Below are 55,519 nucleotides of genomic sequence, written 5' to 3' on the forward strand. Positions count from 1 at the left end.
TGTCCGTCCCCCCCGCCCCACCACCCGGCGCGCCCGCGGGGCGGGGGGCCCGCGCGGGGGGGGTGGGGGGTGTCTCGGCCCCCGGGGGCCCCCCCCCCCCCCCGACTGTGCGACCAGCCGACGAGAGAAAGCAACTGCATGGCTCGGAAGTTGAGGACGAGCGGCCGCACGCCGCGCCGGACCCTCTGGTTCAGAACACTGATCGCGATCGCGGCGTGCGGCGCCGCAGTGGGCGGCCTGGCCGCCTACCGGACCCTCTCCCACGACACCACCGAGCGGCCGGTGACCATGGAGGAGGCGTCCAGGCTGGCGCTGTCGCGGCTGAATCTGTACCAGGCCAGTCCCGTGGCGGTGACTCTCACGGCCACCGAGGGCGGCGGCGTGGTGGTACGGGTCAAGGGGGTCGTGGACTACCGAACCCATCGGGCCGTGGGGAGTTACCACATCACCGGGGCCTCCGGATCCTCCAGCTCCTCCGGAGCCGTCGGGCCCGCCGCCGGGCAGCTCGACCACGGACTGGTCGTTTGGGACACCGGGGGCCTCGGCCTGGCCCCCGCGCCGGAGGGAGACAACAACCCGCCCTGGCAGCAGGCCGAGCACATCCCGCGCTCGGGCTGGTCCCCGCGCTCCTACACGACCGACCCTCTGGACGCCGGGCTCCAGTTGCTGATCGAGCTAGGCGCGGACCGCCCCGACAACCCGCTGTTGCTCGCACAGTCCGGGGCTCGCTGGCTGGGGCGTGATCGCATCGACGGCCGCAGCTACGACCGGTTCGCCGGGCCGCGTGCCCAGGGCGCCACGCCCAGTGCGGGGTCCGACGGCGAGCGGTCGCCGCTGACGTACTGGATCGACGGCGACGGCGGCCTGCGGCGGGTGACGATGCGGATGCCGGGCCTGGGGACCCCGGCCACGGTGGAGTTCTCCGGGCGCGAGACCGGCGCGAAGCTCCCCGAGGCGCCGTGGGTCACCGGCTGACCGCTCCGTGCCGGTGCGCCCCCGGCTTCCGCGGTTGCCGGCGGCCCTCCTCGACTCACCCTCCAGGGAGCATGGTGAACGGGGGCCGAGCCCGCCGGAGCACCGTGCTCAGCGCGAGTGCGGCACAGCGTCCGCGTCTTTCGGGAGCGGGTACGCGGCCGCGTCGACGGCCCCCGGCAGGCCGGTCGCCGGACGGCCCGGGGCCGTCGGGTCCGGCATGGACGGCTGGGCGGGCGGGGCCGGCACCTGGCTGAACGGGATGCCGGGCGGCGCCTGCACCGGCGCCGTCCGGCCGCTGGGCAGCGCCCCCCGACCGCGGGTGCCGCAGCCCGCGCGGCCCTCCAGACCGTCCGGGCTCTGGGCGGCGGGCCGATTGCCCGCGAAGCAGTTGCTGGGATCGGCTGAGGCCAGCACGAGGTCGGTGCCGTTGCCGGTGGCGCGGTTGCCCTCGACGCGATTGCCACTCGCCGGATGCCCCGGCGGGTCGGTGACGACCACCCCGGCCGCCCGGTTGCCCCGGACCAGATTGCGCTGGACGCGGTTCTCGGTGCCACCGCCGATGCCGATGCCGATGCCGAAGCCCCCGTCCGCCTGCTCGGGCGTGTCGGCGGCGTTGTTGTCGGCGACCACGTTGCCCGCGATCACCGCGCCGTGCTGCGGGGCGAGGGCCTCCAGGTCATTGGAGTTGACCGTGACGCCGACCCGGTTGCGGGCGACGCGGTTGCCCAGCACCGACAGGCCGTCCGAGGCATTGGTCAGTTCGATGCCGACCGCGTTGCGCTCCACGGTATTGCCGCGGACGACGGTGGCGCAGGGCTTGCACTGGCCGACGTAGATGCCCGAGTCTGCGTGCCCGGAGGCGTAGGAGTCCTCGATCACACCGTCGCGCGCGTCAAAGGCGTAGATGCCGTACAGGCCGTTGTTGTACGCCGTCACCCGGGTCGCGCGGAAGCCCCGGACGGGAGGGAAACGGGCGGTGTCCAGCGGGTCGTAGGCGGAGCCGCCGGCGCCGCGCTGCTGCAACCGCGCGTCGGTGACGCCGGTGAACAGCACGCCGTTGGCGAGATAGCCGTGCACGGTGAGGTTCTCGACCACCGAGCCGGCGCCGGTCACGGTGATGCCGTTGGCCAGACGCACACCTCCGTCGAAGACCACCGCGTTGCGGTCCGCTCCGCGCAGCACCACGCGGGGCTTGGTGACGCGCACGCTCTCCCGGTACACGCCCGGTCCGATCAGTACCGTCTCGCCCTCACGGGCGGCGTCCACCGCCCGCTGCACCGAGGAGAAGTCCTGCGGAACGCGCAGCACGCCCCCCGCCGGATGCCGCGCATCGGCGGACGTCGACCCCGTACCGGAACACCCGGTGGCCGCCATCGCGAGCGAGACGACCAGCACCGACAGACGCAACGCCGCCCGGAACACCGCCGCCGGGACCGGCCGACGCGCCAACAGTCCTTCTCCAAACAGGATTTGCATGGCAGTTGTTTTATCGTCTCCAATAGGCGTATGCCCACCGAACAGGGAAATGCGCAGGATTCATCCCGCCCCGCGGCAACCCGTTTCGGGCGGCGCCGGGCACTGCTCGCCGGCGGAGCCGTGCTTGCCGCCGGGGTCGGCGCGGCGGCCGACGAATTGGCGAGGGACGGCCGGACAGCCGGCCGTGCCACCAGCGGTGCCCCGCCGGCCGAGGCCGCGATTCCCTTCCACGGCGCCCGACAGGCGGGTGTCACGGCGCCCCAGCAACCGGCGACACACCTGCTCTCCTTCGACCTTCCGCAGACTTCCGCCGCCACCGACCGGAAGACTCTGCGCAGCGTCCTCGGCGCGCTGACCCGCACGCTCGCCACCGCGGCCTCCGACGCCCCTCCGGACCCGCGACTCCAGGACGGGAGCGCGACCCGGCTCACCTCCCTGGTCGGCATCGGTCCCGCCCTCGCCGCCCGCCTCGGCCTCAACGTCCCCGCTTCGCTTGGCGAGTTGCCGCTCTTCCCCGGCGACCGCCTCGACCCGCACCGCAGCAACGGCGATCTTCTGGTCCAACTGTGCGCAGCCGACCGCTGGACCCTCACCGTCGTCGCCGAACTCGTCGGCACGGCCGCGCACGCCGCCGGCGCCGTACCGCGCTGGACCCAGTCCGGCTTCCTGCCCCACACGGCCCCGGGGACCACCCCGCGCAACTTGTTCGGCTCCAAGGACGGCACCGCCAACCCCGATCACGCGGCGGCCCAGCAGTGGGTCTGGGGCCCACCCGGAGCCCACCGGGACGGCACCGTTCTGGTCTACCGAAGGATCCACATGGACGTCACCGGCTTCGCGGCCCTCCCCGAGGGCCGGCGCGACCGGGTGATGGGCCGCCGCGCCCGCGACGGCGTCGCGCTCAGCGGCACCGCCGAGCACGACGAGCCGGACATCTACGCGAAGAACCCCGACGGTTCCTACGTCATCCCGGCCACCGCCCACGTGCGTCTCGCCAGCCCCCGCTTCGACGGCGGCGCCCGCATGCTCCGCCGCAGTTACAGCTACGACGACGGCCCGACCGACCGCGGTCTTCTCTTCTGCGCCTTCATGCGCGACCCCGCCCAGTTCACCCGCGTCCAGAACCGCCTGGCCGCCCGCGACGCCCTCACCCCGTTCCTCCAACACCGGGCCTCGGCCGTGGCCTATGTCCTGCCCGGCACCGCACCCGCCGGGACTCTCGGCGGACAGCTCTGGGCCTGAAGTTGTCCACCCGGGGGAACCGACCTGTGCTGATGCGCCAGGACGTGAGACGTCACCGAGTCCGGTACCGAGCCCTTCGCGAGCCGAAGCGCAGGAATCCCCCACGCCTTGACCGGGGCATGCGCGGCGCACGGGCGCCGGTGACCCACGGGTGCAGGAGTGCGGTCGCCGCGCACGGCCGGACGCAGGCGTACGGGAGCAGACATCGTCCCCGCCAAGGTGTCCGGGCGGGCCCATGCGCTCGCGCGTGAGAGGAACCCTGCCAGCCGAACCGAGCACGCCCGCCTGCCCTGAGCGGGCCGCAGCGCAGCGTGCTGACGGACAGCCATGCGAGCTTCCTTCACGGTGAGGCGCTGCGGAAATCGGTGGCCGTCCACGGGGAGACGGTCTCGGTCGTTGTCGCGACGGAAGCGCGGGAGCGACTGGCGACCACCGGGTGACGAGGTGACGAGGTGACGCGGCGGTGCCGGCCGGTGAACGCACACCCCCAGCATGCAGGAGACAGGCAGGCCGACGTTCTGATCGCCACGGTGCAGGCCACGTTGGACAAGCAGTGTGCACAGTCGCACGGGGAGGCTCAGCGGAACGTCTGCGCGCATTCGCGGGGAGCATGGAGCCGGTGCGATCAGGGCCTGGACCGGTGGCGCGCGGCCGACACCTGCTACGTCTGAAGCTCGTCGGCCACCCGCCAGGCGTGGTCGGCGAAGCGCGCGGCCTGCGGGTGGGCACCGTGCGAGAGGTGGGCGAGATATGCGGGCACCCTGGGTGCGCCGGTCAGCGGGACGAGGCGGACGAAGGGATGGGTGTAGCGGCGGGCGACGGAGACCGGCGCGGTACCCACGCCGAGGCCGACAGCCACCTGCTCCAGCCATTCGTCGCAGTTTCGACATTCGGCACCGACCGTCGGCCGGCTGTCGGCGGGCCACATCTCGGGGAAGGTCGTGCCGCTGACGGTGTTGATGACCAACGGCAGGTCGGCGAGCTCCGCCCAGTCCAGTTCCGTGCGATCGGCCAGCCGCCAGCTCGCGGGGACGGCCGCGATGCGGGACTCCTCGTAGAGGAGAACGCCGCGCAGTCCCTTCGGGAGAGGCGCGCCGCGCAGCAGGCCCAGATGCACCTGGCCGGTGTCAAGTCCGGCCTGGGGGGTGTCGCAGCGGGTGAATTCGACTCCGACCCCGGTGGCCTCCCCGAACCGCGCAGCGACCCGCGACAGCCCCTCGGGCAGTCCCCAGCTGAACCCGATGCGCAGTTTCTCCCCTTCCTGCACATTCTTGAGTGCCGATTCGAGTTGGCGCAGCAGTGGGGCGACAGTCCCCAAGAGCGTCGTTCCCTTGTCGGTGAGCTCGGTTCTGCGGGTGGTGCGTTCGAAGAGCCGTACGCCCAGGTACTTCTCCAGGGTTCTGATGTTGCGGGTCAGGGTCGGCTGGGCCAGATGCAGGCGGCGTCCTGCAGCCGTGAAGCCGCCCTCCTCGGCTACGGCCAGAAAGCATCGCAAGTGGCGTAGGTCGATATTCATTCTGCGAGCGTATAGGCCGTCCAGCAATGTCATTTCTCTCACCTCGACAATATGTCTAGTCTTCTTCGTGTCGCCGAACGGGCAGGTGCCCAAGAAGCGTCACGGGCCTGGCATCGGGCGCCACTGATGTGCAGTCATGCTTTCAACGGGGGTACGTCGTGCAGGAATATTGGTGCGCGCCACCAACTGGAATGGCGCAAAATCAACCAACGGAAAAGCGAAGGATTAGTGACCGGCGGGGCCGCTCGGCGGCCACCCGCGCCCGAAGTCACCACTTCGCGGCCCCTGCGGATGCCTCGTAGGCCCGTTGACGCCCGCACCGCCCGACGGCATGGGTGCGGCACAGGCGATTCGACGTAACGCGGCACACCGCTCCTGCGTCGCTGCGCTGTCGCCGACTTTCGCCCTGTTGAAGGTTACTTTCTCAACTATTTCCGCACTCTTCCCACTCCCGCTGTCCGGCTTTACGCCGCCAGCTGCGACAGATCGGTGTGGGCTACATCTTACCGAGTTTTCCGGAATGTCCATTCTGCTGTCGTAAATCACCGAGAAGGATATCGATGTGCCGGTAATTGATACGTGCAACGGTCCCCTTGAACACGTCGTCATCGACGGTGCCCCGGACCTGGCACCCCTGGTCTTCCTGCACGGCGGACTCGGCTGCATCGCCGCCTGGGGCCGCTTTCCCGCCCGCCTTGCCGCCGCCACCGGACGCCGCGCCCTGGTCTACTCCCGCCACGGCCACGGCGGCAGCGGCCCCGACCCGCTGCCCCGCACTCCCCGCTACATGCACGAGCACGCCCAGGGCCTGCTGCCCGCGCTGCTCGACGCGCTCGGCATGCACCGTCCCGTCCTGGTCGGCCACAGCGACGGCGCCTCCATGGCGCTGCTGCACGCCTCGGTGCGTCCCGTCGCAGCCGTCGTCGGGATGGGCCCGCACATGTACTTCGAGGAGGAGAACCGCGTCGGCATCGAGGCCGCCCGCGCTTCCTACGAGGCCGGCCCGCTCGCCAAGAAGCTGGCCCTGGTGCACGACGACCCCCGGGGTGTCTTCGAGCGGTGGAGCGGGGTCTGGCTCTCACCCGGCTTCCGCAGCTGGTCCATCGAGGACGATCTCGACGTCACCGCGCCGGTGCTGATGGTCCAGGGCGACGTGGACGAGTACGGCTCCCTCGGCCAGGTCGACGCCGTCGAACGCACGGTCCGCGGCCCCTTCCAGCGCCTGGTGCCCGAGGGCTGCGACCACTACCCCCATCTGGCCTGCCCCGACCTCGTCATCGACACCACCCGGGACTTCCTCGACACACACCTCGCGAACACCCCCACCGTGGAGGCCGCCCGATGACCACGGAGCACCCCGCACGTCTCGACGCCCTCCTGGCCCGCTCCGCACGGACCCACCCCGACCGCACCGCACTGGAGGGCGCCGGTGAAAGCTGGACGTACGCCCGACTCGACCGCGCCGTCGACGTGTTGGCCGCCCGCCTGACCGCCACCGGTGTTGCACCGGGCGACCGGGTCGGCGTCTACGCCCCCAAGACCCCGGCCACCGTCATCGCCCTGTACGCGGCGCTTCGGGCCGGTGCGGTGGCGGCGCCCCTCGACACCGCCGACCCCCCGGAACGCACCGCCCGCATGATCCGCAACGCGGGCCTGTCCCTGCTGCTGGCCGGCGACCGCGCCCTGGCCGGGGCCCACCGTGCCGCCGCCCGCGTCCGCGACGGCGCATCGACCGACGAGGGCGCCCTCGACCACGGCCTGCACTGGCTGCGCGTGCTCGCCCCCGAGGAGCGGCCGGCGCCCACCGACCACGGCGGCTACATCCTCTTCACCTCCGGCAGCACCGGCTGGCCCAAGGGCGTCCTGCTCTCGCACGAGAACGTTGCCCACTACGCCCAATGGGCCGCCCACGAGTTCGGCCTCACCCCGGACGACCGGATCGGCTCCCAGGCCGCCCTCACCTTCGACCTGACCACCTTCGACCTGTTCAGCGCCGCTGCCGCCGGCGCCTGCACTGTCCTGATGCCGGACCTGCTGCGGGCCTTCCCGCGCGATGTCGTCGGCTGGCTGACCGAGCAGCGCATCACCCACTTCATCGCCGTACCCTCCCTCTATCACGGCATGCTCCAGCAGGGCGGCATCGCCGACGCCCGGCCGCCCGCCCTGCGCCTCGCGGCCTTCGGCGGGGAGGCCTTCGCCCCGGAACTCCTCGAGCGGTACCTGCGGCTCCTTGACGGGGTGGCCTTCTACAACCTGTACGGGCCCACCGAGACCAACGCCTGCACCTACTACCGGGTGCCGGCCGACTGGACCGCCGACCAGGAACTGACCATCGGCCGCGGCATCGGCGACGTACACATCGAGGTGCTCGACGAGGACGGCCGGCCCACCGACGGCGAAGGCGAGATCCACATCGCCGGACCCACCGTCTTCCAGGGCTATCTGCGCGGCGGCGAACCGAGCGATCCCACCCGCACCATCACCTTCCGCGACGGAGTGGCCCGCCGCGCCTACGCCAGCGGCGACCTCGGCCGGATCACCCCCGACGGCCGGGTCTTCCTGCGCGGCCGGCGCGACTCCCAGGTCAAACGGCGCGGCCACCGCATCGACCTGCTCGACGTGGAGAGCGCCGTCCTCGGCCTGCCGCAGGTCGCCACCGCCGCCGTCGTCGCCAAGAACGGTCCGCACACCGGCCAGATCTGGGCCTACGTACGCACGGACGCCACCGAACGGGACGTGCTGGCCGCACTGCGCGACGTGCTGCCCCAACGGATGCTGCCCGACCGGATCGTCCCGGTCGCCACGCTGCCCACCACCACCAGCGGAAAGATCGACCGCCGCGCCCTGAGCGACGCCGCCGGCCCCGCACACCTGGAGGAGATCCCCGCATGAACAGCGTCGAAGAACTCTGCACCCTCATCGGCAGTTGCATCACCTGGGGCCGCGGCGAGGACCCGCAGTCCCTGAACGCCGACACTCCGCTGCTTGAGATGGGCCTGGTCGACTCGCTGGCGATCATGGAAATCGTCACGGCGCTCGACAAGGGAGCCGGCATCACCCTGCCCGACACCGAAATCGTCGCCGCCAACTTCCGCACCCCCAAGGCCCTGTGGGCCGCCATCGGGAACCTGACCGGCGAGGTCGGCGAGTGAGCGCCGTGACCCTCGCGGCGCTGCGCACCGGCACCCCGGAGACCGAGCGGCTCGTCGACACCTACCGGGACCTGGCCGCACCGGCCCTGGAACAGGTCGCCGCCAAGGACTTCACTGCGCAATGGCGGGCCATGGCCGACCTCGGCGTCCTGCGGCTTGCCGCACCGGGCACGGAGGGGCCCGGCCCCGTCACCCGCTCGCTCGCCATGATCGAGGGCATCGGTCTGGCCGGCGTCGACCCGGGCCTGTGCTACGCGCTGGCCTCACAAATCTTCGGGATGCAGTTCCCCCTGCGGGCCTCCCTCGACGCCGAGGCCTGGCGCGCGGTCGCCGACGTCCAGGACGGCCGGGTGCTGCTGTGCCACGCGCTGACGGAACGCGGCGGCGGCAGCGACCCGTTCTCCATGGAGACCCGCGCCCGGCGCGACGGTGACGGCTTCGTCCTCGACGGCGCCAAGACATTCATCACCGCCGCCCCTGTCGCCGACCGGGCGATCGTCTTCGCCCGCACCGCCGAGGGACGCTCCCCGTTCGCGCTGTCCGCGTTCCTCCTCCCGCTCGACCTGCCGGGGGTCCGCCGCGGCGAGACCTTCACCAAGACCGCGCTGCCCACCGTGCCGATGGGGGAACTCCTCTTCGACGGCGCCCGGTTGCCGACGGGCGCGCTGCTCGGAGAGGAGGGCTCCGGCCTTGCGGTGATGGCCTCCACCACCGCCTGGGAGCGGTCCGTCATCCTCAGCTACGCCCTCGGCCCGATGCACCGCTCCCTGGCCCGTACCGTCGCATGGGCCAGGGAGCGCGACCACTTCGGCCGCCGCATGGGCGCGAGCCACCAAGTCGCCGCCCGCATCAGCGACATGGCACTGGCACTGCACCGCTCCCGCGTCCAGCTCTACGCGATGGCCGCCCGACTCGACGGCGGTACGCCCGCCCGGCAGCTGGCCACCGAGGCCGCCCTCACCAAGATCTCCGTCTCCGAGGACTACGTACGCCTGACCGAGCAGGCCGCCGCGCTGTCCGGCGTCCGGGCCTTCCTCCCCGACTTCGACCTGGCCGCCGACCTGGCAAGCCCCATGGCGGCCCTCACCTACGCCGGCCCCAACGACCTGCTGCGCGTGGGCATCGCACGTCAACTCGGCCTACCGGTCGAGAACTGACTGTTCGAGCGCCGCCTGATCGAGCGCAGACCGGCCGAGAACCGACCCGAAGGACATAGATGACGCTGCCCAACGAACTCGACGACCTCCTCAAACTCGCCGCGGAGACCGGCACCGCGCTCGCCCCACTCGCCGTCGACGTAGACGCCGGGCGCACCGACGGCCACGAGGCCTACCGCATCCTGCGCGACTCCGGCCTGCTCGCACTGCTCGTCCCCCAGAAGGCGGGGGGCGCCGGCCTCGGCTTCGGGGACTACTGGCGGGTGCTGGCCGAACTCGGCGCGCACAACGGCGCCGCCGCCCTGGGCTTCAACATGCACCACGTAGTCATCGGCGCGCTCGCCGACGCCGCCGGCACCCGGCTGCCCCCGGCCGCCGAGACGTTCCGCTCATGGATGCTGGACGAGGTCGTGAACGGGCGCAAGCTGTTCGCCTCTGCCACCTCCGAGGCCGGCCGCGGCGCCAAACTCCGCGGCCTGCAGACACGCTACCGCCTCTCCGACGACGGCACGCACTACGTCCTGAGCGGAAGGAAGTCCTTCGTCTCGCTCGCCGGCGTCGCCGATTACTACGTCATTGCGGCAGCTGCCGCCGACGGCACCGAGGACACCCGTGAGGTCTCGCACTTCGTCGTCGCCGCCGATGACCCCGGCGTCGGCTTCGGCCCCGTCCACCACATGTCTGCGATGTACGGCACCAGCACCGCCGCCATGACCCTGGACGAGGTACCGGTGCCCCGCTCCCGCCTCTACCTCGGCGTCGAGGGCATGTCCCTGTTCAAGGTCGTCCGCGAACCACACTGGATGGTCGCTGGTTACACCGGCGCCTACCTCGGCATCGCCGAAGCCCTCTTCCGGCACACCGTCGACCATGTCACCGCGGCCCCTGGCTCCGCCGACTCGTCCGTCGTGCACCTGGAACTCGGCCGGATGTCCGCCCGGCTGCGGGCCGCCCGCGCCCTGGTCCACGAGGCCGGTGACCTCGTCACCGCCCAACGCGGCAGCCTGGAGGCCAACGCCATGGTCCACGCCGCCAAGTACGTCGTCGGCGAGGTCGGCCCGCAGCTCGCCCAGGACGCTGTGCGGCTGTGCGGCTCCGTCGCCGTCCGCCGCGGCCACCCCCTGGAGCGACTCGTCCGCGAGGCGTCGTTCGCGCACGTGATGCCGGCCAAGCCGCAGGAGTGCCTGGAGTACCTGGGCAAGGCTGCCGTCGGCGTCAATCTGTACGACGCCCGGGCCTTCGCATGGTGACCCCCGTCCAGGCGGATCCCACGGTCACCCGCGACGCCTTCCGGGCCCTGATGAGCTCCCACCCCAGCGGCGTCGCCGTCGTCGCCACCGCCGACGCGCAGGACACTCCGTACGGCTTCACCTGCACCGCCCTGTGCTCGCTCTCCCTCGACCCGCCGCAGCTCCTGGTGTGCGCGGCCGACAGCGGCAGCACCCTGCCGGTCCTCGCCGCCCGCGGCGCCTTCACCGTCAACCTGCTGCACAGCGCCGGGCGCCGCGCCGCCGAGGCGTTCGCCGGTCCTGCCGCCGAACGGTTCAGCGCCGTCCCCTGGCGGCCCGCACCTGTCACCGGCCTTCCGGTACTGCCGCAGGACGCCCACGCCACCGCCGAGTGCCGCGTCACCCGGCTCATCCCCGCCGACGACCACACCATCGTCATCGGCGAGGTGCTGCACACCGAGACGCACACCCCGGCCACCGACACGGCGCCGCTGCTGTACGGCATGCGCCGCTACGCCACCTGGCCGGTCTGACCCGGACCGCGTACCACCGGACGGCCCGACCTGCGGCCGCGCCGGCATCGACCCACCACACGTGAGGCCCCCATGTACCGCACCCTGATGAAGTCGAAGATCCACCGTGCCACCGTCACCCAGGCCGACCTGCACTACGTCGGCTCGCTGACCATCGACTCCGACCTGATGAAGGCCGCCGACCTGCTGCCCGGCGAGAAGGTCGACATCGTGGACATCGAGAACGGCTCCCGGCTTTCCACGTACGTCATCGAGGGCCCGGCCGGATCCGGCGTCATCGGCATCAACGGGGCAGCGGCCCGGCTCATCAGCCCCGGCGACCGCGTCATCATCATCGCCTACGCCGCCATGACGGACGCCGAGATCGCCTCCTTCGTCCCGCACGTCGTCTTCGTGGACGAGCACAACGCGATCACCGACCTCGGTGGCGACCCGGCCGCGGCGCCCGAGGACTCCGGGCTCAAGCGCGGCGACCTCGTCGCCAATTGACCACCACCGCACGCCACTTCGGGGAGCGCCATGACGACATCCGTGGTCAGCGGCGGCACCCGCGGCATCGGACGGGCACTGAGCCTGCGGCTCGCCGCCCTCGGCCACCGGGTGATCGCCCTCTACCGCGGCGACGACCTCGCCGCACAGGAGACCGAGAAGGCCGGTGAGGGTCGGATCGAGACACTGCGCTGCGACCTCACCCGGCCCGACGAGATCCAGGCGGTCTGCGCCCGGATCACCGGCGAGTACGGCGCACCCACCGCGCTGGTCAACAACGCCGGCGTCAACCGCGACCGGCCGTTCCTGTCGATGACCGCCGAGGAGTGGGACACGGTGCTCGCCACCAACCTCTCCGGCCCCTTCCACCTCAGCCGGGCCCTGGCGCCCGCGATGGTCGAGGCCGGCGGCGGCAGCATCGTCAACATCTCATCCACCACGGCAATCCGGCCCCGTACGAACGGCGCCAACTACTGCGCCAGCAAGGCGGGCCTGCTCCAGCTCACCAAGTGCCTGGCCCTCGAACTGGCCCCGCACATCAGGGTAAACGCCCTGCTGCCCGGATTCACCGACACCGACGAGGTCGTCGAGCGCTACCGCCTCGACGACCCGGAACGGCTGGCCACCGTCCGGGACTCCATCCCCGGCCGCCGACTCGGCACCGCCGAGGACATGGCCGATGCCCTCGAGTTCCTGGTGACCGCGCGCAGCAGCTACATCACTGGACAGCAACTCGTCGTCGACGGTGGCCACTTCATGGGATGACCCCTACCCGGCCCACCGCCCCGACGGCCCCCTCATTCTCAGGAGAAGAAGCACATGCGGCTGACCCGTCAACAGGTCGACCAGTACCACGACCGCGGATTCCTGATGCTGGAATCCCTGCTCGACCCGCAGGAGGTGAACACGCTACGGAAGGCCCTGGAACGCGACACCAAGATCCCCGGCCCGCAGGTGGTGACCGAGGGCGGCGGCCCGGAGGTCCGCGCGGTCTACTCATCGCACCAGCGCCAGCCCGAATACGCCGGCCTGATCCGCGATCCGCGTATCCTGCCGCCCGTCCAGCAGCTGCTCACCGACAACGTGTACGTCTACCAGTTCAAGATCAACGCCAAGCCGGCGTTCGGCGGCGACAAGTGGGCCTGGCACCAGGACTACCTCGCCTGGCGCCTCGCCGACGGACTCCCCGCTCCCCTTCAGATCAACATCGGGATGTTCCTCGACGATGTCACCGAGTTCAACGGCCCGGTCATATTCCTGCCCGGCTCGCACCGCAGCGGACTCGTCCGCGAGGGCCGCTCGGCCACCGTCACGTCCGATCAGCACCTCGACCCCGACGACATCTCGCTGACTCCGCAGCAGCTCGCCGAGCTCGTCGACCGGCACGGCATGACCAGCCCCAAGGGTCCGGCCGGCTCCGTCGTTCTGTTCTCCCCGCAGATCGTGCACGGTTCGGCACCCAATATGTCGCCGTTCGCCCGCCGCCTCCTCATCGCCACCTACAACGACGCCGCCAACCTGCCGCGACCCGAGGGCGCACCCCGCCCGGACTACGTCGTGTGCCGCGACACCGAGCCACTGCGCCCGCTGGAGGCACCGTTCTCCGAGGTGCTGAGGACGGTGTCGGCATGACGGCCCGCACCGGACGCGCCGTCGTCCTGGAGGAGTTCAACGCACCGCTGCGGCTCCGGGAGTTCCCGCTGCCCCAGGCCCCCGACGGCGGCATGATCGTCGCTTGCGGCTACGGCGGAATCTGCGGCACCGACCTGCACCTGCAACAGGGGCACCTGGACATCCCTGTCCCGCTCACCCTCGGTCACGAAGGGCTCGGTGTCGTAGGGGAGTTGGGCGCCGGAACCCACCACGACGCCACCGGGGAGCCGCTCGCCACCGGCGACACCGTGATGTGGGCCTCCTCCATCGCCTGCGGCGTCTGCCCGCCCTGCAGACTGCACCGCGAACCGACCCTGTGCGAGCGGCGCCGCACCTACGGCGTCAACCGCGCTCTCGCCGACGGCCCGGAACTCTCCGGAGCCTGGGCCGACCGCATCGTGCTGCAGCCCGGCACCACCGTGATCAAGGTCCCCGACGGCACCGACCCGCTCGCCGCCATGTCGCTGGCCTGCGCAGGACCCACCGTGGCACACGCGTTGTACGAGCGGCGGCCGGTACGGCTGGGCGAGACCGTCGTGGTGCAGGGCAGCGGCCCGGTCGGCCTCGCGGCGGCCGCGTTCGCGCAACTCGCCGGCGCCGCCAAGGTCATCGTCGTCGGCGGCCCGGCGGGCCGCCTGGACCGGGCCGCCTCGGCAGGCATCGGTGACGTTCACCTGGACATCGCCGGCGCCGCCGACCCCGAGGAGGTCCTGCGGCAGGTACGGGCCGCCACCGGCGGGGGCGGCGCCGATCTGGTGATCGAGTGTGCCGGGGTACCGGTCGCCGTCGGCCAGGGCCTCACCCTCGCCCGCCGGGGCGGCAGCTACCTGATCATCGGCCAGTACACGGACGCCGGGGACACCCTGATCAACCCGCACCAGATCGTCCACCGGCAGCTCGACGTCGTCGGCTCCTGGGCCTTCACCGGCGCCCATCTCGTCGAATACGTCCGCCTGCTGCCGGCCCTCACCGCCCGCTTCGACCTGGCGAGCCTGGTCACGCCGTTCCCGCTGGAGCGGTACGCCGATGCGCTCACCGCGGTCGCCGACGGGTCGGCGATGAAGGCGGTGCTCACGTCCTGACACCTCGCCTCCCGATACCCGCCTCCTGACGCACCGGCCCTGGCGGTGCGCCGGTGACGGTGAAGGTGGCGGCCCGACAGCAGCCCACCGGCGCGGTCGGGCCGCCACCACGATTCGGCGGGGGTCCCGAAAAGCGGCGCGGGACCGATGTCCGCTTCACGCATGGGACGGAGTTGCCGCGACCAGGGGCGTGCTGGATTCCGACCACGTCAATGCAGCTCAGCGCACCCTTCCCCGTGGTTTTAGCGCCACAGGCGGCAGCTCGGGAGCGGCCAGCCGGCCTCCGTCGTAGCCATGCACTTCCCCGAACCGGGCGCCGACCGCCCAGTCCGAACGCGCCTGTGCGATTTCCTCGTGGGACCGCCCGATGAAGTTCCACCACATCACGATTTCCTCCTCGAAGGGCTCGCCGCCGAGGAGCATGAGGCCCGCGTCGGTGTCCGCGCGCAAGGGGAGTTCGGCTCGGCCGCAGCCGAGGTAGAGCATGGAGCCGGGCAGTACGGGAACGCCGTCGACCTCGGCCCGGCCGGACATCGAGAGCACCGCGTACTCGAAATCCGGGTCCAGCGGCAGACGGGCCTCGGCTCCGGCGTCGAGGGACAGGTCGGCGCCGACGATCGGGGTGTATGCGGTGCCGGGCGAGGTGGCGCCGTCGAGTTCGCCCAGGATCAGCGTGGCGGTGAGGCCGGGGGCGGTGACGGTCGGCAGTTCGGTGTGGTGCTGGAAGTGCGGCTCGACGTGGCGGTGGGCATCCGGCAGCGCCACCCACAGCTGCGCGCCGTGCAGAAACCTCGCGTGGGACTTCGGGCTCTCCTCGGAGTGGCTGATGGCCCGGCCGGAGGTCATCAGCCCCAGCTCGCGCGGGCGGATCGTCCGGAGGCTGCCGAGGCTGTCCCGGTGCAGGACCTCGCCGTCGTGCAGCCAGCTGACCGTCTGGAGACCCATGTGGGGGTGGGGCGGCACTTGCATCCCGGGTTCGCCGGCGATGTCGTCGGGGCCGTAATGGTCGACAAAGGCCCATGCACCGACCATCCGGCGGCCCAGATTGGGCAGCAGTCTGCGGACCTCGGTGGACTCACCCAGTTGGACATGACGCGGGGTGAGTAGTTCACGTACGGGCTCGGCGACGACGAAGCCCCGTCCTCCGCAGACGGAGAGTGCGGCCTGGCGATCGAGATTGCTCATGGCGCTCAACCTATTCCCGTGCGGGCCCGGGGTGCCGGTACCCACGCCGATAAAGTAGTGGAATATTCAACCAGTCTGCCATGTTCCTCTGTCCGAAGCACGGCCGAACGTGGGGCCGGGGCAACGGCAGGGCAGGGCCGGGAGCGATCCGGGGGCGGTCCGTGAACGAGGAGGTCAGAGGTCAAGTGAGCGACACCTATTTCGAGTTCGGTACGGCCGCCGACCGCTGGGACCGTGCGGGGATGTTCTTCGAAGCGAAGGAGTACATGACCGCTGCCCGGATCCTGGAGGGGCTCGTCGAGGAGGTACCGGAGCAGGTCTCCCCCCGGCTGCTGCTGGCGCGGGCCTACTACCACTCGGCTCGGCTCGGCAGGGCCGAGACGGAGCTGCGGGCGGTTCTGGAGCGCGACCCGGTGGAGCCGTACGCCCGGCTGATGCTCGGCCGCACGCTTGAGCGCCAGGGGCGGAGTGCGGAGGCGTCCGGTCATCTGCGGATGGCTGCGGCGTTCTCCGGGGACTTCGGCCTCGACGAGGACCGGACACGGCCCCAGCGGCCGTGAAGGGTGCTCGGTGGGCGGTCAAGCCGTTCCGTCGGGGGGGGCTCCCCCGGCGGCACTGAGTACTGGATCGGGTGCCTGCCCCAGCGGCGCCTTCAGCCGGTCCGCGGTGGGCGGCACGTGGGCTCCGGGCACTGGTGCCCGCGTGCCGTCCACGTCGGCGGACACGCCCGGTACCCCCGGGTGAAGACCGCGGCGTGCGCGGCGGCGCGGACCCGCCGCGACACGGCCGCGCGGTCGGAGGTCGCGGGGCGGGCGGCGAGCACCCTCGACGAGCGCCGCGCTCTCGCCGCGCGGCCTCTTCGTCGCGGGGTACGCGTCGAAGCCGTGGTCGGCCACCGCGGACAGCAGGCCCTCCTGGTCGCCGAAGTGGCGGTGGAGCGCCGGGGCCCACCCGAGCCGCCTCGCACACGGTCCGGATGGAGATGTCCCCGTCCGGGGCTCCACGACCAGTCGCGCCGCGGCTTCCGGACAAACCCGATGCCGCCCGCTCACCCCGCGTGATAGTCCACTCGGTCATGACCGATCTCGAGACTCCCCGCCTCCTCCTCCGCCCAATGAGCGCCTGCGACGCCTTGCAGGTGAGGGCCGGCACGCCGGGAGCCGGTGCCCGCTGGGCTGCCGGATATCCGTCCCCCGGTGACCTGGCCGCGGCCGAGCGCTTCCTCAACACCTGTGCGTCGACGGGTGATCCCGGCCCCTTCCGTTCGTACGAGATACGCCGCCGCCGGGACGGAGCGGTGATCGGCGGGCTGGGGTTCCACGGCGCCCCGGACGAGGACGGACACGTCACGATCGGCTACGGCCTCGTCCCCTCGACGCGTGGAAGGGGATACGCCTCCGAGGCGCTGCGCGCACTACTCCGGTTCGCCCGCGACCAGGGGGTGAGCTGTGTGCACGGTGACACCGACGTGGACAACCTCGCGTCCCAGCGCGTCATGGAAGCCGTCGGCATGCGCCTGGTGAAGGAGGACCCTCGGCTGAAGCACTACCGGATCGACCTGGACCGCCGGGCCGAGGAGTGAGGAGTAGCGGGCCGGCGGCCGTCGGTCCCTTCCGACGGACGGGGTGGGTCGCGGCGCGGCATGACAAGGCAGCGGAACCCGCCGGGAAGCTCCCGGCGGGTTCCCTTGCCCGCTGATGACGAAATGTCCGCCGGTGGTGAGATCTCGGCCGGTGGTGAGCGGTGGGTCGGTCAGCCGGCCGCAGTGGCCGCCCGGTTCGCCGTCCCCTCGCCGGTGGTGACGGTACCGGTCCCCGATACGAGGAGCCGTTCCGTCAGGTGGCCGAAGACGAGGCCGAAGGTGACCCACAGCGTGGCCTGTACGGCGAGCGTGGCCAGGCGGAACTCCCACAGCAGCCCCGCCGGGAAGTCCTTTCCGACCTCGTTGAACGAGGGCAGGAGCGCGTAGGCGAGTCCGATCACGACGACGTAGGCGACGGATGCGGTGATCGTCGCGTTCCAGTTGCCCAGGCGGGGAGCCAGCCGCCTGCCGAGGATCACGGCGGCGACGGCCAGCAGCACGCTGAGGGCGACCATCAGGAAGAACAGTGCGGTGCGCCGGCCGATGGTGTCGGGGTTGCCGACGGCCGGCGGGTTGGCCGGGTACTTCAGGAACGGCACGACGTACACGGTCAGCAGGGCCGCACCCGCGATCAGTGCGGCCGTGGCCCGGGGGCCGAATCTGCCGATCCGGCCGAGGGCATAGCAGAAGACGAGGGCGGCGATGCCGCCGATGGCCACTCCGAAGACGAGCACACCGGTGGCGAGGCCGGCGGTGGACTGCATGGTGCGGCTGACGAGTTCCTCGCCACCGCCGTGGTCGTGGCTGTGCGCCTCTTCGAGGGCGATGGCCGCATCGACCCGGGACTCACCGAGGAAGTAGGCGACAAACAGGGCGAGTGCGCCCGCGGCCAGCCCGGCCAGCATGCCGCGGACGAGCAGGGCTCTGACAGATATGGAGTTCATGAGGTTTCCCCTGGATCGGACGGGACGTCAGTGGCAGGGGAAGCCGAGGAGGTGGCGGCCGTCGTGGACCCACTCGTGGACACCTTCGCCGGAGATGACCGCGGTGGCGCCCTGCTCGGCGCCGACGAAGTACAGCAGTACGAGCATGAGGATGCCGAAGAAGACCGCCCACGGGGCAATGGCCTTCCCGGAGAGGGGAGTGATCGCCGGTACGGCGGTGGTGGGGGCAGCGGCAGTCTGTGCCATGGCAGAACCTCCTGAGGGAACACGCGTCCCGATCGTGGTGCCGAGTCGAAGGTGTTGGGTCTGACTTCCCGTACGGGTACGGGTTCACAGTGGCGCGACCGTGCCGGATTCTCACCGGACTTCCGTCACACCTTCGTCATGTTCCTGGGACGATACCGCCTGGGCCCAGGCACGGCCACGGTGCCGACGGCAGGGCCGGAGGACCCGGATGCCATGGTGGGCACATGTGAGGGCCAGAGTTCAGGGGGTTGACCCGGTCATGACGGTTCAGGTGATGCTGATCTCACCGGCGCTCAACGCCGCGCTGCGCGAGGCGCGTTTCGACGGTGACGCTCCGCTCGACCCGGCCGGGGCCCGGCGTGCCCGCGCCGCCGCGCCGGGAGTGCCCGCGGCCGACCGGTATGTGCGCGGGCCCTCCGTGCGGTGCGCCGCAACCGCCGACGCCTTGGGACTGCGCACCGATCCCGACCTCGCGCTCCGCGACTGGGACATGGGCCGATGGAGCGGGCAGCGGCTGGCGGAGGTGGGCGCGAGCGAACCGGACGCCGTGTCGGCCTGGCTGGCCGACCCCTCGGCGGCCCCGCACGGCGGCGAATCGCTGCTGGAGTTGTGCGCACGGGTCGGCGGCTGGCTGAACTCCGTGGCGGTCTCCGACGCACCCAGGGATTCCGCGGCAGCCTCCGGCGCGGCCAAGGAGTCCGTGAAGGTCCTGGCCGGCGACGGGGGCGGCCGTGTGCTGGGGGTCGTCGAGCCCGCGGTGGTGCGGGCGGTGACCGTACGGGCCCTCGATCTGCCGACGCAGGCGTTCTGGCGGCTGGACGTCGCCCCGCTGACACTGACCGCGCTCAGCGGCCGGTCCGGACGGTGGAACCTGCGCTGCGGGCAACCGCTGTCCCCCGCCCCGGGGAACTGACACCGCCCGTGGCCCGCACCGCAGCATGAACACCTGATGGGCCGGAGCGTGGAGCCGAACTCCGCCGCGCGCCCACGCCGTTGGCCGGCCCCGCGGTCCGGGACGAGGCCCGCACGGGAGCCCCGGCCCAGGCCGTGCCGCCACTGGTGCATGCAAGAAGTGTGGTCCGTACCAAAGCCTTGACACGGTCTTGGTTCACTTCTTAAATCTCAGACAGAACGGAAGCCTTTCCCCCACCCCCCATGGTGAGCACTTGTCACATCCATGACAGATGCTCGATTCCGCACGGGAAGGACCCCCATGACCTCCCCCCACCTCACACGGCGTCTCCTGGTGTCCGCGCTCTCCGTACTCGCCCTCGTCTCGGCCTCCTCCGGCCTCGCCGCCGGTGTGCCGGTACCCACGCCGCGGCCCGCGGTGACAGCAGGGACGTTCACCGACGACTTCGACGGGCCCGCGGGCTCCGCCGTCGACGGCGGCAAGTGGCAGATCGAGACCGGCGACAACGTCAACAACCACGAACGGCAGTACTACACGGCCGGCAACAACAACGCGGCACTCGACGGCCAGGGACATCTGGTCATCACCGCGCGCCGCGAGAATCCGAACAACTACCAGTGCTGGTACGGCACGTGCGAGTACACCTCGGCACGCCTGAACACCTCCGGCAGGTTCACTCAGACGTACGGGCACGTCGAGGCCCGGATGAAGGTGCCGCGCGGTCAGGGCATGTGGCCCGCCTTCTGGATGCTGGGGAACGACATCGGTCAGGTCGGCTGGCCCGGTTCCGGCGAGATCGACGTCATGGAGAACGTCGGCTTCGAACCCTCCACGGTCCACGGCACGTTGCACGGTCCCGGCTACTCCGGTTCCGGCGGCATCGGTGCCGCCTACACGCTGCCGGGCGGCCAGGCGTTCGCCGACGACTTCCACACCTTCGCGGTCGACTGGGCCCCCGACTCGGTGACCTGGTCGGTGGACGGCAACGTCTACCAGCGCCGCACACCCGCCGACCTCGGCGGCAACACCTGGGTGTTCAACAAGCCCTTCTTCCTGATCCTCAACCTCGCCGTCGGCGGCTACTGGCCGGGCGACCCCGACGGCAGCACCTCCTTCCCGCAGCAACTCGTCGTCGACCACGTGCGGGTCTCCACCAGCGATCTGCGGCCGCCGGCCTGACCGCCCCGGCCTCCCGCGCCATCGGCCGCCAGGCCCGCCGGCGTACGCGTCACACCGCGGACCGGCAGCCGGAAGATCGGCTGCCGCTACCGCGCCGTTCCCGCAGCACGCCTCGACGGGCCGCAGGAACGGCCCCGCGTGGTCGTGGTGCGGGACGGCCGGATCAAACCGGCACCGTCGAGCTCCGATACGGAGGCAGGGGCGCCGAGTTCCCGTTCTCCGGGCTGCCCGGGGCGGATGGCCAGCGCCGAACCCTGGGCACCGGGGAGAACACCCTGGCGGTGTTCCGAGGTGCCGACCGGGCCCTACGCGTCGCGGTACGCCTCCAGCAGGCGCAGCCAGACCTCGCTGATCGTCGGATACGCGGGGACGGCGTGCCACAGCCTGCCGATGGGGACCTCGCCCGCGACCGCGATCGTCGCCGAGTGCAGCAGCTCTCCGATGCCCGGTCCGACGAGGGTGACGCCGAGCAGGATCTCCCGGTCGAGGTCCACGACCATGCGGGCGCGGCCCCGGTAGCCGTCCGCGTACAGCCCTGAGCCCGCCACCGCGGCGAAGTCCTGGTCGATGGCGCGTACCCGGTGGCCGGCCTGTTCGGCCTCCGCGAGGGTGAGGCCGACCGAGGCGGCCTCGGGGTCGGTGAAGACGACCTGCGGGACGGCCGCGTGGTCGGCGGTGGCCGCGTGGGCGCCCCAGGGGTCGTTCTCCAGCAGTGGCACTCCCGCGGCGCGGGCGGCGATCGCGGCGCCCGCGATACGCGCCTGGTACTTGCCCTGGTGCGTGAGGAGTGCCCGGTGGTTGACGTCTCCGACGGCGTAGAGCCAGGTGGTGCCTTCGACGCGGCAGCTGTCGTCGACGGTGAGCCAGGAGCCGGGCGCCAGACCCACCGTCTCCAGGCCGAGGTCGTCGGTGCGCGGGGCGCGGCCGGTGGCGAAGAGGACTTCGTCGGCCTCGACACGCTCGCCGTTGTCCAGTTCCACGACGACCGGCCCGTCCGGGACCGCACGCCGTACGGATGTCGCCGAGACACCGGTGCGGATGTCGGCGCCCGCCTCCGTCAGCGCCCGCGCGACCAGGTCGCCCGCGAAGGCTTCCATCCTCGGCAGGAGCCCCTTGCCGCGGATCAGCATCGTCACCTGGGCGCCGAGGGCCTGCCAGACGGTGGCCATCTCCGTTCCGACCACGCCGCCTCCGACGATCACGAGGCTGCCGGGCACCTTCTTCGCGCTCGTCGCCTCACGGCTGGTCCAGGGGCGGACCCCGTCGATGCCGGGCAGAGCGGGGACGACGGCGCGGCTGCCGGTGCAGACGGCGACGGCCTGCCGGGCGGTGAGCCGGTGCACCGTGCCGTCGGGGGCGGTGACGGAGGCGGACTTCTCACCGGTGAGCCGGCCCCGGCCGCGGTAGATGTCCGCTCCGATGCCCTCCAGCCAGGCGACCTGTCCGTCGTCCTTCCAGTGGGAGGCGTAGGTGTCGCGGTGGGCGAGGACGGCCGCCGTGTCGAGCGAACCCTGCACGGCGTCGCTGAGGCCGGGGACGTGGCGGGCGTCGGCGCGGGCGACGACCGGGCGCAGCAGGGCCTTGCTGGGCATACAGGCCCAGTAGGCGCACTCGCCGCCGATGAGCTCCATCTCGACGACCGCCGTACTCAACCCGGCGGCACGCGCCCGGTCGGCGACGTTCTCACCCACCGGACCTGCTCCGATCACCACGACGTCGTACTCGGCGTTCAAGGAAGCATCTGTCATGGGGACAGTCTGATCGCGGGTGTGCGCGGCGGCCACATGGGCAGGCGGAATAGCGCGAGTACCGGCGCGGTTGTGCCGGACAGGTCCGAGCGGGCACAGGAAGAGGTAGCAGAGCATGAGCACCGTTGAGCTCACCAAGGAAAACTTCGATCAGGTCGTCAGCGAGAACGGCTTCGTCCTGATCGACTTCTGGGCTTCCTGGTGCGGCCCGTGCCGGCAGTTCGCGCCGGTCTACGACGCGGCGTCGGAGCGCCACGGCGACCTGGTCTTCGCCAAGGTCGACACCGAGGCGCAGCAGGAGCTGGCGGCGGCCTTCGAGATCCGTTCCATTCCCACGCTGATGATCGTCCGGGACAACGTTGCGGTGTTCGCGCAGCCGGGGGCGCTGCCGGAGGCGGCGTTGGAGGATGTCATCGGGCAGGCCAGGAAGCTGGACATGGACGAGGTCCGCAAGTCCATCGAGGACCAGCAGAAGGAGCAGAAGTAGGCTCCGCGCACACATGAGCGGTGTGAGGGGTCCGGCCGGACCGGCCGGGCCCCTTCTCCTGGCCTTCTCCTGGCCTTCCTCGGTTTCTCTCGGCCTTCCGTGGTCCTCCCGTGGCTTTCCTCGGCTTTTCCTCGGGTTCCTCTCGGCCTTCCGTAGCCCTCCGGCCGGTGTCCGGCGGCGCGGACTCAGCCACCGGCGTTGCTGTCGGCGTTCGTCTCCTTGATCCGGACCGAGAGGCCGTAGTCCAGCTCGGCACCGTCGACCAGCAGGGCCTCGACCGTGTGTGTCGCCGGGTCGATGTCCGCCACGACGCCTTCACCCGAATAGCGGGGATAGCCCGATGCCCCCGTCTCGCCGGTCGCCGCCACGACCGCCGAGCGGATGGCGCCGCCCGGCTCGGTGGCTTCGGTGGTGTCCTCGGCGAATCCCGGGACCAGCAGGATCTCGTAACTCTGCGGATGGCTCATGGTCATGACGCTAGGCAGGCGGCGCGCGGTGCGCACGTTGCCGCGCTGCGGCGCCGTGCGGACCCGGCGGCTCAGCTGGACTCGCGGTGGACCGCACTGGCCCGCAGCAGGTCGTGGTGCTCGGGTGCGCCGCCGGGGTGCCGCACCAGCCGGTCGACGAGGTCCGCCGGCGGCTGTGCCGTGGCCATCTCCAGACGTACGCTGCTGAGCCGGGGCCGCAGCAGTCTGCCGAGCATCAGGTCGTCGGCGCCGATCACGGCCGTCTCGCGGGGCACCTCGATGCCCGCGTCCTGAAGGGCCCGCATGAGGAGCATCGCGTATTCGTCGTTGTACGCGAACACGGCGTCGAGGCCCAGCGTGCGCCAGCGTGCGGCCAGCCGGTCGGCCGAGCCCTCCTCGTAGCGCAGCGGCAGGGGTTCGACGAGGGCCCCGTGGCTCTGTGCGGCCTGCCGGGCCCCGGCCAGCCGGGGTTCGGCGAACAGGCCGAGGCCGCTCTCCTCGGGCATGATCACGCCGATGCGACGCCGGCCTCGCTCCAGCAGATGCCCGATCGCGCGGCTGCCGACCTTTCGCTGGTCCATGACCAGCGCGTGGGCGCCGGCCACCGGCCGCGGGCCGAGCGTGATGACGGCCTTGGCCCCGGCCCGCCTGAGCACGGATATGCCCTGCGGGGTGAGGGCGATCGTGCCGGGTGCGATGACGGCGACGGGACGGAGTTCGGCCCAGGCGCGGGGTGCGTCGTCGGCGTCGAGGCCGGTGCTGCCGTACTGGACCACGGTGTAGTCGAGGCGGCGCAGCCCGGCTTCCAGTTCGTGGAAGAAGCGGTGGTGGAGCGGGCCGGGCGGGAAATTCACCGCGGGCAGCACCACCATGCGGGTGTGCCCGGCACGCAGACTGCGGGCCGCCGCGTGCGGTACGTAGCCCAGTTCGGTGGCCGCTTCCCTGACCCGGCGGCGGGTGGGTTCGCTGATCCGCACGGTCGCGATGTCGTTCAGTACGTAGGACACGGTGGCCCGGGAGACCCCGGCGAGCCGTGCCACATCGGCACTGGTCGGGGCGGGGCCTTCGGCGGGCTGGTTCGGTAACTGGCTCATGGCGTCGGGCAGTCTTCCAGACCCGTGCGGCATGGGTACGCTCCGGGGCATGGATGACTCCTCGATGGTGGGACTGCTCGGTCGGGTGACGGGAACGGTGGGACCGGGGCTGGTCGGCGAGGTGATCGTACGGATCCGGGGCGGCGCCGAGCACTTCCTCGCGCATCCCGCGTCGGCGAAGGACCGCATCGAGGTGGGCACGGTGGTGACGGTGATCGAGCATCTGCCGCCGCGGACGGTGTATGTGGCGCGCGCATACGGCAGTTGAGGCTCCCGTGGGAGGGTCTTGACGCCCTTCGTGGTCAAGAATGCGGCAAGGATCCGCACGCGTCTTCTCCACCGTCCCGGGCAGGAGAAGACTCCCCCTGTTCAGCGGTGCCGACGGGGCACTGCGATAAGGGGGCGCATGCCGATGGTCATGGGCGTCACGGCGGGACTCGTACTCGCCGCCATCATGGTGTTGATCGGCCTGTTCAAGCTGATGTGGCGCGTGGCCGAGCCGAACGAAGCACTGGTCATCTCCGGTTCCAAGCACAAGACCGAGGGTCTGGGGCAGGGCATGGGGTTCCGGATCGTCACCGGTCACGGCACCCTCGTCCTGCCGGGGGTCCAGGCGGTGCGGAAGATGTCCCTGGACCTCAACGAGACGGAGTTGTCAGTCGATTGCGTCACGCACCAGGGGATTCCGTTGCGGGTGCGGGGTGTGGTCATCTTCAAGGTGGGCGACGACTTCGTGTCGATCGCCAATGCGGCCCGGCGCTTCCTCGACCAGCAGAAGATGATGTCGGAGCGGGTGCACAACGTGTTCGCCGGTCATCTGCGGTCCATCGTCGGCGGGTTGACGGTCGAGGACATGATCCGCGACCGGGAGAAGCTCACCGGGCAGACCCGGTCCGCGTGCGGGACCGAGATGGAGAAGCTCGGGCTGATCGTCGATTCGCTCCAGATCCATGAGATCGAGGATCCGACGGGCTACATCAAGAACCTGGCGATGCCGCACGCCGCGGCGGTGCAGCGGGATGCGCGCATCGCGCAGGCGGAGGCCAACCGCCGGGCCACCGAGGCGGAGCAGCAGGCCGCCGCCCGGATGTCGGAGGCGACGCGGGACAGCGAGATCCTGCAGGCCGGGTACCAGGCCGAGCGCGACAAGGCCGCGGCCAGCTCGCGCCAGGCCGGACCGCTGGCCGACGCGGCGGCCCGGCAGGAGGTCGTGGTCCAGGAGACCAGGGTCGCCGAACTGGAGGCCCACCGGCGCGAGCAGCAGTTGCAGGCCGATGTGCGAAAGCCCGCGGACGCCCAGGCGTACGAGAAGCGCACTCTGGCGGAGGGCGAGCGCGACGCCCGGATCTCGGCCGCCGAGGCGAAGGCGCGGGAGACGGAGCTCGCCGCGGTCGCGGAGGCCAACCGGGTCAAGACGGCGGCACTCGCCGAGGCCGAGGCGACGAAGGCGCGCGGCGCCGCCGCCGCGACGGCGACCAGGGCGACGGGTGAGGCGGAGGCCGCCGCCGCCCAGGCCAAGGGGCTGGCACTGGCCGAGGCGACCCGTGCCAAGGGTCTGGCGGAGGCGGAGGCGATCAAGGCCAGGGCGGCGGCACTGGCGGAGAATCAGGAGGCGGTCGTCGCCCAGCAGTTGGCCGAGAGGTGGCCGGAGATCGTCGAGGCGGGCGCGGGCGCCTTCAGCAGTGTGGACCACATGGTGCTGCTGAATGGGGCCGACGGGTTGTCGGACATGTTCGCGAAGGCGCTGACGATGGGCGGCACGGGTCTGGGACTGGCACGGCAGCTGCTGGCGACGATGGGGCAGGACACCCCGGCGTCACCGGCACCTCGGGTCGACGGGGTCGCACCGGCCGTCCCTCCCCCACCGCTCAAGCAGCACATTCCGGTGACGGGTGATCAGGAGGACGGTGTGTCTGCCTGAGCGGGTCCGGTCGGTGGTGGCCGGTGCGCGCCCCTCAGTCCCGGGCGAGCACCGGCCACAGCTCCGGGTCCTCGAAGCCGAGGGCCCACAGGGCGGTGCCGGCCACGCCGTGCCGGCGCAGGACGGGTAGCTGTGCGGCGATGCCCCGGGCGTCCTGGTACCAGACCTCGCGCCGGTGTCCGCCGCTGTCCCGGTAGGTGAAGTGCGGGGTGCCCGAGACCGGGTCGAGTGTGTACGGGGCGCCCTGGGCACGGCGCAGCGCGTCGGCCTCCTTCCAGGTGACGTGCCGGGTGGCGCTCGTGCCGTCGGTGTCCCAGTCCCAGCCGTAGGCGGGGATGCCCAGTTCCAGCTTGCCGGCGGGGACGAGGGCGGTGGCGCGGGTCAGGATGTCGTCGTACCACGTCAGGTCGGAAATCGGGCCCGGTGTGCCGGAGGACCAGTGGAGGTTGTATCCCATGATGCGCATCCGGTCGGCGACCCGGCCGATGGCGGCGTAGTCCCAGATGCGTCCGGTGGTGGCCGTCTGCGGGAACACGGTGACGACACACTTCTTGCCCACGCGGTGGAGGCGTTCGCAGAGGTCGGTGGCGAGTGCAGTGAAGCCGTCGCGGACCGCGCGGTAGGTGGAGTCACCGGTCGCCGCGATGGACTCGTAGTCGAGGTCGAGCCCGTCGTAGTCGCGGCTGGTGGCGGTCCGCATGAGCGCGTCGGCGTGCGCGGCGCGTCCGGTGGGGCTGGTGAGGATGGCGGCGAGGGCCCCGTCCTTCATCGTCTCCATGACCGTGGGCACCACTTCGGCCCCCGCCCCGTGCAGACCGTCGATGATGCGGCGCTCGCCCGCACCGGGGTGGCCGTCGATCCGGTCGGCCGAGACGGCCCGGTACCAGAAGGGGCTGACGGTGTTCAGCTGTGCGGCGTGGCGCAGGGCGTCCTGGTAGGCGCCTTCCTGGTCCCAGTACGGCAGCCAGGCCGAGACGGTGCGCGCGGGCTGCGATGCCGCCGGGGAGTGTGAACCTGAACCTCCGGTCGAGCTCGAGGCCGGGGCGGGGAGCTGCGGCGTACGGGGCGGGGCGGCGGCTGACGCCCCGGCAGCGGTGGCCGGGAGCAGGGCGGTCACGAGCAGGACGGCGAGGGTGACGGCGCGTCCGGCGCGGGCGGGCACGACGGGGCGCGCGGCGCGAGTGGGGTGTCCAGTGATCATGGCCCGAGCCTGCGGCCCGTTCACCGGACCCGCTCCGTGGACTGGGCCGTACAGGTCCTACGGTGTGGGGATGACGATCCAGCACCGTGACGACAGCACCAACGGCCCGGCCGGATTCCCCGGCCGCACCGGACCCGCCGCGACCTGCGAGGCCGACCCGCGCGACGTGGGTCCGGTCCGCACCTCGTACGCCCCGGACCGGGACGGCGATCCCGACCCCGGCGAGATCGTCTGGACCTGGGTGCCGTACGAGGAGAACGACGGGCGGGGCAAGGACCGTCCGGTTCTGGTGGTGGCCCGGGAGGCGGCGGGCACGCTGCTGGCCGTGCGGCTGTCCAGCAAGCAGCACGACCGGGACCACGAGTGGGTGGCGCTCGGGGCCGGACCGTGGGACAGCTCCGGCCGTCCGTCGTGGGTCGATCTGGACCGGGTGCTGCGGGTGCGCGAGGACGGGATGCGGCGTGAGGCGTGCGCGCTGGACCGGGGCCGGTTCGACCTGGTCGTCGGCCGGTTGCGGGAGCGCTACGGCTGGAGCTGACCGCCGAGCGTCCGGGTGAAGGCGGACCGGGTGGCCGAATCGGGGCTGCGGTCGAGGATGCCGAAGACGATCTGCTCGAAGTGCCCGGCGAACCTGCCGCCGTCCAGCAGCAGTGCCCGGAACGCACCGGCCACCTGTGCCGGGTCGTTGCGGAACACACCGCAACCCCAGGCGCCCAGCACCAGCCTGCGGTAGCCGTGTGCCGCCGCGACCTCCAGCACCCGCTCGGCGCGGGACGCGAGCGCGGCGGGGATGCGGTGGGCGTCCTCGGGGGTGCGGCTGCGGATGACTCCGGCGTTGGGCGCCGGGGAGGTGAGGAAGCCCGCGGTGTACGGGGTGTCGAGGAGCCGCCCCCGGTCGTCGCGGAACACCGGCACACCGGGCGAGTGAATCACCCGGTCGGTGTAGAAGGCGCTGCGTTCCGCACGGTGGTGGGCGTAGTAGTCGGGGGCGCGCAGCAGCGTGGTGTACAGGGCGGAGCCCCGGCACAGGGCTTCTTCCTGGGCCTGCGCGCCGTTGAGGTAACCGCCGCCGGGATTGCGGGCCGAGGCGTAGTTCAGCACGGCGACCTTGCCGGGTCCTTCGCCGGTCATCCGGCGCGCCGCCTGCAGGCTGCTCTCGTCGGTGACCTCGATCGCCGGTGTGCGGCCGGAGTCGGCCGCCGTGACGGGCACCGGCTCGGGGCCGTACAGCCCGGTTCCCGAGAGCGCGGTGGTCAGCGCACGTGCGATGCTCACCTCGCGCCCTTCCGGCGTGCGGTAGCGGCCGGCCTCGACGATGGCCTCGGTCTCTCGCGCGATGCCGCGCAGCCGTGCGCTCATCGGTACTCCCCCGTGTGGTGCATACGGGGCATGCTCGGCGCTTCGGCGGCATGGGTGCAACCGAATTTCCGACGCACAGGGGCACTCTTGTGCGATCTCCCCGTACGGGTTTGGGTGGTACGGACGAACCGAGCAGAAGGAGGCCCGGCATGTCATCGGACACACCCGGCGGCCACGGTCCGCCCGGCCAGCCCCTGCCCCTCGACGAGGGCGAGGCGGAGGATTTACTGCGCTGCATCTGCTTCAAGACCGGGCCGCCCCGCAAGGTGGGCGTGGAACTCGAATGGCTCATCCACCACCGGGACCGGCCCGGCGTCCCGGTTCCGCACCACCGCCTCGACGCGGCCGCCGCCCTCCTCCGGGCCCTGCCCCTGAGCGCGGCGCTCACCTTCGAACCCGGCGGTCAGCTGGAGCTCAGCTCGCGCCCCGCCGACTCCCTGATGGCGTGCATCGACGCCACCGCCGCCGATCTCACCGCCGTACGCGACGCCCTGGACCGGGTGGGTCTCGTGCCGTCGGGTCTCGGCGTCGATCCGTGGCATCCTCCCCGCCGTCTGCTGCACGAGCCCCGCTACGACGCCATGGAGGTCTCGTTCGACCGGTCGGGACCGGCGGGCCGCGCCATGATGTGCACCACCGCGTCCGTCCAGGTCTGCCTGGACGCCGGAGAGGAGGAACCCGGACCGCTCGGCTACGGGCGGCGCTGGCAGCTGTCCCATCTGCTGGGCGCGGTGCTGGTGGCGGTCTTCGCGAACTCCCCCTTCCGGTGCGGCCGCCCGACGCCGTGGCGGTCCGCCCGGCAGTCGTTCTGGGCCGACCTCGATCCCCGGCGGTCCCTGGCACCGCCCGGTCGCCTGCCACCCCGTGACGCCTGGGCCGCGCATGTCCTGGACACGCCGGTGATGTGCATCCGGGCCGACGACGGGCCGTGGGCCGTGCCGGACGGTCTGACCTTCCGCGACTGGATCCGTACCGGCGCGCCGAGACCACCGGTGCGCGCCGATCTCGACTACCACATCAGCACTCTCTTCCCGCCCGTGCGCCCGCGCGGGCACCTTGAGCTGCGCATGATCGACGCGCAGTACGGCGCGGACGGGTGGCTGGTGCCGCTCGCCGTCACCACCGCCCTGTTCGACGACCCGGAGGCCGCCGAGACCGTGTACCGCACCGTCAAACCACTGGCCGAGACGGCCGGGCCGGGGCCCGCGCCGCGCAATCCGCTCTGGGTGGGGGCCGCCCGCGACGGTCTGACCGATCCCGAACTGCGCTCGGCGGCCGCCACCTGTTTCGCACTCGCGCTGGAGGCGCTGCCCCGGATGGGAGCGACCGCGGCCGTGCAGGAGGCGGTGGCGGACTTCCACGACCGCTTCGTCGCCCGGGGCCGATGTCCGGCCGACGACCTTCCCGGACTGCTCGCACTGGACACGGCGGGCGGTTCGGGCCACCACTTCGAGGGACCCCGCTCATGACCGACTCCCCCGTACGCGCCTCGTCCGGTCCGGGAGATCCGGCCGGGCCCGGCGAGGCGGACACCGAGGCGCTCCGGCAGCGCGCCCTCGACGCGCTGCTCACCGCTCGGGAACGCACCGCACTTCTCACCGGGAGTGTGGACGACCGTGAACTGACCGCCCAGCACTCACCGTTGATGTCGCCGCTGGTCTGGGACCTGGCACACATCGGCAATCAGGAGGAGTTGTGGCTGCTGCGCGGGGTGGCCGGACGGGAGGCGATGCGCCCGGAGATCGACGGGCTGTACGACGCCTTCGAGCATCCCCGGGCGGCCCGCCCCTCGCTGCCGCTGCTGGCGCCGGCCGAGGCCCGCGCCTATGCGGCGGAGGTGCGCGGCCGGGCGCTGGACGTACTCGACGCCGCGCCGCTGCACGGTGACCGCCCGCTGGTGCGGGCCGGGTTCGCCTTCGGCATGATCGCCCAGCACGAACAGCAGCACGACGAAACCATGCTGATCACCCATCAGCTGCGGTCCGGTCCTGCGGTCCTGACCGCGCCCGTGCCGCCCGGCCCCACCGACGCGGCCGCTCTGCCCGCCGAAGTCCTCGTCCCGGGCGGCCCGTTCACCATGGGTACGTCCACCGAGCCGTGGGCCCTCGACAACGAGCGCCCCGCGCACCTGCGCGACGTACCGGGCTTCTACCTCGACACGACTCCGGTCACCTGCGGCGCCTACCAGCGGTTCGTCGAGGACGGCGGCTACACCGAGCGGCGCTGGTGGGCCTCCGAGGGATGGGCGATGGTCCGCGAGCACGAACTGACCGCTCCGCTCTTCTGGCACCGGGACGCCGGCCAGTGGCTGCGCCGCCGCTTCGGAGTGACCGAGACGGTCCCCGAGAACGAACCGGTGCTCCATGTCAGCTGGTACGAGGCGGACGCGTACGCCCGCTGGGCGGGGCGCCGGCTGCCCTCGGAGGCGGAGTGGGAGAAGGCGGCGCGCCACGACCCGGCATCGGGCCGCTCGCTGCGCTATCCGTGGGGCGACGAGGACCCGACCCCCGAGCGGGCCAACCTGGGCCAGCGCCACCTGCGGCCCGCGCCTGCGGGGGCGTACGCCGCAGGCCGGTCACCGCTCGGTGTGCGGCAGTTGATCGGTGACGTGTGGGAGTGGACGTCGAGTGATTTCGAGCCCTATCCGGGCTTCTCGGCGTTTCCGTACCGCGAGTACTCCGAGGTGTTCTTCGGTCCGGCCCACAAGGTCCTGCGCGGCGGCTCGTTCGCCGTGGCCCCCGTGGCGTGCCGAGGGACGTTCCGCAACTGGGACCTGCCGGTGCGGCGCCAGATCTTCTCCGGATTCCGCACCGCGAGGGATGCCTGATGTGCCGTCACATCGCTTATCTGGGACCACCGGTGGCCCTCGGCGAACTGCTGACGCGACCGCCGCACAGCCTTGTGCGCCAGTCCTGGGCCCCGAGGCACCAGCGGCACGGGACCGTCAACGCCGACGGTTTCGGCGTCGGCTGGTACGCGGACGGCGATCCGGTGCCGGGACGGTACCGGCGCGAGGGCCCCGTCTGGGGCGACCAGACCTTCGCCGATCTGGCCCGGGTGGTGCGCAGTACGGCGCTGCTCGCCGCGGTGCGGGACGCCACGGAGGCGGGCGCGGACGGCGAGGCGGCGGCCGCGCCCTTCGCCGCCGGGCGGCTGCTGTTCAGCCACAACGGTGCGGTGCGGGGCTGGCCGGATTCCCTGGCGCCGCTGGCCGCCGCGCTGCCCCCGGCCGAGCTGCTGGCCCTCACCGCCCGCTGCGACTCGGCCCTGCTCTGGGCCCTCGTACGCCACCGTCTCGCCGACGGTGACGAACTGCCGCAGGCCGTCGCCGACACCGTGCTCGACGTGGCGGCCGCGGCCCCGGAGTCGCGGCTGAATCTGCTGCTCGTCGACGGCACCACCATCGTGGCGACGGCCTGGGGCGACACCCTGTGGTATCTCGCCGAGCCGGGCCTGCGCACGATCGCGGCCTCGGAGCCGTACGACGACGATCCGCGCTGGCGCACGGTCCCCGATCGGACACTGCTGACGGCGACCCGCGCCGAAGTCCTGCTGACCCCGCTCAAGGAGCCCACTGAGTGAGTCCCTTTCTGCTGACCCGCACCCTGCCGGTGGACGCGACGGACGCGGCGCTGCGCGCCGACGTGCTGCACGGCCTGACCCGGCAACCGAAGACGCTGCCGCCGAAGTGGTTCTACGACGCGCACGGCAGTGAACTGTTCGAGGAGATCACCCGGCTCCCCGAGTACTACCCGACCCGCGCCGAGCGCGAGATCCTGATCGACCGCGCCGGGGAGATCGCCGCGGCCTCGGGGGCGCGGACCCTGATCGAGCTGGGGTCGGGGTCGTCGGAGAAGACCCGGCACCTGCTGGACGCGCTGCCCGCGCTGCACAGTTACGTACCGGTCGATGTGAGCGAGAGCGCACTGCGCGGTGCCGCCGACGCCCTGCTCGCACAGCGGCCCGCTCTCTGTGTGCACGCGCTGATCGCCGACTTCACGGGCGGTCTCGCGCTGCCGGGCACCCCGGGGCCCCGGCTGGTCGCGTTCCTCGGCGGCACGATCGGCAATCTCCTCCCCGACGAGCGGTCGGGGTTCTTGAAGTCGGTGCGGTCGCTGCTCTCCCCCGGCGACGCGCTGCTGCTCGGCACGGACCTGGTGAAGGACGAGGAGGTGCTGGTCGCCGCGTACGACGATGCGGCCGGAGTGACGGCGGAGTTCAACAAGAACGTACTGAGGGTCGTGGACCGGGAGTTGGGCGCGGACTTCGACCCGGCCGACTTCGATCACGTCGCACTGTGGGACCCGGAGCGGGAGTGGATCGAGATGCGGCTGCGGGCCCGTGCGGCGCTCACGGTGAAGATCCGAGATCTCGATCTGGTGGTGGCGTTCGAGGCCGGCGAGGAACTGCGTACGGAGGTGTCGGCCAAGTTCCGCGAGGAGGGTGTCCGGGCCGAACTCAACGCGGCCGGACTGAGGATGGACCGGCGGTGGACCGATTCCGGGGACCGGTTCGCGCTGTCGCTGGCGACGGCGATCTGAACGGGGCGGCCGGCCGCCGGGATCGGCGCGAGGACGTCGGTCCCGGCGGTCGGCCGCGGTCTCGTCACCGTTCGGCAAGTGCGAGGAAGTGGCGCAGATAGCGGGGGTCGGTACGGCGCAGTGACAGGAGTACGTACAGGTCGGCGACGTTGAAGTCGGGGTCGTGCGCGGGCGCTCCGCAGACCTGGGCGCCCAGTCGCAGATAGCCGCGGAGCAGGGGCGGGAGCGTGGAGAGGCCGGTGGGCACGTCCCCCCGCCCCGCGGATCCGGCGGTGGGCTGCCAGAGGCGGTGGGGAGTGACCCAGTGGTCCTCGGGCGCCAGATGCTTCGTCCGTACGGTCTCCCATGCCCCGGCCGCGGCAACGCCGCCGTCGGCGAGGGGAATCGAGCAGCAGCCGGCCAGCCAGTTGTGTCCGGTGCGTTCCATGTAGCGGGCGAGTCCGGCCCAGATCAGCGCGATCACGGCGCCGTCCCGGTGGGCGGGGTGGACGCAGGACCTGCCGACCTCGACCAGGTCGTCGCGGATCGGACCGAGCCGCCCGAGGTCGAACTCGCCCTCCGCGTAGAGGCACCCGGCGGCCCTCGCCCGGTCGGGCGGCAGCAGACGGTAGGTGGCGACGATGTCGCCGGTGGCCTCCTCCCGCACCAGCAGATGGTCGCAGTAGGCGTCGAACGCGTCGCTGTCCAGGCCGGGTTCGGATCCTTCCAGCCTGGCGCCGAGCTCACCCGCGAAGACCTGGTGGCGCAGGCGCTGGGCCGCACGCACCTCCTCCTGGTCGACGGCGAGGGACACCCGGTAGCGCGGCGGGGCGGAAGGGACGGGCTGCGCGGGGACAACGGGGGCGGCGGGGAGGGAGGTGACGGGCAGCGCGTTCATGACGGTCTCCGGGGACGGATCGGCAAGGGCGGCCGCCGGACCGTCGCACTGCGGCGAAGGCCCGGCCCCCTACTTCTTCCGCGACCGGCTGGATTCGACATGACCGCATGGGAGAGCCGGGATGTGCGAAGGCTGAATCCCGGGTGCGTCCGAGCGCGGGCCGAAGCTCCTCGCAGCGGCGTGGTGCCGCGCGGTTCAGCCGCTCGCGAGCAGGTCGCTGATCTTCTCCGAGGCGGCCTTCGCCTCTTTCCTCGGGTCGCCGCCCTCAAGGACCGCCGTCATGTACGGCTTGATCGGGTTGACGGCCTCGACATTCGCCCACTGCGGCGCGTTGGGCGTCGCACGCCCCTCCGCTGCGCCCCGGGCCATCGCGGCCGTACCCTCCTGCCCCACGACGACACGTGCGAGGTCGGGCTTGTTGGGCACATAGCTCATGGTCCTGGCGAGTTCTTCCTGCCACTTCCGGCCCGCCAGTGCCTTGATCACATCGATACCCGCGGCGCGCTCACCCGCCTTCTCCGGAACGATCAGGTCGGAGCCGCCGGTGAAGACGGCGCCGGGGGTCTTCGCGGTCTTTCCCGGGATCGGGAAGTAGCCCAGTTTCCCCTTGAGTTCGGGGTTCAGCTGCTCGATCTGCGCGGCGGCGCCGGGCACCGAAATGATCTGCGCGACATCGCCCTTGGCGAAGACCTTGGCCTGCGGAGGCTTTTCCTCGTCCGCGTTCTTGGGACCGTCGCCGAGCGCCTGGAGTTCCTTGTAGAAGCTCATGCCGCGAAGCGCGTCGGGGCTGTCCAGGGCGCCTTCCCAGTCGCCGCCCTTCTCGTCGGCCAGTTCGCCGCCCTCGTCCCAGATGAATCCTGCCAGGACGTACCAGTTCTGGCCCGCGAGATAGATGCCCTGATTGCCGTTCCGGTTCAGCTGCCGGCTGTCCGCGATCCATTCGTCCCGGGTCTTCGGCGGGGACTCGATACCGGCCTGCTCGAAGAGGTCCTTGTTGTAGATCACCACTCGATTGGCCGCGTACCAGGGGATTCCGTACTGGACACCGTCGATGCTGCCCGGGTCGGCGAGACCGGGCAGCCAGTCCTCGCCGCCGAGGTCGCGCACGGACTCCAGGGTGAGATCGCGCAGTCCGCCGCTCCCCGCGTACTGGGAGACCTGGGTGTTGCCGACCTCGATGACGTCCGGGGTGTCCTTGCCCTTGAGCGCACCGGTGACCTTCGGGCCGATGCCGGTCCAGCTCTGGATCTTGAAATCGAGCTCGATGGACGGGTGCTCGTCCTCGTACGCCTTGGTGAAGCGCTGGAGGAAATCGGCGGACACGCTGTCCTTCATCAGCCAGATGGTGACCTTCTTGCTGCTGGACGCCTCCGAGCCCGAGACGATTCCGCATCCGCCCAGCGCAAAGGTGGAAACGAGCGCGACGGCTCCGACGAGTTTGCGGTTCTTCACCAGGTTCACCTTCTGCGAAACGGCACGACGAATTTCCAGAACCCGGTGTGGGGGACTGCGGGCGGCGCTCGCACGGGCGTGGCTGGATTTTGGTATGGACCATTGCTCCGGTCAAGTCCCGTTCACCACACATTCTGCACACGGACCTCTCGCGCACCCGGGCCGGGTGGGGCACCGTGGTAGGAACGAGAGGGGACATAAGATGTCGAATCACACCTACCGGGTCACCGAAATCGTGGGGAGCTCCCATGAGGGCGTCGACGACGCCATCCGCAGAGGCGTCGCAAGGGCTTCGGAAACGTTGCACAATCTCGATTGGTTCGAGATCACGCAGGTGCGCGGAGAGATCAAGGATGGCCGAATCGAGCACTTTCAAGTGGGCCTGAAAGTGGGCTTCCGCCTCGACGAGCCGAGCTGATCGGGTGCCACCGGCCGCCCACCGGAGCACGGTTGGCCCCGGGCCGGATCACATCCGGCCGCACACCCTGTTCAGGTACGGCCCTCGCGCCTCTGCGCGTCCTTGACCGTCCTTGCGCGCGCGGGTGGCACCTGCGCCCGGCGGGCCCGCACCACGGCGGAGCCGGCCGGCTCCGCCGCGTCGCAGACGAGTTCGTCGTCGACCGGCATCCGCACCTCACGCTCCCGGCCCAGCCGACGCAGGATTTCCAGCTCGGTGCGCCGGGCCGGCCCGCGGTCGTCGTCGCCGCGCATGTACAACCGCCCCTCGGGCAGCCCCTGTTCCACCGGCCGTGCCAGGGTGCCCCGGCGGCACCGCTCGGGACGCCCGGTGAGATGCCTGACCTCGCTCTCCGCCGCGCCGCTCAGCACCAGCCGCACGCCTTCGGGGAGCGGCGGGTCGTCGACGGCGGCGGAGAAGAAGAAGCCGTCCCCGTCACGCCGCCCCTCCAAGCAGTGCTGCCGGTGGCCGCCGTCCGCGAGCGTGCCGCCCAGGTCGAGTACGGCCAGGGGCCGGTGGTCGCTCCTCACGCCCCCCAGCACATCAGACGAGTGCCACCACCAGGAGGACGAGCACGACGACCACGGCCACCACCGCCGCGACCCGCAGCGAGCGGCGCCGCGACCAGACCGGGAGAACGTCCGGGCCCTCGCGCCCGGGGTAGACGTAGAAGACATGGTCGGGATCGTCGGGGATCGTGACCGCGGCCAGTCGCAGCCAGCCGATGTCGACACGTCGGGCCACTTCACCCCGGCGCGGCGCGAGGGCCGATTCGACCGCCTTGAGGTGCGCCGGGTCGAGCGCGCCGGGAAGCGGGTCACCGGCCGCGGCCAGAGTGGCCCTCTCCCACGCACCGGCGCGTCCGGTCTGCTGCCGGACGCGCAGCGGCGGTGCCGGTTCCGGCAGCTTCAACGAGGCCCGGACGGGCGCCTGCCCGACCGATCCCCCGGTCCACAGCGTGACCAGGCCCGTACCCTCGCACGGGGCGTGCTCCGTCGTCCTCGCGCCCTCGCAGACCGGGCAGGGGCGGAAGCCCGTGTCGTCGCACCGCGGACACTTCTCGGCACCCCGTCCCTCACATTCCGGACAAGCGGTGCGGGGCTTGCGGCACTTCACACAGGTGGTCCGCCCGGCCGGCGGCTTCTCCCGCGCCGGCTCGGCCGTCGCGCGGTCCGTGCGGCGGCTGCCCGTGCCGTCGCACCAGACGCACGGATCGACACCCTTGCAGGCCGGGCACACGGGGCCGATGTCGCAGCGCAGTTTCCCCTCGCCCCGGCACCGCGGGCACGGCCGCCGTCCGCCGTCGCAGCCGCAGGGCACCGTTCGCACCGAGTCGCGGAGCACCAGCTCGACGGTCCGCGCCACCGCCGGATCCTTCGGCGGCTCGACCGGGTGGTCGCGCAGATCGCCTTCGTAGGTGGGCAGCCCCGACGTGTCGAACCTGCCGGGCCTGGACTCCCGCCGCGTGGTGCGGGTCTCCACGCACCGGACGACGCGCAGGTCGAGCAGCGGGAGCCGGGTGATGTCGGCACCGGCCCGCCGCAGTTGCGCCCCCTGTCCGGGCCGGCCGATGTGCCGGGCGACCGCTTCGAGGATGTCGTCCTCGGACAGTGAGTCGGCCATGACGGCTCTGCCACCTCCCCTGCACGCGCACCCGTGCGCCGGACGCAGCGTACGGGCGCGGCCGTCCGGCGCTCAAGAGGGCGTCGCGGGACATGACGGGAGCCGTACGGGGCGGCCTCGGAGGCGAGTCGTCACACATCCGCGCGCGCCCGCCCACGCGCGGATGTGTGATCATGTACCTGCGTTCCACGTGGATCGCAAAAAGTTGCACAGGATCCGCATGGAACCAAAAGCGTATGTAAAGCTATATTCAGGTTTGTGGCATCAAACGTTAACCAAGTGAAGCGAATACTCCTGCGTTCGGGGAAGAGCCCCTACGACGTCGTCCCTGTCGAGCGCGCTCTCCATCAAGACGTGTTCGCCACCAACTCGGGCAACCTGATCTTCAGCGACGCCGCTCACAAGATCCTTGAGACGCCACGTTCGGAGGTGGTGTCGAACGGCATCACCACCAGGGTCGCCGACGCCGACCGCATCAACAGCGAGTACGACGCCTTCGTCATCCCGCTCGCCAACGCCTTCCGGCCGTCCTTCGAACGCCAGCTGGAGCGCCTGACCCAGCTCATCTCGAAGCTGACGATCCCGGTCGTCGTCCCGGGGGTGGGGGCCCAGACCGGCGTCGACTACAGCGCGGACCGGCTGCGGCCCATGCAGCCCACGGTCTACGCATTCGTCTCGGCCGTGCTCGACCACAGCGCCTCCATCGGTGTGCGCGGGGAGTTCACCGAGCGGTATCTGCGGGACATGGGTTTCCGCGACGTGGACGTCATCGGCTGCCCCTCGATGTTCCTCAACGGCAGCAAGCTCGGCATCCACAAGAGCAGCCGGGCCCTCGGACCCGAGTCGCGGATCGCCGTCAACGGATCGCACGACGCCGTGCGCAAGCAAGGACTCGGGCGGATCATCAACCGCACCCACGCGCGCTACCCCCACCTCCGGTTCATCGGCCAGAACCTCTCCGACGCCCGTCAGCTGCACTGGCGGGACCTGTCCCACCCGAACGCCTCGCTCACCGACATCCCCACCCACCCCGACCACCCCATGTACCGGGAGGACAAGGTCCGCGTCTACATCGACCCGGTCACCTGGATGGACGACCTGCGGGGCTTCGACTTCTCCTTCGGCTCCCGCATCCACGGCAACATCGCGGCGCTGCTGGCCGGCACGCCCGCCACCGTGCTCTGCGGCGACTCGCGGACGCTGGAGCTGTGCCGCTACTTCGACATCCCGCACCGGATGCTCGCGAAGGTCCCCGGGGACCTCGACCCCGCCGAGCTCTGCGCCGAGGCGGACTTCGGGCCCCTGACCCGCGGTCACCAGGAACGCTTCGACCGGTTCATGAACTTCCTCGACAAGAACGGCCTGGAGAACACCTTCACCCACGGCGACGGCGGAGCGGCCTTCGAGGAACGGATGAGCAAGCTGGCCTTCCCTCCGGGCGTCCGCCCCTGGGTCGGCGCCGACGCCGCCACGATGGGCGACCGGCTCAACTGGCTCCAGTCCCAGCTGACGGACCTCACCGCACAGAACGCCCAGCTCAAGCGGAAGCTCGCGAAGAGCTCCGCGGTGCCCGCCCAGCGCTCCACGTACCAGCGGGCCCGCAGTGTCGTGGGACGGCCCATCAAGCGCGCCCTGCGCCCGTCGCGCTGAGGGCTGTCCCGTAGTCCCTCTCCGGACCCCGTCCGCGGCCGGCCCGGCAGGGCCGGCCGGACTCGGTCCCGGACCGCGCCTGCGGGCCCTGCCACTCCTGAAGCCTAGAATCGGGGTGTTTGTCCCCAGGCTTTCGGCCTGCCCCGATCCGTACGGAGCCCCCGCGCATGTCCACCCCCCACGATCCGTACGTCCGGGTGCGTGGCGCCCGCGAGCACAATCTCCAGGACGTCTCGGTCGACATCCCGCGCGACACCCTCACCGTCTTCACCGGCGTCTCGGGCTCCGGGAAGTCCTCCCTCGCGTTCGGCACGATCTACGCCGAGGCGCAGCGCCGCTACTTCGAGTCCGTCGCCCCGTACGCCCGTCGGCTGATCCACCAGGTCGGCGCGCCGGCGGTCGGTGAGGTGACCGGGCTGCCGCCCGCCGTCTCGCTGGAACAGCGCCGCTCGGCGCCCGGCGCCCGCTCGTCCGTGGGGACGGTCACCACTCTCTCCAACTCGCTGCGCATGCTGTTCTCGCGCGCCGGGGACTACCCGGCCGGTGCCGAACGGCTGGACTCCGACGCCTTCTCGCCGAACACCGCCGCCGGGGCGTGTCCCGAGTGCCATGGCCTCGGCCGGATCCACCGCACCACCGAGGAGCTGCTCGTCCCCGACCCCTCGCTGTCGATCCGCGACGGCGCGATCGCCGCCTGGCCGGGCGCCTGGCAGGGCAAGAACCTGCGCGATGTGCTGGACGCGCTGGGCCATGACATCGACCGCCCGTGGCGCGAACTGGACGCCGGGGACCGGGAGTGGATCCTGTTCACCGATGAGCAGCCGGTCGTGACGGTCCATCCGGTGCGTGAGGCGGGGCGCATCCAACGCCCGTATCAGGGTACGTACATGAGTGCCCGCCGCTATGTGATGCACACCTTCGCGGACTCCAAGAGCCGCACCCTGCGTGCCAAGGCCGAGCGCTTCCTGACCAGTGCCCCGTGCCCGGTCTGCGAGGGCAGCAGACTGCGCCCCGAGGCGATGGCGGTCACCTTCGCCGGCCGTTCGATCGCCGGACTGGCCGCGCTACCCCTCACCTCTCTCGCCGAGGTGCTGCGCGCGGCGGGCGGTGATGACACGGCCCGGGTACTGACGGCGGATCTGCTCGCCCGGATCGAGACGGTCACGGAGCTCGGGCTCGGCTATCTGAGCCTCGACCGTACGGCACCGACGCTGTCCTCCGGCGAGCTGCAACGACTGCGGCTCGCCACCCAGTTGCGGTCCGGTCTGTTCGGTGTCGTGTACGTGCTGGACGAGCCGTCGGCGGGTCTGCACCCGGCGGACACCGAGTCGCTGCTGGGGGTGCTCGGCCGGTTGAAGGAGGCCGGCAACTCGGTCTTCGTCGTGGAGCATCAGATGGATGTGGTGCGCCGGGCGGACTGGCTGGTCGATGTGGGGCCGCTGGCCGGTGAGCACGGGGGCCGGGTGCTGCACAGCGGCCCCCCGGCCGGGCTCGCCGAGGTGGCGGAGTCGGCCACCCGGCGCTTCCTCTTCGACGACGGGCCCGCTCCGGTGCGGGAGGTGCGTACGCCGTCGGGGTGGCTGAGGCTGAACGGGGTGGACCGCCACAATGTGCGGGGCGTGGACGCCGATTTCCCGCTCGGGGTGTTCACGGCCGTCACCGGCGTCTCGGGCTCCGGGAAGTCGACGCTGGTCGGTCAGGTCCTGGCCGGTGTCCTCGCCGACCGGCAGGCCACCGCCGCCGGTCTGCCCGCGGAGCGTCCCACGCCCGGGTGCGCGTCGGCGGAGGGGCTGGAGGCGGTGGACCGCCTCGTGCAGGTCGACCAGAAGCCGATCGGCCGCACCCCGCGGTCCAATCTGGCCACGTACACCGGGCTGTTCGACGTCGTGCGGAAGCTGTTCACCGAGACCGAGACGGCGCGCGAGCGCGGCTACCGGGCCGGGAGGTTCTCCTTCAATGTGGCGGGCGGGCGGTGCGAGACCTGCCAGGGTGAGGGGTTCGTCTCCGTGGAACTGCTCTTCCTCCCCAGTACGTACGCCCCCTGCCCGGACTGCCACGGCGCGCGGTACAACCCGGAGACCCTGGAGGTCACCCTGCGCGGCCTCGACATCGCGCAGGTGCTGGATCTGACGGTCGAGTCGGCGGCCGGGTTCTTCTCCGGTACGCCCGCCGCCGAGCGCAGCCTGCGGACGCTTCTCGATGTCGGGCTCGGCTATCTGCGGCTCGGTCAGCCCGCCACGGAGCTGTCGGGCGGCGAGGCCCAGCGGATCAAGCTCGCCGCCGAGCTCCAGCGCACCCGCCGGGGCCACACCCTGTATCTGCTCGACGAGCCGACGACCGGGCTGCATCCCGCCGATGTGGAGGTGCTGATGAGGCAGCTGCACGGTCTGGTCGACGCGGGCAACACCGTCGTGGTCGTCGAGCACGACATGGCGGTGGTGGCGGGCGCCGACCGGGTGATCGATCTCGGGCCCGGCGGCGGCGACCGCGGTGGCCGGATCGTGGCGGCGGGAACACCCGCCGAGGTCGCCCGCGCGGAGGGCAGCCGTACGGCGGCGTACCTCAGGGCCTCCCTCCGTCTCGCCTGAGGGTTCGATCGGGTTCAACTTGCCACTCCGCAACGGGAGTTGCCGCTTCAGGCAAGCAATAGGAAATGAAAAGGCAAAGAACATTGACCGCAGGCTGGTCCAGACCAATTATGGGCATGCCTCACGGCCGCTCCACACCGTGCGGCATGTGACCCCCCGGCCGGGATTCACAGGAACGGGCCGCGCCCTCCACCGGGCGTGGCCGAGCCGTGCGATCCGCCCGTTGTCTCACCCCGCTGGGAGCACCCCATGAGACGTCCAAGAACACTCGGCGCAGTCCTGAGTGTCCTGGCAACCACTGTCGCGTCCGCCGGCCTGGTCCTCGGATCGGGCGCCGGCGCGCAGGCCGCCGCCACCGCCGCCACTCCCCTGCCCGCGCATGTCTTCGCCCCGTACTTCGAGGCGTACAACGGAGACAGCCCGGCCGCGCTCTCCGAGCAGTCCGGCGCCAAGTACCTGACCATGGCCTTCGTCCAGACGGAGGCCCGCGGTTCCTGCACCCCGTACTGGAACGGCGATTCCAGCCAGCCCATCTCCCCGTCCGAGTTCGGCGCCGATTTCACCACCATCCGGTCGCGCGGCGGCGATGTGATCCCGTCGTTCGGCGGGTACACGGCCGACAACGGCGGCACCGAGATCGCCGACAGCTGCACCAGCGTCGACTCGATCGCCGCCGCGTACGAGAAGGTCATCACGACCTACGACGTGTCCCGGCTCGACATGGACATCGAGGACAACTCGCTGGAGAACAGCGCCGGAATAGACCGCCGCAACAAGGCGATCAAGAAGGTGCAGGACTGGGCCGCCGCCAACGGGCGCTCGGTGCAGATCTCCTACACCCTGCCCACCACCACGAGCGGCCTCGCCGACAGCGGTCTGGCGGTGCTGGAGAACGCCGTGTCCAACGGCACGAAGGTCGACGTCGTGAACCTGATGACGTTCGACTACTACGACGGTGCCTCGCACAACATGGCGCAGGACACCCAGACGGCGATCACCGGCCTGAAGGGTCAACTGGCCGATCTGTACCCGTCGAAGACCGACGCCCAGTTGTGGGGCATGACCGGCATCATCGAGATGCCGGGCATCGACGACTACGGCCCGGCCGAGACGTTCACGACGGCCGACGCGACCGCCGTCTACAACTGGGCCGTGTCCAAGGGCGTCAGCACGCTGTCGTTCTGGGCGCTCCAGCGCGACAACGGAGGCTGCCCCGGCACCGGGGGCAGCGACACCTGCTCGGGCATCGCGCAGGACACCTGGTACTTCTCGCACACCTTCGCGCCCTTCACGAGCGGCGCCGGTCCGGTGACGGACGACTACTCGGTGGCCGTGGCGCCCGGTTCGGCCACGGTCGCCCCCGGTGGTTCCACCACGGCGACCGTGAACACCGCGGTCACCTCCGGCAACGCCAAGACCGTCGCGCTGACGACGAGCGGGGCGCCCGCCGGGGTGACGGCGGCGCTCAGCCCGACCTCGGTCACGGCAGGTGGTACGTCGAAGCTGACGGTCAGCGCGTCGGCTTCCGCGACGCCCGGCACGTACAAGATCAATGTGACCGGCACGGCGGGCACGCTCAGTCACGCGGCGGCCTTCACCCTGACGGTGTCGGGTCCGGGCGGCGGCACCGGCGCACTGGTGAACGGCGACTTCGAGACGGGTTCGCCGAGCCCCTGGAGCTGTGAGCCCGGTGGCGCGGTCGTCTCCACGCCGGTGCACGGCGGCGCGCACGCGCTCGCCGCGGCGGCCACCGCGTCCCAGACGGGCGAGTGCACGCAGACGCTCACCCTGTCCCCCAACACCACGTACACGCTGAGCGGTTGGGTACAGGGCAGCTACGGATACCTCGGCGTGCGGGGCGACGCCTCGGCGAGCACCTGGGGTTCGTCGAGCGGCTACGCCAAGCAGTCGGTGGCGTTCACCACGGGTTCGACCGGCACGGTGACCGTCTATCTGCACGGCTGGTACGGACAGGGCACCGTCTACGCGGACGATCTCTCCGTCACGTCCTGACCCCGCGAGACGGCGGAGACTTCCCGGCCCCGGAGGTGGGCGGCCTCCGGGGCCGGGAACTCTGCCGCGCTCTCAGCGGCGCACCTTGCGGGTCGCGCGCAGCCACTCCTTGTTCATGGCCGAGATCGACGGCAGCGGGATGCCCTTGGGACAGGCCGTGGCGCACTCCCCGGTGAGGGTGCAGCCGCCGAAACCCTCGCTGTCCATCTGCCCGACCATGTCGAGAACCCGGGTCTCCCGCTCGGGGGCGCCCTGCGGCAGGACGTTGAGGTGGTTGATCTTGGCCGAGGTGAAGAGCATCGCCGAGCCGTTGGGGCAGGCCGCGACGCAGGCGCCGCAGCCGATGCACTCGGCGTGCTCGAAGGCGGAGTCGGCGTCCGGCTTGGGCACCGGTGTGGCGTGCGCCTCGGGTGCCGTGCCGGTCGGTGCGGAGATGTAGCCGCCCGCCTGGATGATCCGGTCGAAGGCCGAGCGGTCCACGACCAGGTCCTTGACGACGGGGAAGGCGGAGGCGCGCCACGGTTCGATGTCGATCGTGTCGCCGTCCTCGAAGGACCGCATGTGGAGCTGGCAGGTGGTGGTGCGCTCGGGGCCGTGGGCGTCGCCGTTGATGACGAGGCTGCAGGCCCCGCAGATGCCTTCGCGGCAGTCGTGGTCGAAGGCGACGGGATCGTCCCCGGCGAGGATGAGTTCCTCGTTGAGGGTGTCGAGCATTTCCAGGAACGACATGTCCTGCGAGATGCCGTCCACCTCGTAGGTGGACATGGCGCCGGGGGCGTCGGCGTTCTTCTGGCGCCAGACGCGCAGGGTGAGCTTCATGCGTAGCTCCGCTGAGTGGGGTGGACGTACTCGAAGACGAGGTCTTCCTTGTGCAGGACGGGGGCCTCGCCGGTGCCGGAGAATTCCCAGGCGGCGGCGTACGAGAACTCCTCGTCGCGGCGGGCGGCTTCGCCGTCCGGGGTCTGCGACTCCTCGCGGAAGTGGCCTCCGCAGGACTCGGCGCGGTGCAGGGCGTCGAGGCACATGAGCTCGGCGAGTTCCAGATAGTCGACGATGCGGTTGGCCTTCTCCAGCGACTGGTTGAACTCGTCGCCGGTGCCGGGCACCTTGATGCGGCGCCAGAACTCCTCGCGGATCTGCGGGATCCGGTCGAGAGCCTTGCGCAGCCCGTCCTCGGTGCGGGCCATGCCGCAGTACTCCCACATGAGTTCACCGATCTCGCGGTGGAAGGAGTCGGGGGTGCGGTCGCCGTCGACGGAGAGCAGCAGGTTCAGCCGGTCCTCGGTGTCGGCGACGGCCTCTTCGACGGCGGGGTGCGAGGCGTCGACCTCGTCGTGGTGCGGGTTGCGGGCCAGGTAGTCGTTGATGGTCGACGGCAGGACGAAGTAGCCGTCGGCGAGGCCCTGCATCAGCGCGGAGGCGCCGAGCCGGTTGGCGCCGTGGTCGGAGAAGTTGGCCTCCCCGATCGCGAACAGGCCCGGGATCGTGGTCTGGAGGTCGTAGTCGACCCAGAGTCCGCCCATCGTGTAGTGCACGGCGGGGTAGATCCGCATCGGGGTCTCGTACGGGTTCTCCGCGGTGATCCGCGCGTACATGTCGAAGAGGTTGCCGTACTTCTCCTCCACCCCGGCCCGGCCCATCCGCCGGACGGCTTCGGCGAAGTCCAGGTAGACGCCCTGTCCGCCGGGGCCGACACCGCGTCCCTCGTCGCAGACGTTCTTCGCGGCGCGCGAGGCGATGTCGCGGGGTACGAGGTTGCCGAAGGCGGGGTAGATGCGCTCCAGGTAGTAGTCGCGCTCGTCCTCGGGGATCTCGTTCGCGGGGCGGTTGTCGCCCTCCGCCTTCGGTACCCAGATCCGGCCGTCGTTGCGCAGCGACTCACTCATCAGCGTCAGCTTGGACTGGTGGTCGCCGGTGCGCGGGATGCAGGTGGGGTGGATCTGGGTGAAGCAGGGGTTGGCGAAGTAGGCGCCGCGCCGGTGGGCGCGCCAGACGGCGGTGGCGTTGGAGTTCATGGCGTTCGTCGACAGGTGGAAGACATTGCCGTAGCCGCCGCTGGCCAGGACGACCGCGTCGGCGAAGTAGGTGTCGATCTTCCCCGTGACGAGGTCGCGGGCGACGATGCCCCGGGCCTTGCCGTCGACGACGATCAGGTCGAGCATCTCGGTGCGGGCGTGCAGTTCGACGTTGCCGGCGGCGATCTGCCTCGACAGTGCCTGGTAGGCGCCGAGGAGGAGTTGCTGCCCCGTCTGGCCGCGGGCGTAGAAGGTACGGGAGACCTGGACGCCGCCGAAGGAGCGGTTGTCGAGGAGGCCGCCGTACTCGCGGGCGAAGGGGACGCCCTGGGCGACGCACTGGTCGATGATCTCGACGGAGATCTGGGCGAGCCGGTGGACGTTGGACTCGCGGGCGCGGAAGTCGCCGCCCTTGACCGTGTCGTAGAAGAGCCGGTGGACCGAGTCGCCGTCGTTGCGGTAGTTCTTCGCGGCGTTGATGCCGCCCTGGGCGGCGACGGAGTGGGCGCGCCGGGGCGAGTCCTGGAAGCAGAACTGGACGACGTGGTAGCCCTGTTCGGCCAGCGTCGCACCGGCCGAACCGCCGGCGAGGCCGGTGCCGACGACGATGACGGTGTGCTTGCGGCGGTTGGCCGGGTTGACCAGCTTGGCCTGGAAGCGGCGGGTGTCCCAGCGTTCGGCGACGGGGCCTTCGGGGGCCTTGGTGTCGACGACGGGGGCGCCCGTCTCGTAGTGCGAGTAGTCGGTCATGTCAGCTCACGACTCCGGTCATGACGGCGACGGGTATGGAGATGAAGCCCACCGTCAGCACCACCGCGAGGACGTTGGCGATGGTCTTGAGGACACGGTCGCGGGTCGCCTTGCCCGCACCGAGTGTCTGGGCGGCGCTCCAGAAGCCGTGCCGGATGTGGAGCCCGAGGGCGAGCATGGCGACGATGTAGACGGTGTTGCCGTACCAGGTGGAGAAGGTGTCGATGACGTTCTGGTACGGCTTCCCGGACTGGAATCCGCCGGGGTGCGCGGTGCCCGTCGTCAGGTCGAGGATGTGCCAGACGATGAACAGGGCGAGGATGATCCCGCCCCAGCGCATGGTCCGGGTCGCATAGCCGGCACGCGGCTTCTTGTGGACGTACGCGGCGGGGCGGGCCCTGATGTCGCGGCGGCTCAGCTGGTACGCCGAGACGGCGTGCAGGACGACGGCGGCGACGAGCACGACGCGGACGATCCACAGGGCCCACTCGTAGTGCAGGACGGGCTCGCCCATGGTCCGCAGCCAGTGCGCGTAGTGGTTGAACTCACCGGATCCGAAGAAGACCTTCAGGTTGCCGATCAAGTGGGCAACCAGATAGAGGAGCATGACCAGACCGCTCACGGCCATGATCGTCTTCTTGCCGACGGACGAGTCCCAGAGCGTACGCGTCATGGACGGCCGTCGGTCCGTCCGTGTTGCCAATGCCATGGACACGACGCTAGGGCCGAACGGCCCCATCAGTCCAAGACATGGAACGGCTCATCTCCATAGCTGTTCCCTATCGGAGCCGCTACGCTGGGTGTATGCAGTTCCAGCAGCTGACGTACTTCGTGGCCGTGGCGGAGACCCGGCACTTCACCCGTGCCGCCGAGGAGGTGCATGTCTCGCAGCCCTCGCTCTCCCAGCAGATCCGGGCACTGGAGAAGGAGCTGGGGGCGGAGCTGTTCAGCCGGGCCCGCGGCAACATCACGCTCACCGACGCGGGCGAAGCCCTGCTGCCGTTGGCCCGCCGTATCCTCGCGGACGCCGACACCGCACGCCACGAGGTGCAGGAGCTGGCTCAGCTCCGACGGGGCCGGGTCCGCCTCGGCGCGACGCCCAGCCTCTGCACGGGCCTGCTGCCCGACGTGCTGCGCGCGTTCCACGACCGGCATCCGGGGATCCAGCTGCTGCTGGAGGAGGGCGGTTCGCTGGACCTCGTACGGGAGCTGGCGCGCGGGGCGCTCGATCTCGCCCTCGTCGTGCTGCCGCTGCCCGCCGCGTCTCCCGCGCTCACCACGGTCGAGCTGCTCCAGGAGGACCTGGTCGTGGTGTCGTCGGCGCGGGCGCCGCGGCCCGGCCGGGGCGGCAGCGTACGGATCGCCGACCTTCAGGGGGAATCCCTGGTGATGTTCCGGCATGGCTACGACCTGCGCGAACTGACAGTCGCCGCCTGCCGCGCGGAGGGCTTCGAGCCGTCGTTCACCGTGGAGGGCGGCGAGATGGACGCGGTGCTCGGCTTCGTCCGGGCGGGGCTCGGGATCGCGGTCGTGCCCAGCATGGTCGCCACCCGGGCCGGCCACGACCTGCGGACCACGCCACTGGCCCGCCCCGGCCTGCGGCGCACGATCGCGCTCGCGCACCGCAGCGACGTGGCGCCGCCCCGCGCGGCCCGCGAGCTGCAGAAGGTGCTGCTCGCCAGCCGCACGGGCTGAGCCGGCCCGGGTCCGCCCGTCACGCGGCCTCGAACGCACCCCGCCCCCGAATGCCGGACGGGCCCGATTCCGTACCGATCGAGCCCGTCCGGCCCTTTCACACCGCGTCGGCCAGCAGCAGCGAGTGGATCCGGTCGGGCGCACCGGGCCGGGCGTAGTACCACCCCTGCGCCGTGTCGCACCCCAACTCCCGCAGCTGCTCCGCCTGGGCCCCCGTCTCCACGCCCTCCACCGTGACCGCGAGGTCCAGGCTGTGCGCCAGCGAGACGATTCCCTCGACGATCTTCAGATCGACCGGGTCCGCCGGATGCTGCTGCATGCCCTGGGTGAACGAGCGGTCCAGCTTGAGCACGCTCACCGGAAGCCGGCGCAGGTTCGCCAGATTCGAGTACCCGGTGCCGAAGTCGTCGAGCGCTATGTCGACGCCCATTTCGGCCAGTTGCCGCAGCGGCTTGAGCAGATCGTCGTCCGCGCCGATGAGGGCGGACTCCGTGACCTCCAGACACAGCGCCCCGGCTTCGAGGCCCGACCGCTCCAGCACGTCGACCGTCTCGGCGACCAGCCGCGGATGGTGCAGCTGGGTGGGCGAGAGGTTGACATTGATCCGCAGCGGACCGCCGTCGCTGTGCCGCTCCTGCCAGAAGTTGGCCTGGCGCACGGACTCCTCCAGCACCCAGCGGCCGAGCGGCACGATCAGCCCGGTGTGCTCGGCGAGCGGGATGAACCGGTCGGGACCGAGCACCCCGTGCTGCGGGTGGCACCAGCGCACCAGCGCCTCCGCACCGTGCACGGTGCCGTCGCCGAGGTGCACGAGGGGCTGGTACTCGATGAAGAACTCACCGCGCTCCAGAGCGGCCGGCAGGGCCGTGGTCAGCCCGTGCCGGGTGATGGCACGGGCGTCCGCCTCGGCATCGGCGAGCTCGAAGCGGTTGCCGCCCGCCGACTTGGCCCGGTACATGGTGATGTCGGCGCTGCGCAGCACCTCGGCGGCGCTCCGTTCACCGGCCGGCCCCTCGACGATCCCGATGGATCCGCGTACGGTCAGCTCCCGGCCTTCCAGCCGGATCGGGGTGCCGAGCACGCCGAGGATGCGGCAGGCCAGCTCGTCCACCTCCTTCTGGGTGTCGGGGCCGGTGGTCAGGGCCACGAACTCGTCGCCGCCGAGCCGCGCGACCATCTCGCCGGGCGCGGTCGCGCAGCTCTGCAGCCGGTCGGCCACCTCGACCAGCAGCCGGTCCCCCGACGCGTGGCCGAGGCTGTCGTTGATCGCCTTGAAGCCGTCGAGGTCGAGGTAGCAGAGACCGAAGCGGCTGCCGTCGTCGGCGGAGAGCGCCTTCTCCAGCCGTTCGAAGAACAGCGTCCGGTTGGGCAGGCCGGTGAGCGCGTCATGGGTGGCCTCGTACCGCAGCCGCAGGTTGAGCAGCCTGCGCTCCGTGGTGTCCTCCATCAGCGCCAGCTGATACTCCGGCCGCCCCTCGGAGTCGCGCAGCAGGGACACCGTCAGGTTGGTCCACAGCACCGTGCCGTCGTTGCGGTAGTACGGCTTCTCGACCCGGTAGTGCTCGCGTTCGCCGCGTACCAGCTCGCTGTAGTACTTCCACACCTGCGGCGAGTCCTCGGGGTGGACCCACTCGTTGAGCCGGTGGCTGCGCACATGGTGTTCGAGTCCGCCGAACATCCGGGTGAGGGTGTCGTTGACCTCCAGCACACGGCCGTCCAGGTCGGCGATCCCGATGCCGACGGCCGCGTCCTTGAAGACGGCGCGGAAGCGCGCCTCGGTGGCGTGCAGTGCCTGCTCGGCGTCCGAGCGGGCGGTGAGCGCCGAGCGGGCGATGGCCTCCTGTTCCGCGAGGGTCCGCTCGCGCAGGGCCTGGGTGAACCCGCCCGCGAGGGCGTGTTGTATCCGGGCGCAGCGGGCCCTGCTGTCCTCGGTCGACAGCGCCGTGGCGCCGTTGCTGCCGCAATAGAGCACGAGGTACGAGTCGATGACGCCGAGCGTGCTGCTCAGCGCGTCGGGATCCATGCAGTGCGCGGCGACGAGGGCGGCGCCCACCTCGCTCGCGGGCGCCGCGTCGAAGGGCCGCGCGTGCAGGATCTCGCTGAGCCCGCGGGCCAGCGGCAGCAGGTGCTGTTCGAACTCCGTGCGCGTCATGGAGGTGGCCGTCGAGGGGAAGGTGGCCCGGCTCCAGATCGTGGCGAATCTCCGGAGCCGGTCCTCGGGGCCGTCGGGCTCCGTGTCGGGCCCTCCGGACGACTGGGCGGGAATGCTCACGCCTTGCGTCCCACTCCCGCGAAGCCCGAGAAGGCGAATGGGTCCTCCTGCTCCGGCGCCAGGGGGGTGTCGGGACGCCAGTCCGGCATCGACACGAGTCCGGGCTCGACCATCTCGTATCCCTCGAAGAACCGGGCGATCTCGTCGCGCGACCGCATGACCAGGGGGTTGCGGATGTCCCTGTAGACGCCGACCGCGCCGCCGGCCTCCTCCTGGGAAAGCGGAATGCCCTCGTACGAGGCGTGGGTGATGACGACGAGGCTGCCGGGGGCGAGGGCCTCGCGCAGCTCCGCGACCGCGGTCCGCGGGTCGTCGGCGTCCTCGATGAAATGGAGTACGGCGACGAGCAGCAGGGCCACCGGACGGTCCAGGTCGAGCAGTCCGGAGATCTCCGGGCTCTTCACGATCTCCTGCGGGCGGCGGAGATCGGCAGCGGCGATCACCGCCCGCTCGTTCCCTTCGAGCACGGCCCGGCTGTGCGCGACCGCGACGGGGTCGTGATCGACATAGGCGACCCGGGCCTCGGGGTCGGCCGTCTGTGCGACTTCGTGCACATTGCCGAAAGTCGGTATTCCGGAGCCGATGTCCAGAAACTGGGTGATGCCCTCGCCCACCGCATAGCGCACGGCCCTGCGCATAAAGGCGCGATTCGCCTGCATGATCTTGGGGAGCCCCGGCATGAACTCCATGGCCTTGCGAGCCGCTTCCCGGTCCACCTCGAAATTGTGCGATCCGCCCAGATAGAAGTCGTACATGCGAGACACGCTCGGCACCGAAATGTCTATGCCTTGCGGTGCCCAGGCGGGACGCTCCATCGATGTCTCCAACAAGTCGCCACGGCGGTCCGGCCATGTTCATGGTCAGTGTTGACCAGAGGCTACTGATCGCCCGCCAGGAGAGCGAGCGGAAACGGAAATTAGCCGTCCGTTATTGGTCACACACCAGTGGCATGTGCGACCGCCCCGTCGCTGCCTGTGACAGGTGGCCACGGAGCGGCCCGGAGGGGCACTTCTGCGTTACATGGGGCGCCCACCGGTTCGACGCCCGGGGGCACCGCGTACCATGTGGCCCCGATAGCACGGCGGTTGATCTCTCCGGGCTTCGCATCGTCGGAGAAGATCCGGAAGGAGCCCGGAGAAGTCCCCCAAAAAGGTATGGACCTACCGGCAGTCAATGACGTGTCACTTGAGTTTCCTCGGGCCGGCCGAGGCGACAAAGCCCTGGGCGGCTACGCCTTTGACGTCATTCCTTGCCAATGGGGCAACAGCCGCCCGGCGCGGACGCGTACCAAGTGCCGCCCACATCCCGCACATTGGTGTGCTGTACAGCAGGCAGTGACATAGCGGTGCGCCGACGGATCCGCATTGCCGAGTTGCCGGTTCGCCGAAGCGGCAGTGCGTGAATCCCCCGCCGCTCGGCTCAGTTGTGGCGCGCGGAATTTCTCCGGGCCGCAAACACCCGGCGCCCCAGGTCCCCACCATCAGGGGAATCCGGACCGTCCCGGGCGTGCCCCGCGAGCGGCCGGAACATGCTCCTCGTCGTGTACGGATCACTCATAGGACGGCTCACGACAGCCGTCGCACTCCTCTGGCTGCTGTCCGCCCCGGCCCCTGCCGCGGCGGACAGCTGCGCGTACGCCTCCATCGGTGAGGGCGGCGGGAATTCGGCGGTCGCCGTGTCGGGCAGCGGTCACTGCCACGCGGGCCCGTCGCCCGAGCCGACCCCACGACCCGCGCCGCCACCCCCGTCCCCGCCTCCTCCTGCCCCTCCGCCTCCTTCGCCTCCTCCACCGCCTCCACCGCCTCCACCGCCGTCGTCTCCCGCTCCGCCGCGACCGGAACCGGTCCTCGCGCCACCGCCTCCCTCACCCTCACCCTCGCCCCCGCCGTCCGTACGCGCTGCGCCTCCCGCGCCCCGGCCCGTGGCGCTGCCCACCTACCGCAAGCCGCCGCGCAAGGTCCCGCGGCGCGGCACCTCCCTGGTCACCCTCACCCTGCTGATCACGGCGCCCGCGGTGTTCGCCGTCGCCGTACTGCGTCCCCGCTCCCGATGACCTCCGGAGAAACCCATGTCGGAATGGCTTGTTCTCACCCTCGCGATGATCGCGGCCAGCGCCGTCGTCCTGACCATCGCCGTACTCAACAACCGCCGGGTCCGAGAGGATGACGACCCGTCCGAGACCCCTGACGTCATCGAGTACATGACGATGATGATCGGCGTGGTCTACGCGATCGTGCTGGGCCTCGCCATCGCGGGTGTCTGGGAGGGCCGCGGCTCCGCCCAGGAGTACGTACGCCAGGAGGCCCAGGCCCTGCACGAGGTGAGCGTCCGCTCCGCCGTCTACCCGGCCGAGGTGCGCAAGCGCATCCGCGCCGATGTCGACGCCTACGTGCACTTCGTCGTCCACGACGAGTGGCGGTCGATGACCGAGCACGGCTCACTCGACGACGAGGGGTCCCGGCTCCTCGCCCGGGTGCGCGCCGATGTCACCGGCTACCATCCGAAGAACGACCACGAAGGGCAGGCATATCAGCCACTGGTCGACGAGGTCGCCGCGGTCGACGACGCGCGCAGCGCGCGCGGGCAGAGTGCCGGTGCGACGATGCCGGGCGTGGTCTGGTTCGGCCTGATCGTCGGGGCGCTGGTGACCGTCGGGCTGATCTTCACGCTGCAGATCCGCAGAACTTTCCGCGAACTGCTGCTGGCCGGGCTCTTCAGCGTCCTGATCGCCTTTCTCCTCTTTCTGATCTGGGACTTCGACTCCCCCTTCGGCCGGGGCATCTCGGCCACCGCGGCACCGTTCCTCGACCTGTTCCCCGGTGCGGCGGGCGGATAGCGGTCCCACGGGGTGCGCGCGGTGCGCCGCTCGGGGGAAACCGGTGCCCCGGGCGGCGCACTCCGATCGCCGGTGAAATGTACGGCTTCTAGCGTGTGGCCCGTCGAGGCGCATTTCTGACGCTTTGTGGAAAACCGTTCCGCACCTGCTCCTCGGGGAACCGGAGGATTCACCCATGCGTGCCATAGGCGCCGCACCCGTCGCCCTGCTCGGCGCCGCCGTTCTCACCCTGACCGCTCCGGCCGCGACCGCATCGGCCGAGACGTCGGGAGGCGCGCCCTCCGCGACCGGATACACCGTCACTCCGTCGGTGATCGCGCCGGGGAGCCAGGTCACCCTGGCCGCCCGGGGGTGCTCCACAACCGCAACGGCCGGCTCCGGAGTATTCGACACGGTCACCATCCCCAGGGGCGGCACCGCCGCGGCCACGGTCGACCGGGACGCGAGACCCGGCGCCGCCTACGAGGTGACATTCATCTGCAACACGTCGCCGGGTGCCACGGCGAAGGTCGGTCTCACGGTCGGCACGCCCTCCGCCGCCCCCACCGCGAGCGCCCCGGTCGCTCCGGCCGGTGCGCGGGGCGGAGTCGGCGGTGGCATCGACCGGATGAACACCGCGCAGGTCGCCGCAGGAACGGCGCTGGCGGTGGTCACGGCCACCGTCACCATCTACGTGGTGCGCCTGCGCAAGGAGAGCCGCCCGCACTGAGAGCAGGGCAGTGCGGTCCGATACGCCCGTCGCCCCGGGTCCTGTCGCAGGACTCGGGGCGACGGGCGTATCGGACCGGTGCCACCCGTTCGCCCTTCCCCGGTCGCCGCCCGGCAGGCAGCCGCCGGACCCGGCGGTCCGGCCGCGTCCGGCCGCGCCGCGGCCCCTGCGTGCCGGCCGCGCGCTCACCGCCGCCGCGGCACCGTGATCCGGTAGCCCTCGTCGAGCAGTTCGGGCAGATACCGCCGCAGCGCGGACACACTCTGCGAACGGTTGCCTCCCGCGTCGTGCGACAGCACCACGACGCCGGGCGCCGCCCCCTTCCGGACCCTGCGCACGATCGTCCCGGAACCGGGTTCGGTCCAGTCCAGCGTGTCGAGGGTCCAGGCCATCGGCTCCATGCCCAGCTCGGCGCCGATCTCGAAGGAGTTCCGGTTCCATGCTCCGTAGGGCGCCCGGTACCAGAACGGCGGAGTGCCGGTGGTCTTCTCGATCACCTCACTGGTGGTGCCCAGCTCGTCGCGGACACCGGCCCGGGAGAGCCGGGTGACCAGGGGATGGGTCCAGGAGTGGTTGCCGATGGTGTGACCGTCGGCGGCGATCGCGCGCACCAGGTCCGGGTACTCGTCGGCCATCTCCCCGCAGACGAAGAACATCGCGCGGACGTCGTACTTGCGCAGCGTGGCGAGGATGCGGGGGGTGTAGAGCGGGTCGGGCCCGTCGTCGAAGGTGAGCACCATGGCGTGCCCGATCTCGGACAGTTTCTCGAAGGGCCTGGTGCGGACGGGTGGCGCCGCGGGCCGGAAACGGGGCGGGGAGCCCGCGGTCATGGGCTGGAGCCGGTGGGCGGAGGGCAGCTCCCGGCGGACGGCCGGGGGGCCGGCAGCCCCCTCCGGGAGCTCTGCGGCGGGCCGGAACGGCGCCCCGGCCGGATCCGCGGCGATCACGCGTACGGCACCGGCGGTGCCGAGTCCGGCGGCCAGTCGCAGCAGCGCCCTGCGTCCCGGCAGCCTCTGGTCGTTTTTCATGACCAACTGCTCGCACGCCGTCCGGCCCGATCCGGTCAACGACACCGGCCACGGGGGGTTTTGCACCCAATGGGAGGACCGCGTCCGTGGCAACCGGCAGCTCCGTCCCGGACCGGGCCGCAGCCCGGGGCGGAGCCCGCGCCGGGAGCGGATAGCCTCACTGCCGTGACAGACCAGCACCCT

General features: G+C 71.3%; 52 protein-coding genes and 2 pseudogenes (1 of these 54 cut by a window edge). 34 read left to right on the forward strand and 20 right to left on the reverse strand.

Features of this window, described 5'->3' with window-relative positions:
- Nucleotides 1–138 precede the first annotated feature (138 nt).
- Nucleotides 139–975 (forward strand): hypothetical protein, encoded by an 837-nt coding sequence (locus ACFVT1_RS09110; RefSeq protein ID WP_389793724.1) that lies wholly within the window; start codon nt 139–141, stop codon nt 973–975.
- 108 nt (nt 976–1,083) lie between these two features.
- Here the strand turns inward: ACFVT1_RS09110 and ACFVT1_RS09115 are convergent, their stop codons facing one another.
- Nucleotides 1,084–2,451 (reverse strand): right-handed parallel beta-helix repeat-containing protein, encoded by a 1,368-nt coding sequence (locus ACFVT1_RS09115; RefSeq protein ID WP_389793725.1) that lies wholly within the window; start codon nt 2,449–2,451, stop codon nt 1,084–1,086.
- Nucleotides 2,452–2,481: 30 nt separating this feature from the next.
- Here ACFVT1_RS09115 and ACFVT1_RS09120 point away from each other — a divergent pair, with 30 nt between their 5' ends.
- Nucleotides 2,482–3,693, forward strand: coding sequence for a Dyp-type peroxidase (locus ACFVT1_RS09120; protein WP_389793726.1), 1,212 nt, complete (start codon nt 2,482–2,484; stop codon nt 3,691–3,693).
- 661 nt (nt 3,694–4,354) lie between these two features.
- Here ACFVT1_RS09120 and ACFVT1_RS09125 read toward each other — a convergent pair.
- Nucleotides 4,355–5,209, reverse strand: coding sequence for a LysR family transcriptional regulator (locus ACFVT1_RS09125; protein ID WP_389793727.1), 855 nt, complete (start codon nt 5,207–5,209; stop codon nt 4,355–4,357).
- 562 nt (nt 5,210–5,771) lie between these two features.
- Here ACFVT1_RS09125 and ACFVT1_RS09130 point away from each other — a divergent pair.
- From ACFVT1_RS09130 to ACFVT1_RS09175, 10 genes are all read left to right on the forward strand, one after another.
- The gene (locus ACFVT1_RS09130) at nt 5,772–6,554 is read left to right on the forward strand and encodes an alpha/beta fold hydrolase (RefSeq protein WP_389793728.1); all 783 of its coding nucleotides are present in this window, start codon (nt 5,772–5,774) and stop codon (nt 6,552–6,554) included.
- A complete protein-coding gene (locus tag ACFVT1_RS09135) occupies nt 6,551–8,101 on the forward strand; it encodes an amino acid adenylation domain-containing protein (RefSeq protein ID WP_389793729.1) in 1,551 nt (516 codons plus the stop codon). The genes ACFVT1_RS09130 and ACFVT1_RS09135 overlap by 4 nt, the downstream gene beginning before the upstream one ends.
- Entirely contained in the window at nt 8,098–8,361 is a 264-nt protein-coding gene (locus ACFVT1_RS09140) for an acyl carrier protein (protein WP_389793730.1), read from the forward strand. Before ACFVT1_RS09135 ends, ACFVT1_RS09140 begins: the two co-directional genes overlap by 4 nt.
- Entirely contained in the window at nt 8,358–9,518 is a 1,161-nt protein-coding gene (locus ACFVT1_RS09145; protein ID WP_389793731.1) for an acyl-CoA dehydrogenase family protein, read from the forward strand. The genes ACFVT1_RS09140 and ACFVT1_RS09145 overlap by 4 nt, the downstream gene beginning before the upstream one ends.
- Before the next feature lie 59 nt (nt 9,519–9,577).
- Nucleotides 9,578–10,768, forward strand: coding sequence for an acyl-CoA dehydrogenase family protein (locus tag ACFVT1_RS09150; protein WP_389793732.1), 1,191 nt, complete (start codon nt 9,578–9,580; stop codon nt 10,766–10,768).
- Entirely contained in the window at nt 10,762–11,280 is a 519-nt protein-coding gene (locus ACFVT1_RS09155; RefSeq protein ID WP_389793733.1) for a flavin reductase family protein, read from the forward strand. The genes ACFVT1_RS09150 and ACFVT1_RS09155 overlap by 7 nt, the downstream gene beginning before the upstream one ends.
- Before the next feature lie 72 nt (nt 11,281–11,352).
- The gene (panD, locus tag ACFVT1_RS09160; protein ID WP_389793734.1) at nt 11,353–11,769 is read left to right on the forward strand and encodes an aspartate 1-decarboxylase; all 417 of its coding nucleotides are present in this window, start codon (nt 11,353–11,355) and stop codon (nt 11,767–11,769) included.
- 30 nt (nt 11,770–11,799) lie between these two features.
- A complete protein-coding gene (locus tag ACFVT1_RS09165; RefSeq protein WP_389793735.1) occupies nt 11,800–12,534 on the forward strand; it encodes an SDR family NAD(P)-dependent oxidoreductase in 735 nt (244 codons plus the stop codon).
- Nucleotides 12,535–12,588: 54 nt separating this feature from the next.
- Entirely contained in the window at nt 12,589–13,401 is an 813-nt protein-coding gene (locus ACFVT1_RS09170; protein ID WP_389793736.1) for a phytanoyl-CoA dioxygenase family protein, read from the forward strand.
- Nucleotides 13,398–14,504: a zinc-binding dehydrogenase gene (locus ACFVT1_RS09175; RefSeq protein ID WP_389793737.1), complete on the forward strand. Its 1,107-nt coding sequence runs from the start codon at nt 13,398–13,400 to the stop codon at nt 14,502–14,504. The genes ACFVT1_RS09170 and ACFVT1_RS09175 overlap by 4 nt, the downstream gene beginning before the upstream one ends.
- Before the next feature lie 219 nt (nt 14,505–14,723).
- On the opposite strand, the gene ACFVT1_RS09180 is transcribed toward ACFVT1_RS09175, so the two are convergent.
- Nucleotides 14,724–15,689, reverse strand: coding sequence for a pirin family protein (locus ACFVT1_RS09180; protein WP_389793738.1), 966 nt, complete (start codon nt 15,687–15,689; stop codon nt 14,724–14,726).
- A gap of 185 nt (nt 15,690–15,874) precedes the next feature.
- Between ACFVT1_RS09180 and ACFVT1_RS09185 the strand changes: the two genes are divergently transcribed.
- Both ACFVT1_RS09185 and ACFVT1_RS09190 read left to right on the forward strand, forming a co-directional pair.
- Complete coding sequence (locus ACFVT1_RS09185) at nt 15,875–16,249, forward strand: tetratricopeptide repeat protein (RefSeq protein ID WP_389793739.1); 375 nt, start codon at nt 15,875–15,877, stop codon at nt 16,247–16,249.
- 515 nt (nt 16,250–16,764) lie between these two features.
- The gene (locus tag ACFVT1_RS09190; RefSeq protein ID WP_389793740.1) at nt 16,765–17,271 is read left to right on the forward strand and encodes a GNAT family N-acetyltransferase; all 507 of its coding nucleotides are present in this window, start codon (nt 16,765–16,767) and stop codon (nt 17,269–17,271) included.
- Between the two features lie 170 nt (nt 17,272–17,441).
- Here ACFVT1_RS09190 and ACFVT1_RS09195 read toward each other — a convergent pair whose 3' ends face one another.
- Both ACFVT1_RS09195 and ACFVT1_RS09200 read right to left on the reverse strand, forming a co-directional pair.
- Nucleotides 17,442–18,215, reverse strand: a complete 774-nt coding sequence (locus ACFVT1_RS09195) for a CbtA family protein (protein ID WP_389793741.1) — start codon at nt 18,213–18,215, stop codon at nt 17,442–17,444.
- Nucleotides 18,216–18,242: 27 nt separating this feature from the next.
- Nucleotides 18,243–18,461, reverse strand: coding sequence for a CbtB-domain containing protein (locus ACFVT1_RS09200; protein ID WP_389793742.1), 219 nt, complete (start codon nt 18,459–18,461; stop codon nt 18,243–18,245).
- 259 nt (nt 18,462–18,720) lie between these two features.
- Here ACFVT1_RS09200 and ACFVT1_RS09205 point away from each other — a divergent pair, with 259 nt between their 5' ends.
- The 3 genes and pseudogenes from ACFVT1_RS09205 to ACFVT1_RS09215 form a co-directional block, all read left to right on the forward strand.
- On the forward strand, nt 18,721–19,374 hold the full coding sequence (locus tag ACFVT1_RS09205; protein ID WP_389793743.1) for a histidine phosphatase family protein: 654 nt from the start codon (nt 18,721–18,723) through the stop codon (nt 19,372–19,374).
- 300 nt (nt 19,375–19,674) lie between these two features.
- Nucleotides 19,675–20,535, forward strand: a pseudogene (locus ACFVT1_RS09210) (family 16 glycosylhydrolase); the annotation flags it as partial.
- A gap of 51 nt (nt 20,536–20,586) precedes the next feature.
- Nucleotides 20,587–20,805: pseudogene (locus tag ACFVT1_RS09215) on the forward strand (G-D-S-L family lipolytic protein); the annotation flags it as partial.
- Nucleotides 20,806–20,858: 53 nt separating this feature from the next.
- Here ACFVT1_RS09215 and ACFVT1_RS09220 read toward each other — a convergent pair.
- Complete coding sequence (locus tag ACFVT1_RS09220; protein ID WP_389793745.1) at nt 20,859–22,301, reverse strand: dihydrolipoyl dehydrogenase family protein; 1,443 nt, start codon at nt 22,299–22,301, stop codon at nt 20,859–20,861.
- 115 nt (nt 22,302–22,416) lie between these two features.
- Between ACFVT1_RS09220 and trxA the strand changes: the two genes are divergently transcribed.
- Nucleotides 22,417–22,788, forward strand: a complete 372-nt coding sequence (gene trxA, locus ACFVT1_RS09225) for a thioredoxin (RefSeq protein ID WP_362202949.1) — start codon at nt 22,417–22,419, stop codon at nt 22,786–22,788.
- Between the two features lie 185 nt (nt 22,789–22,973).
- On the opposite strand, the gene ACFVT1_RS09230 is transcribed toward trxA, so the two are convergent.
- Together ACFVT1_RS09230 and ACFVT1_RS09235 are read right to left on the reverse strand one after the other, a co-directional pair.
- Nucleotides 22,974–23,255 (reverse strand): hypothetical protein, encoded by a 282-nt coding sequence (locus tag ACFVT1_RS09230; RefSeq protein ID WP_389793746.1) that lies wholly within the window; start codon nt 23,253–23,255, stop codon nt 22,974–22,976.
- Between the two features lie 71 nt (nt 23,256–23,326).
- Nucleotides 23,327–24,349 carry a LacI family DNA-binding transcriptional regulator gene (locus ACFVT1_RS09235; RefSeq protein ID WP_389793747.1) on the reverse strand — a complete coding sequence of 341 codons (1,023 nt, stop codon included), beginning with the start codon at nt 24,347–24,349 and terminating at the stop codon, nt 23,327–23,329.
- A 49-nt stretch (nt 24,350–24,398) separates the two neighbouring features.
- Between ACFVT1_RS09235 and ACFVT1_RS09240 the strand changes: the two genes are divergently transcribed.
- Nucleotides 24,399–24,617 carry a hypothetical protein gene (locus tag ACFVT1_RS09240; RefSeq protein ID WP_362202958.1) on the forward strand — a complete coding sequence of 73 codons (219 nt, stop codon included), beginning with the start codon at nt 24,399–24,401 and terminating at the stop codon, nt 24,615–24,617.
- 138 nt (nt 24,618–24,755) lie between these two features.
- Nucleotides 24,756–26,270: a flotillin family protein gene (locus ACFVT1_RS09245; RefSeq protein WP_389793748.1), complete on the forward strand. Its 1,515-nt coding sequence runs from the start codon at nt 24,756–24,758 to the stop codon at nt 26,268–26,270.
- Nucleotides 26,271–26,304: 34 nt separating this feature from the next.
- Here the strand turns inward: ACFVT1_RS09245 and ACFVT1_RS09250 are convergent, their stop codons facing one another.
- Complete coding sequence (locus ACFVT1_RS09250) at nt 26,305–27,471, reverse strand: glycosyl hydrolase family 18 protein (protein ID WP_389793749.1); 1,167 nt, start codon at nt 27,469–27,471, stop codon at nt 26,305–26,307.
- A 70-nt stretch (nt 27,472–27,541) separates the two neighbouring features.
- Between ACFVT1_RS09250 and ACFVT1_RS09255 the strand changes: the two genes are divergently transcribed.
- Nucleotides 27,542–28,009, forward strand: coding sequence for a type II toxin-antitoxin system PemK/MazF family toxin (locus tag ACFVT1_RS09255; protein ID WP_389793750.1), 468 nt, complete (start codon nt 27,542–27,544; stop codon nt 28,007–28,009).
- Here ACFVT1_RS09255 and ACFVT1_RS09260 read toward each other — a convergent pair.
- On the reverse strand, nt 27,994–28,830 hold the full coding sequence (locus ACFVT1_RS09260) for a TIGR02452 family protein (RefSeq protein ID WP_389793751.1): 837 nt from the start codon (nt 28,828–28,830) through the stop codon (nt 27,994–27,996). The two genes, ACFVT1_RS09255 and ACFVT1_RS09260, sit on opposite strands and share 16 nt — an antisense overlap.
- 149 nt (nt 28,831–28,979) lie before the next feature.
- Here ACFVT1_RS09260 and egtA point away from each other — a divergent pair, with 149 nt between their 5' ends.
- The 4 genes from egtA to egtD are packed head-to-tail and all read left to right on the forward strand — an operon-like array spanning nt 28,980 to nt 33,371.
- Complete coding sequence (egtA, locus tag ACFVT1_RS09265; RefSeq protein ID WP_389793752.1) at nt 28,980–30,299, forward strand: ergothioneine biosynthesis glutamate--cysteine ligase EgtA; 1,320 nt, start codon at nt 28,980–28,982, stop codon at nt 30,297–30,299.
- On the forward strand, nt 30,296–31,657 hold the full coding sequence (gene egtB / locus ACFVT1_RS09270; protein WP_389793753.1) for an ergothioneine biosynthesis protein EgtB: 1,362 nt from the start codon (nt 30,296–30,298) through the stop codon (nt 31,655–31,657). The genes egtA and egtB overlap by 4 nt, the downstream gene beginning before the upstream one ends.
- Entirely contained in the window at nt 31,657–32,412 is a 756-nt protein-coding gene (egtC, locus tag ACFVT1_RS09275; protein WP_389793754.1) for an ergothioneine biosynthesis protein EgtC, read from the forward strand. Before egtB ends, egtC begins: the two co-directional genes overlap by 1 nt.
- The gene (gene egtD / locus ACFVT1_RS09280) at nt 32,409–33,371 is read left to right on the forward strand and encodes an L-histidine N(alpha)-methyltransferase (RefSeq protein ID WP_389793755.1); all 963 of its coding nucleotides are present in this window, start codon (nt 32,409–32,411) and stop codon (nt 33,369–33,371) included. Before egtC ends, egtD begins: the two co-directional genes overlap by 4 nt.
- A 64-nt stretch (nt 33,372–33,435) precedes the next feature.
- On the opposite strand, the gene ACFVT1_RS09285 is transcribed toward egtD, so the two are convergent.
- Entirely contained in the window at nt 33,436–34,248 is an 813-nt protein-coding gene (locus ACFVT1_RS09285; RefSeq protein ID WP_389793756.1) for a GNAT family N-acetyltransferase, read from the reverse strand.
- A gap of 195 nt (nt 34,249–34,443) precedes the next feature.
- The gene (locus ACFVT1_RS09290) at nt 34,444–35,700 is read right to left on the reverse strand and encodes an extracellular solute-binding protein (RefSeq protein WP_389793758.1); all 1,257 of its coding nucleotides are present in this window, start codon (nt 35,698–35,700) and stop codon (nt 34,444–34,446) included.
- Between the two features lie 202 nt (nt 35,701–35,902).
- On the opposite strand from ACFVT1_RS09290, the gene ACFVT1_RS09295 reads away from it, so the two are divergent.
- Nucleotides 35,903–36,118, forward strand: coding sequence for a dodecin (locus tag ACFVT1_RS09295; RefSeq protein ID WP_389793759.1), 216 nt, complete (start codon nt 35,903–35,905; stop codon nt 36,116–36,118).
- A 71-nt stretch (nt 36,119–36,189) separates the two neighbouring features.
- Here the strand turns inward: ACFVT1_RS09295 and ACFVT1_RS09300 are convergent, their stop codons facing one another.
- Both ACFVT1_RS09300 and ACFVT1_RS09305 read right to left on the reverse strand, forming a co-directional pair.
- A complete protein-coding gene (locus ACFVT1_RS09300) occupies nt 36,190–36,687 on the reverse strand; it encodes a hypothetical protein (RefSeq protein ID WP_389793760.1) in 498 nt (165 codons plus the stop codon).
- Nucleotides 36,688–36,700: 13 nt separating this feature from the next.
- A complete protein-coding gene (locus ACFVT1_RS09305; protein WP_389793761.1) occupies nt 36,701–37,780 on the reverse strand; it encodes a hypothetical protein in 1,080 nt (359 codons plus the stop codon).
- 279 nt (nt 37,781–38,059) lie between these two features.
- Here ACFVT1_RS09305 and ACFVT1_RS09310 point away from each other — a divergent pair, with 279 nt between their 5' ends.
- From ACFVT1_RS09310 to ACFVT1_RS09320, 3 genes are all read left to right on the forward strand, one after another.
- Nucleotides 38,060–39,430: a polysaccharide pyruvyl transferase family protein gene (locus ACFVT1_RS09310; protein WP_389793762.1), complete on the forward strand. Its 1,371-nt coding sequence runs from the start codon at nt 38,060–38,062 to the stop codon at nt 39,428–39,430.
- A 167-nt stretch (nt 39,431–39,597) separates the two neighbouring features.
- Complete coding sequence (uvrA, locus tag ACFVT1_RS09315; RefSeq protein ID WP_389793763.1) at nt 39,598–42,018, forward strand: excinuclease ABC subunit UvrA; 2,421 nt, start codon at nt 39,598–39,600, stop codon at nt 42,016–42,018.
- 249 nt (nt 42,019–42,267) lie between these two features.
- Nucleotides 42,268–44,031: a glycosyl hydrolase family 18 protein gene (locus ACFVT1_RS09320; RefSeq protein ID WP_389793764.1), complete on the forward strand. Its 1,764-nt coding sequence runs from the start codon at nt 42,268–42,270 to the stop codon at nt 44,029–44,031.
- 72 nt (nt 44,032–44,103) lie between these two features.
- On the opposite strand, the gene ACFVT1_RS09325 is transcribed toward ACFVT1_RS09320, so the two are convergent.
- From ACFVT1_RS09325 to ACFVT1_RS09335, 3 genes are read right to left on the reverse strand one after another with little or no spacing between them, the layout of a single operon-like run.
- The gene (locus ACFVT1_RS09325) at nt 44,104–44,850 is read right to left on the reverse strand and encodes a succinate dehydrogenase/fumarate reductase iron-sulfur subunit (RefSeq protein ID WP_365693679.1); all 747 of its coding nucleotides are present in this window, start codon (nt 44,848–44,850) and stop codon (nt 44,104–44,106) included.
- Entirely contained in the window at nt 44,847–46,796 is a 1,950-nt protein-coding gene (locus ACFVT1_RS09330; protein ID WP_389793765.1) for a fumarate reductase/succinate dehydrogenase flavoprotein subunit, read from the reverse strand. Before ACFVT1_RS09330 ends, ACFVT1_RS09325 begins: the two co-directional genes overlap by 4 nt.
- Nucleotide 46,797: 1 nt before the next feature.
- Complete coding sequence (locus ACFVT1_RS09335; protein ID WP_389793766.1) at nt 46,798–47,505, reverse strand: succinate dehydrogenase; 708 nt, start codon at nt 47,503–47,505, stop codon at nt 46,798–46,800.
- Between the two features lie 95 nt (nt 47,506–47,600).
- Between ACFVT1_RS09335 and ACFVT1_RS09340 the strand changes: the two genes are divergently transcribed.
- Nucleotides 47,601–48,491 (forward strand): LysR family transcriptional regulator, encoded by an 891-nt coding sequence (locus tag ACFVT1_RS09340; protein ID WP_389793767.1) that lies wholly within the window; start codon nt 47,601–47,603, stop codon nt 48,489–48,491.
- A 97-nt stretch (nt 48,492–48,588) separates the two neighbouring features.
- On the opposite strand, the gene ACFVT1_RS09345 is transcribed toward ACFVT1_RS09340, so the two are convergent.
- Nucleotides 48,589–50,763: an EAL domain-containing protein gene (locus ACFVT1_RS09345; RefSeq protein ID WP_362203018.1), complete on the reverse strand. Its 2,175-nt coding sequence runs from the start codon at nt 50,761–50,763 to the stop codon at nt 48,589–48,591.
- Nucleotides 50,760–51,578: an SAM-dependent methyltransferase gene (locus ACFVT1_RS09350; protein ID WP_389793768.1), complete on the reverse strand. Its 819-nt coding sequence runs from the start codon at nt 51,576–51,578 to the stop codon at nt 50,760–50,762. Before ACFVT1_RS09350 ends, ACFVT1_RS09345 begins: the two co-directional genes overlap by 4 nt.
- Nucleotides 51,579–52,684: 1,106 nt before the next feature.
- On the opposite strand from ACFVT1_RS09350, the gene ACFVT1_RS09355 reads away from it, so the two are divergent.
- The 3 genes from ACFVT1_RS09355 to ACFVT1_RS09365 all read left to right on the forward strand — a co-directional run bounded on the left by ACFVT1_RS09355 (nt 52,685) and on the right by ACFVT1_RS09365 (nt 54,308).
- Nucleotides 52,685–52,816, forward strand: a complete 132-nt coding sequence (locus ACFVT1_RS09355) for a hypothetical protein (RefSeq protein WP_351827172.1) — start codon at nt 52,685–52,687, stop codon at nt 52,814–52,816.
- 15 nt (nt 52,817–52,831) lie between these two features.
- The gene (locus ACFVT1_RS09360) at nt 52,832–53,599 is read left to right on the forward strand and encodes a DUF4239 domain-containing protein (protein WP_389793770.1); all 768 of its coding nucleotides are present in this window, start codon (nt 52,832–52,834) and stop codon (nt 53,597–53,599) included.
- A gap of 175 nt (nt 53,600–53,774) precedes the next feature.
- Nucleotides 53,775–54,308: a hypothetical protein gene (locus ACFVT1_RS09365; RefSeq protein ID WP_389793771.1), complete on the forward strand. Its 534-nt coding sequence runs from the start codon at nt 53,775–53,777 to the stop codon at nt 54,306–54,308.
- 185 nt (nt 54,309–54,493) lie between these two features.
- Here ACFVT1_RS09365 and ACFVT1_RS09370 read toward each other — a convergent pair whose 3' ends face one another.
- Nucleotides 54,494–55,336, reverse strand: coding sequence for a polysaccharide deacetylase family protein (locus ACFVT1_RS09370; protein WP_389793772.1), 843 nt, complete (start codon nt 55,334–55,336; stop codon nt 54,494–54,496).
- A 165-nt stretch (nt 55,337–55,501) separates the two neighbouring features.
- On the opposite strand from ACFVT1_RS09370, the gene ACFVT1_RS09375 reads away from it, so the two are divergent.
- Nucleotides 55,502–55,519, forward strand: partial view of a universal stress protein gene (locus ACFVT1_RS09375; RefSeq protein WP_389793773.1) — the 5' end (the start) only. 444 nt of this gene lie beyond the right edge of the window; only the first 18 of its 462 coding nucleotides appear in the window; its start codon is at nt 55,502–55,504; its stop codon lies beyond the right edge, outside the window.

The organism is Streptomyces sp. NPDC057963 (assembly GCF_042887155.1).
GTDB lineage: Bacteria > Actinomycetota > Actinomycetes > Streptomycetales > Streptomycetaceae > Streptomyces.

Excerpts from the sequence above, each read along its gene's own strand:
- ACFVT1_RS09250 (WP_389793749.1), bottom strand. The coding sequence starts at position 27,471 with ATGATCACTGGACACCCCACTCGCGCCGCGCGCCCCGTCGTGCCCGCC.
- ACFVT1_RS09140 (WP_389793730.1), top strand. The coding sequence starts at position 8,098 with ATGAACAGCGTCGAAGAACTCTGCACCCTCATCGGCAGTTGCATCACC.
- ACFVT1_RS09180 (WP_389793738.1), bottom strand. The coding sequence starts at position 15,689 with ATGAGCAATCTCGATCGCCAGGCCGCACTCTCCGTCTGCGGAGGACGG.
- ACFVT1_RS09330 (WP_389793765.1), bottom strand. The coding sequence starts at position 46,796 with ATGACCGACTACTCGCACTACGAGACGGGCGCCCCCGTCGTCGACACC.
- ACFVT1_RS09350 (WP_389793768.1), bottom strand. The coding sequence starts at position 51,578 with ATGGAGCGTCCCGCCTGGGCACCGCAAGGCATAGACATTTCGGTGCCG.
- ACFVT1_RS09155 (WP_389793733.1), top strand. The coding sequence starts at position 10,762 with ATGGTGACCCCCGTCCAGGCGGATCCCACGGTCACCCGCGACGCCTTC.
- ACFVT1_RS09190 (WP_389793740.1), top strand. The coding sequence starts at position 16,765 with ATGACCGATCTCGAGACTCCCCGCCTCCTCCTCCGCCCAATGAGCGCC.
- ACFVT1_RS09135 (WP_389793729.1), top strand. The coding sequence starts at position 6,551 with ATGACCACGGAGCACCCCGCACGTCTCGACGCCCTCCTGGCCCGCTCC.
- ACFVT1_RS09200 (WP_389793742.1), bottom strand. The coding sequence starts at position 18,461 with ATGGCACAGACTGCCGCTGCCCCCACCACCGCCGTACCGGCGATCACT.
- ACFVT1_RS09235 (WP_389793747.1), bottom strand. The coding sequence starts at position 24,349 with ATGAGCCAGTTACCGAACCAGCCCGCCGAAGGCCCCGCCCCGACCAGT.
- ACFVT1_RS09325 (WP_365693679.1), bottom strand. The coding sequence starts at position 44,850 with ATGAAGCTCACCCTGCGCGTCTGGCGCCAGAAGAACGCCGACGCCCCC.
- ACFVT1_RS09360 (WP_389793770.1), top strand. The coding sequence starts at position 52,832 with ATGTCGGAATGGCTTGTTCTCACCCTCGCGATGATCGCGGCCAGCGCC.
- ACFVT1_RS09335 (WP_389793766.1), bottom strand. The coding sequence starts at position 47,505 with ATGGCATTGGCAACACGGACGGACCGACGGCCGTCCATGACGCGTACG.
- ACFVT1_RS09205 (WP_389793743.1), top strand. The coding sequence starts at position 18,721 with ATGACGGTTCAGGTGATGCTGATCTCACCGGCGCTCAACGCCGCGCTG.
- egtA (WP_389793752.1), top strand. The coding sequence starts at position 28,980 with ATGTCATCGGACACACCCGGCGGCCACGGTCCGCCCGGCCAGCCCCTG.
- ACFVT1_RS09165 (WP_389793735.1), top strand. The coding sequence starts at position 11,800 with ATGACGACATCCGTGGTCAGCGGCGGCACCCGCGGCATCGGACGGGCA.
- ACFVT1_RS09370 (WP_389793772.1), bottom strand. The coding sequence starts at position 55,336 with ATGAAAAACGACCAGAGGCTGCCGGGACGCAGGGCGCTGCTGCGACTG.
- ACFVT1_RS09220 (WP_389793745.1), bottom strand. The coding sequence starts at position 22,301 with ATGACAGATGCTTCCTTGAACGCCGAGTACGACGTCGTGGTGATCGGA.
- ACFVT1_RS09295 (WP_389793759.1), top strand. The coding sequence starts at position 35,903 with ATGTCGAATCACACCTACCGGGTCACCGAAATCGTGGGGAGCTCCCAT.
- ACFVT1_RS09255 (WP_389793750.1), top strand. The coding sequence starts at position 27,542 with ATGACGATCCAGCACCGTGACGACAGCACCAACGGCCCGGCCGGATTC.
- ACFVT1_RS09230 (WP_389793746.1), bottom strand. The coding sequence starts at position 23,255 with ATGAGCCATCCGCAGAGTTACGAGATCCTGCTGGTCCCGGGATTCGCC.
- uvrA (WP_389793763.1), top strand. The coding sequence starts at position 39,598 with ATGTCCACCCCCCACGATCCGTACGTCCGGGTGCGTGGCGCCCGCGAG.
- egtC (WP_389793754.1), top strand. The coding sequence starts at position 31,657 with ATGTGCCGTCACATCGCTTATCTGGGACCACCGGTGGCCCTCGGCGAA.
- egtB (WP_389793753.1), top strand. The coding sequence starts at position 30,296 with ATGACCGACTCCCCCGTACGCGCCTCGTCCGGTCCGGGAGATCCGGCC.
- ACFVT1_RS09240 (WP_362202958.1), top strand. The coding sequence starts at position 24,399 with ATGGATGACTCCTCGATGGTGGGACTGCTCGGTCGGGTGACGGGAACG.
- ACFVT1_RS09260 (WP_389793751.1), bottom strand. The coding sequence starts at position 28,830 with ATGAGCGCACGGCTGCGCGGCATCGCGCGAGAGACCGAGGCCATCGTC.
- ACFVT1_RS09245 (WP_389793748.1), top strand. The coding sequence starts at position 24,756 with ATGCCGATGGTCATGGGCGTCACGGCGGGACTCGTACTCGCCGCCATC.
- ACFVT1_RS09305 (WP_389793761.1), bottom strand. The coding sequence starts at position 37,780 with ATGGCCGACTCACTGTCCGAGGACGACATCCTCGAAGCGGTCGCCCGG.
- ACFVT1_RS09125 (WP_389793727.1), bottom strand. The coding sequence starts at position 5,209 with ATGAATATCGACCTACGCCACTTGCGATGCTTTCTGGCCGTAGCCGAG.
- ACFVT1_RS09195 (WP_389793741.1), bottom strand. The coding sequence starts at position 18,215 with ATGAACTCCATATCTGTCAGAGCCCTGCTCGTCCGCGGCATGCTGGCC.
- trxA (WP_362202949.1), top strand. The coding sequence starts at position 22,417 with ATGAGCACCGTTGAGCTCACCAAGGAAAACTTCGATCAGGTCGTCAGC.
- ACFVT1_RS09110 (WP_389793724.1), top strand. The coding sequence starts at position 139 with ATGGCTCGGAAGTTGAGGACGAGCGGCCGCACGCCGCGCCGGACCCTC.
- ACFVT1_RS09340 (WP_389793767.1), top strand. The coding sequence starts at position 47,601 with ATGCAGTTCCAGCAGCTGACGTACTTCGTGGCCGTGGCGGAGACCCGG.
- ACFVT1_RS09150 (WP_389793732.1), top strand. The coding sequence starts at position 9,578 with ATGACGCTGCCCAACGAACTCGACGACCTCCTCAAACTCGCCGCGGAG.
- ACFVT1_RS09175 (WP_389793737.1), top strand. The coding sequence starts at position 13,398 with ATGACGGCCCGCACCGGACGCGCCGTCGTCCTGGAGGAGTTCAACGCA.
- panD (WP_389793734.1), top strand. The coding sequence starts at position 11,353 with ATGTACCGCACCCTGATGAAGTCGAAGATCCACCGTGCCACCGTCACC.
- ACFVT1_RS09170 (WP_389793736.1), top strand. The coding sequence starts at position 12,589 with ATGCGGCTGACCCGTCAACAGGTCGACCAGTACCACGACCGCGGATTC.
- ACFVT1_RS09115 (WP_389793725.1), bottom strand. The coding sequence starts at position 2,451 with ATGCAAATCCTGTTTGGAGAAGGACTGTTGGCGCGTCGGCCGGTCCCG.
- ACFVT1_RS09365 (WP_389793771.1), top strand. The coding sequence starts at position 53,775 with ATGCGTGCCATAGGCGCCGCACCCGTCGCCCTGCTCGGCGCCGCCGTT.
- ACFVT1_RS09120 (WP_389793726.1), top strand. The coding sequence starts at position 2,482 with ATGCCCACCGAACAGGGAAATGCGCAGGATTCATCCCGCCCCGCGGCA.
- ACFVT1_RS09285 (WP_389793756.1), bottom strand. The coding sequence starts at position 34,248 with ATGAACGCGCTGCCCGTCACCTCCCTCCCCGCCGCCCCCGTTGTCCCC.
- ACFVT1_RS09320 (WP_389793764.1), top strand. The coding sequence starts at position 42,268 with ATGAGACGTCCAAGAACACTCGGCGCAGTCCTGAGTGTCCTGGCAACC.